The 56,809-nt window shown below is 68.8% G+C and carries 48 protein-coding genes, 3 tRNA genes, 3 rRNA genes and 1 riboswitch (1 of these 55 cut by a window edge); of the genes, 7 read left to right on the top strand and 47 right to left on the bottom strand.

From position 1 onward, the window contains the following. Positions 1 to 287 precede the first annotated feature (287 nt). Positions 288 to 1,076, bottom strand: coding sequence for an alpha/beta hydrolase (locus Q7W02_10105; GenBank protein ID MDO8476528.1), 789 nt, complete (start codon positions 1,074 to 1,076; stop codon positions 288 to 290). After that, positions 1,073 to 2,284, bottom strand: a complete 1,212-nt coding sequence (locus Q7W02_10110; protein ID MDO8476529.1) for an LLM class flavin-dependent oxidoreductase — start codon at positions 2,282 to 2,284, stop codon at positions 1,073 to 1,075. The genes Q7W02_10105 and Q7W02_10110 overlap by 4 nt, the downstream gene beginning before the upstream one ends. Before the next feature lie 56 nt (positions 2,285 to 2,340). Between Q7W02_10110 and Q7W02_10115 the strand changes: the two genes are divergently transcribed. Then, a complete protein-coding gene (locus Q7W02_10115; GenBank protein MDO8476530.1) occupies positions 2,341 to 2,739 on the top strand; it encodes a pyridoxamine 5'-phosphate oxidase family protein in 399 nt (132 codons plus the stop codon). A gap of 48 nt (positions 2,740 to 2,787) precedes the next feature. After that, positions 2,788 to 2,901: riboswitch (TPP riboswitch) on the top strand. Beyond that, the gene (gene thiC / locus Q7W02_10120; protein ID MDO8476531.1) at positions 2,890 to 4,521 is read left to right on the top strand and encodes a phosphomethylpyrimidine synthase ThiC; all 1,632 of its coding nucleotides are present in this window, start codon (positions 2,890 to 2,892) and stop codon (positions 4,519 to 4,521) included. Its footprint overlaps the riboswitch before it by 12 nt. A gap of 51 nt (positions 4,522 to 4,572) precedes the next feature. Here thiC and Q7W02_10125 read toward each other — a convergent pair whose 3' ends face one another. From Q7W02_10125 to Q7W02_10280, 32 genes are all read right to left on the bottom strand, one after another. Further along, positions 4,573 to 5,094, bottom strand: a complete 522-nt coding sequence (locus Q7W02_10125) for a hypothetical protein (GenBank protein ID MDO8476532.1) — start codon at positions 5,092 to 5,094, stop codon at positions 4,573 to 4,575. Between the two features lie 23 nt (positions 5,095 to 5,117). After that, positions 5,118 to 6,116 (bottom strand): uroporphyrinogen decarboxylase family protein, encoded by a 999-nt coding sequence (locus Q7W02_10130; GenBank protein MDO8476533.1) that lies wholly within the window; start codon positions 6,114 to 6,116, stop codon positions 5,118 to 5,120. Beyond that, a complete protein-coding gene (locus Q7W02_10135) occupies positions 6,116 to 7,561 on the bottom strand; it encodes an ABC transporter substrate-binding protein (GenBank protein ID MDO8476534.1) in 1,446 nt (481 codons plus the stop codon). Before Q7W02_10135 ends, Q7W02_10130 begins: the two co-directional genes overlap by 1 nt. A 255-nt stretch (positions 7,562 to 7,816) precedes the next feature. After that, a complete protein-coding gene (locus Q7W02_10140) occupies positions 7,817 to 9,253 on the bottom strand; it encodes a sigma-54 dependent transcriptional regulator (protein ID MDO8476535.1) in 1,437 nt (478 codons plus the stop codon). 138 nt (positions 9,254 to 9,391) lie between these two features. After that, positions 9,392 to 10,474 (bottom strand): ATP-binding protein, encoded by a 1,083-nt coding sequence (locus Q7W02_10145; protein MDO8476536.1) that lies wholly within the window; start codon positions 10,472 to 10,474, stop codon positions 9,392 to 9,394. Beyond that, a complete protein-coding gene (tsaD, locus tag Q7W02_10150) occupies positions 10,474 to 11,478 on the bottom strand; it encodes a tRNA (adenosine(37)-N6)-threonylcarbamoyltransferase complex transferase subunit TsaD (protein MDO8476537.1) in 1,005 nt (334 codons plus the stop codon). The genes Q7W02_10145 and tsaD overlap by 1 nt, the downstream gene beginning before the upstream one ends. Positions 11,479 to 11,615: 137 nt before the next feature. Further along, the gene (locus tag Q7W02_10155) at positions 11,616 to 12,497 is read right to left on the bottom strand and encodes a divergent polysaccharide deacetylase family protein (GenBank protein MDO8476538.1); all 882 of its coding nucleotides are present in this window, start codon (positions 12,495 to 12,497) and stop codon (positions 11,616 to 11,618) included. Positions 12,498 to 12,506: 9 nt separating this feature from the next. After that, positions 12,507 to 13,796, bottom strand: coding sequence for a S41 family peptidase (locus tag Q7W02_10160; GenBank protein ID MDO8476539.1), 1,290 nt, complete (start codon positions 13,794 to 13,796; stop codon positions 12,507 to 12,509). A 30-nt stretch (positions 13,797 to 13,826) separates the two neighbouring features. Continuing rightward, the gene (locus Q7W02_10165) at positions 13,827 to 15,050 is read right to left on the bottom strand and encodes a peptidoglycan DD-metalloendopeptidase family protein (protein ID MDO8476540.1); all 1,224 of its coding nucleotides are present in this window, start codon (positions 15,048 to 15,050) and stop codon (positions 13,827 to 13,829) included. Beyond that, complete coding sequence (locus tag Q7W02_10170; GenBank protein ID MDO8476541.1) at positions 15,050 to 15,934, bottom strand: permease-like cell division protein FtsX; 885 nt, start codon at positions 15,932 to 15,934, stop codon at positions 15,050 to 15,052. Before Q7W02_10170 ends, Q7W02_10165 begins: the two co-directional genes overlap by 1 nt. A 21-nt stretch (positions 15,935 to 15,955) precedes the next feature. Further along, positions 15,956 to 16,627 carry an ATP-binding cassette domain-containing protein gene (locus tag Q7W02_10175; GenBank protein ID MDO8476542.1) on the bottom strand — a complete coding sequence of 224 codons (672 nt, stop codon included), beginning with the start codon at positions 16,625 to 16,627 and terminating at the stop codon, positions 15,956 to 15,958. 27 nt (positions 16,628 to 16,654) lie between these two features. Beyond that, positions 16,655 to 18,106 carry an Asp-tRNA(Asn)/Glu-tRNA(Gln) amidotransferase subunit GatB gene (gatB, locus tag Q7W02_10180; protein ID MDO8476543.1) on the bottom strand — a complete coding sequence of 484 codons (1,452 nt, stop codon included), beginning with the start codon at positions 18,104 to 18,106 and terminating at the stop codon, positions 16,655 to 16,657. Continuing rightward, positions 18,103 to 19,563: an Asp-tRNA(Asn)/Glu-tRNA(Gln) amidotransferase subunit GatA gene (gene gatA / locus Q7W02_10185; protein MDO8476544.1), complete on the bottom strand. Its 1,461-nt coding sequence runs from the start codon at positions 19,561 to 19,563 to the stop codon at positions 18,103 to 18,105. Before gatA ends, gatB begins: the two co-directional genes overlap by 4 nt. Positions 19,564 to 19,567: 4 nt before the next feature. After that, positions 19,568 to 19,879 (bottom strand): Asp-tRNA(Asn)/Glu-tRNA(Gln) amidotransferase subunit GatC, encoded by a 312-nt coding sequence (gene gatC / locus Q7W02_10190; GenBank protein MDO8476545.1) that lies wholly within the window; start codon positions 19,877 to 19,879, stop codon positions 19,568 to 19,570. Between the two features lie 109 nt (positions 19,880 to 19,988). Continuing rightward, positions 19,989 to 22,175, bottom strand: a complete 2,187-nt coding sequence (locus Q7W02_10195; protein ID MDO8476546.1) for a 3'-5' exonuclease — start codon at positions 22,173 to 22,175, stop codon at positions 19,989 to 19,991. 330 nt (positions 22,176 to 22,505) lie between these two features. Further along, positions 22,506 to 24,344 carry a glutamine--fructose-6-phosphate transaminase (isomerizing) gene (gene glmS / locus Q7W02_10200; GenBank protein MDO8476547.1) on the bottom strand — a complete coding sequence of 613 codons (1,839 nt, stop codon included), beginning with the start codon at positions 24,342 to 24,344 and terminating at the stop codon, positions 22,506 to 22,508. A 4-nt stretch (positions 24,345 to 24,348) separates the two neighbouring features. Continuing rightward, on the bottom strand, positions 24,349 to 25,737 hold the full coding sequence (gene glmU / locus Q7W02_10205; GenBank protein ID MDO8476548.1) for a bifunctional UDP-N-acetylglucosamine diphosphorylase/glucosamine-1-phosphate N-acetyltransferase GlmU: 1,389 nt from the start codon (positions 25,735 to 25,737) through the stop codon (positions 24,349 to 24,351). A gap of 145 nt (positions 25,738 to 25,882) precedes the next feature. Next, positions 25,883 to 26,842 (bottom strand): RluA family pseudouridine synthase, encoded by a 960-nt coding sequence (locus tag Q7W02_10210; protein ID MDO8476549.1) that lies wholly within the window; start codon positions 26,840 to 26,842, stop codon positions 25,883 to 25,885. Next, on the bottom strand, positions 26,839 to 27,312 hold the full coding sequence (lspA, locus tag Q7W02_10215) for a signal peptidase II (protein ID MDO8476550.1): 474 nt from the start codon (positions 27,310 to 27,312) through the stop codon (positions 26,839 to 26,841). The genes Q7W02_10210 and lspA overlap by 4 nt, the downstream gene beginning before the upstream one ends. After that, positions 27,309 to 30,155, bottom strand: a complete 2,847-nt coding sequence (gene ileS, locus Q7W02_10220; protein MDO8476551.1) for an isoleucine--tRNA ligase — start codon at positions 30,153 to 30,155, stop codon at positions 27,309 to 27,311. Before ileS ends, lspA begins: the two co-directional genes overlap by 4 nt. Positions 30,156 to 30,236: 81 nt before the next feature. After that, entirely contained in the window at positions 30,237 to 30,851 is a 615-nt protein-coding gene (locus tag Q7W02_10225; protein ID MDO8476552.1) for a retroviral-like aspartic protease family protein, read from the bottom strand. A gap of 5 nt (positions 30,852 to 30,856) precedes the next feature. After that, entirely contained in the window at positions 30,857 to 31,522 is a 666-nt protein-coding gene (locus tag Q7W02_10230; protein MDO8476553.1) for an aspartyl protease family protein, read from the bottom strand. A gap of 18 nt (positions 31,523 to 31,540) precedes the next feature. Beyond that, entirely contained in the window at positions 31,541 to 33,070 is a 1,530-nt protein-coding gene (locus Q7W02_10235; GenBank protein ID MDO8476554.1) for a hypothetical protein, read from the bottom strand. Further along, positions 33,067 to 34,716 (bottom strand): DUF2723 domain-containing protein, encoded by a 1,650-nt coding sequence (locus Q7W02_10240; protein ID MDO8476555.1) that lies wholly within the window; start codon positions 34,714 to 34,716, stop codon positions 33,067 to 33,069. Before Q7W02_10240 ends, Q7W02_10235 begins: the two co-directional genes overlap by 4 nt. Further along, positions 34,713 to 35,669, bottom strand: coding sequence for an ROK family protein (locus tag Q7W02_10245; protein MDO8476556.1), 957 nt, complete (start codon positions 35,667 to 35,669; stop codon positions 34,713 to 34,715). The genes Q7W02_10240 and Q7W02_10245 overlap by 4 nt, the downstream gene beginning before the upstream one ends. A gap of 44 nt (positions 35,670 to 35,713) precedes the next feature. Then, positions 35,714 to 35,902 (bottom strand): twin-arginine translocase TatA/TatE family subunit, encoded by a 189-nt coding sequence (tatA, locus tag Q7W02_10250; protein MDO8476557.1) that lies wholly within the window; start codon positions 35,900 to 35,902, stop codon positions 35,714 to 35,716. Positions 35,903 to 35,969: 67 nt separating this feature from the next. Beyond that, positions 35,970 to 37,877 carry a selenocysteine-specific translation elongation factor gene (gene selB, locus Q7W02_10255; GenBank protein MDO8476558.1) on the bottom strand — a complete coding sequence of 636 codons (1,908 nt, stop codon included), beginning with the start codon at positions 37,875 to 37,877 and terminating at the stop codon, positions 35,970 to 35,972. Continuing rightward, positions 37,874 to 39,268 (bottom strand): L-seryl-tRNA(Sec) selenium transferase, encoded by a 1,395-nt coding sequence (gene selA / locus Q7W02_10260; protein MDO8476559.1) that lies wholly within the window; start codon positions 39,266 to 39,268, stop codon positions 37,874 to 37,876. Before selA ends, selB begins: the two co-directional genes overlap by 4 nt. Then, entirely contained in the window at positions 39,252 to 39,539 is a 288-nt protein-coding gene (locus Q7W02_10265; GenBank protein MDO8476560.1) for a hypothetical protein, read from the bottom strand. Before Q7W02_10265 ends, selA begins: the two co-directional genes overlap by 17 nt. A gap of 3 nt (positions 39,540 to 39,542) precedes the next feature. Beyond that, complete coding sequence (locus Q7W02_10270) at positions 39,543 to 40,028, bottom strand: hypothetical protein (GenBank protein ID MDO8476561.1); 486 nt, start codon at positions 40,026 to 40,028, stop codon at positions 39,543 to 39,545. A gap of 9 nt (positions 40,029 to 40,037) precedes the next feature. Continuing rightward, positions 40,038 to 40,571: a DUF3105 domain-containing protein gene (locus Q7W02_10275; GenBank protein MDO8476562.1), complete on the bottom strand. Its 534-nt coding sequence runs from the start codon at positions 40,569 to 40,571 to the stop codon at positions 40,038 to 40,040. A 39-nt stretch (positions 40,572 to 40,610) separates the two neighbouring features. Further along, positions 40,611 to 40,708 (bottom strand) — tRNA-Sec (locus Q7W02_10280). Between the two features lie 134 nt (positions 40,709 to 40,842). On the opposite strand from Q7W02_10280, the gene Q7W02_10285 reads away from it, so the two are divergent. Continuing rightward, on the top strand, positions 40,843 to 42,075 hold the full coding sequence (locus tag Q7W02_10285; protein MDO8476563.1) for a multiheme c-type cytochrome: 1,233 nt from the start codon (positions 40,843 to 40,845) through the stop codon (positions 42,073 to 42,075). Between the two features lie 36 nt (positions 42,076 to 42,111). Here the strand turns inward: Q7W02_10285 and Q7W02_10290 are convergent, their stop codons facing one another. Together Q7W02_10290 and Q7W02_10295 are read right to left on the bottom strand one after the other, a co-directional pair. Further along, positions 42,112 to 42,354, bottom strand: coding sequence for a MoaD/ThiS family protein (locus Q7W02_10290; GenBank protein ID MDO8476564.1), 243 nt, complete (start codon positions 42,352 to 42,354; stop codon positions 42,112 to 42,114). A 13-nt stretch (positions 42,355 to 42,367) separates the two neighbouring features. After that, positions 42,368 to 43,270 (bottom strand): transglycosylase SLT domain-containing protein, encoded by a 903-nt coding sequence (locus Q7W02_10295; protein MDO8476565.1) that lies wholly within the window; start codon positions 43,268 to 43,270, stop codon positions 42,368 to 42,370. A 505-nt stretch (positions 43,271 to 43,775) separates the two neighbouring features. On the opposite strand from Q7W02_10295, the gene Q7W02_10300 reads away from it, so the two are divergent. After that, positions 43,776 to 44,042, top strand: a complete 267-nt coding sequence (locus tag Q7W02_10300) for a hypothetical protein (protein ID MDO8476566.1) — start codon at positions 43,776 to 43,778, stop codon at positions 44,040 to 44,042. 41 nt (positions 44,043 to 44,083) lie between these two features. On the opposite strand, the gene Q7W02_10305 is transcribed toward Q7W02_10300, so the two are convergent. The 3 genes from Q7W02_10305 to Q7W02_10315 form a co-directional block, all read right to left on the bottom strand. Further along, positions 44,084 to 44,707, bottom strand: a complete 624-nt coding sequence (locus tag Q7W02_10305; protein MDO8476567.1) for a hypothetical protein — start codon at positions 44,705 to 44,707, stop codon at positions 44,084 to 44,086. Positions 44,708 to 44,793: 86 nt separating this feature from the next. Further along, complete coding sequence (locus Q7W02_10310; protein ID MDO8476568.1) at positions 44,794 to 45,789, bottom strand: inorganic phosphate transporter; 996 nt, start codon at positions 45,787 to 45,789, stop codon at positions 44,794 to 44,796. A gap of 19 nt (positions 45,790 to 45,808) precedes the next feature. After that, entirely contained in the window at positions 45,809 to 46,426 is a 618-nt protein-coding gene (locus Q7W02_10315; protein ID MDO8476569.1) for a DUF47 family protein, read from the bottom strand. An 84-nt stretch (positions 46,427 to 46,510) separates the two neighbouring features. Between Q7W02_10315 and yacG the strand changes: the two genes are divergently transcribed. Together yacG and Q7W02_10325 are read left to right on the top strand one after the other, a co-directional pair. Beyond that, entirely contained in the window at positions 46,511 to 46,726 is a 216-nt protein-coding gene (gene yacG / locus Q7W02_10320) for a DNA gyrase inhibitor YacG (GenBank protein ID MDO8476570.1), read from the top strand. Continuing rightward, entirely contained in the window at positions 46,723 to 47,364 is a 642-nt protein-coding gene (locus tag Q7W02_10325) for a site-2 protease family protein (protein ID MDO8476571.1), read from the top strand. Before yacG ends, Q7W02_10325 begins: the two co-directional genes overlap by 4 nt. A 49-nt stretch (positions 47,365 to 47,413) precedes the next feature. Here the strand turns inward: Q7W02_10325 and rrf are convergent. From rrf to tyrS, 6 genes are all read right to left on the bottom strand, one after another. Then, positions 47,414 to 47,530: ribosomal RNA gene (gene rrf, locus Q7W02_10330) — 5S ribosomal RNA — on the bottom strand. A gap of 69 nt (positions 47,531 to 47,599) precedes the next feature. Further along, positions 47,600 to 50,582, bottom strand: a 23S ribosomal RNA gene (locus Q7W02_10335). 117 nt (positions 50,583 to 50,699) lie between these two features. After that, positions 50,700 to 50,775: transfer RNA gene (locus Q7W02_10340), tRNA-Ala, on the bottom strand. Positions 50,776 to 50,787: 12 nt separating this feature from the next. Continuing rightward, positions 50,788 to 50,864 (bottom strand) — tRNA-Ile (locus Q7W02_10345). Between the two features lie 108 nt (positions 50,865 to 50,972). Continuing rightward, positions 50,973 to 52,535, bottom strand: a 16S ribosomal RNA gene (locus Q7W02_10350). Together the 16S, 23S and 5S rRNA genes with 2 tRNA genes alongside form the textbook arrangement of a ribosomal RNA operon. A 297-nt stretch (positions 52,536 to 52,832) precedes the next feature. Then, positions 52,833 to 54,053: a tyrosine--tRNA ligase gene (tyrS, locus tag Q7W02_10355; protein ID MDO8476572.1), complete on the bottom strand. Its 1,221-nt coding sequence runs from the start codon at positions 54,051 to 54,053 to the stop codon at positions 52,833 to 52,835. 19 nt (positions 54,054 to 54,072) lie between these two features. Here tyrS and Q7W02_10360 point away from each other — a divergent pair, with 19 nt between their 5' ends. Next, positions 54,073 to 56,211 carry a penicillin-binding protein 1A gene (locus Q7W02_10360; GenBank protein ID MDO8476573.1) on the top strand — a complete coding sequence of 713 codons (2,139 nt, stop codon included), beginning with the start codon at positions 54,073 to 54,075 and terminating at the stop codon, positions 56,209 to 56,211. A 17-nt stretch (positions 56,212 to 56,228) separates the two neighbouring features. Here Q7W02_10360 and Q7W02_10365 read toward each other — a convergent pair whose 3' ends face one another. Together Q7W02_10365 and Q7W02_10370 are read right to left on the bottom strand one after the other, a co-directional pair. After that, complete coding sequence (locus Q7W02_10365) at positions 56,229 to 56,375, bottom strand: hypothetical protein (GenBank protein ID MDO8476574.1); 147 nt, start codon at positions 56,373 to 56,375, stop codon at positions 56,229 to 56,231. Positions 56,376 to 56,404: 29 nt separating this feature from the next. Continuing rightward, positions 56,405 to 56,809, bottom strand: the 3' portion of a protein-coding gene (locus Q7W02_10370) for a glycine--tRNA ligase (GenBank protein MDO8476575.1). Its footprint extends 1,083 nt past the window's final position; 405 of the gene's 1,488 nt are visible here — the last part of the coding sequence; its start codon lies off the right edge, out of view — the gene reads right to left on this strand; its stop codon occupies positions 56,405 to 56,407.

Genomic DNA, 56,809 nt, shown 5'->3' on the forward strand with positions numbered 1-56,809 from the left:
CCACGCTATTCGACGGGCACGGCGCACCATTGAACGGTCGGCCTTCTCGACCCGACACATCCGCGGGCACCCTAACCGATCCCCCGTCCTCGCACAATGTTACTTTCCGATCTCCGGCCGCGGAGCGGCATACGACCGCTATTCACGAACGAGTGTTCCGCGTCCGATGCACCCCCTCACCCTGCCCTCTCCCCCTCCGGGGGCGAGGGAATCGAAACAGCTCCCTCTCCCTCGGAGAGGGAGAGGGTCGGGGTGAGGGTGGCGTATGTGTCCACGCATATTCCGGTCTAAGACGAGAGGAAGTGCGCGGCGGCGTCCGCCACCGCGTCAGGGGACTCGAGGTGGAGCATGTGACCGCCCGGAATCCTACGGACCGCGGCGGCGCGAATGAGCCGCGCGAACTCCTCCGCGTACGCGGGCGGGTTGGCGCGGTCGGCCTCGCCCCACAGGATGAGCGTCGGCGCCGACAGGCGATGCAGCCGTTTCTTGAGCCCCTTGTCGGGGATGGGCCAGACGAACTTGCCCATGGCCGAGAGCCGCTGGATCTGCTCGATCTGCGCCGCCACGTTCTCCTCTTCCGTCTGGGGCAGCGTCGCCCACTCCCGCGCTGCAGGCGACTCGGGATCCGTCCACAGGACGGCGCGCAGCTCGGCCGCGGGCAGGATCACGACGTCGGCGACCGGCTTGGCGTCGAGCCAGAGCCCGAGCGGCGAGATGAGCACGACCTTCTTCGCGCGTCCGTGGCAGATCGAGGCGAGCTCGGCCGCGGCCATCCCGCCGAAGAAATGGCCGGCGAGATACGCCGAGGCGATGCCGAGGGCGCCCATGAGCTCGTCGTAGGCGAGCGCCAGGTCCACCACGTCGTCCACGGACTCGACGCCCTCCGAACCCTGGACGCCGGGGTGAAAGGGCGCGTGGACGGTGAAGCGCTGCGCCAGCCTGTCGAGGAACGGCGGCCACGCGCTCCGGTCGTGGAAGGAGTGGAACCAGACGAGGTCGGGCCCGCTGCCGGCCGTGAGGACGCGAAAGCGGACCGCGCCGCCGCGGATCTGGACGACCTGCTCGCGCGGCGTCATGCGGCGTCTCCGTTGCCGGCCCCCGAAGGCCACCAGTGGTCCTCGTAGCCCTTCCAGGTATCGCGCATGTACGGCAGGACTTCCTTGCCGAAGAGCTCGGTGTTCTTGAACACGAGCTCCTTGGGCATGCTGCCGATCTGCAGCAGCACCATGAGGTGGCCGACGCGGAGCTTCTGGACGCAGTCCGCGAGCTGCTCGCGCACGGTCGCCGGGCTGCCCGCGATGATATAGCCCTCGTTGACATACTTCTTCCAGTCGAGCGACTGCCGGATCTTCCGCGCCTGGTCGCCGACCTGCGACCGGACGCCCGCCTGCAGCGTCTTGAGCGTCCGGTAGCCGGGCGCCTCGGCGAAGCCTTCCCACACGTGCAGGCACCGCTGGTAGAAGTAGTGGACGTGCTCGAAGTACTCGCGCTCGGCGGCCGCGTCGGTCTCGGACACGCAGACGAGCTGCAGGAACCCGGCGCGGTAGGGGTTGTCGTCCACGCCCAGCCGCTCGAGGGCCTGCCAGAAGCCGTCCATGGTCGTCTTGCCGCGCTTGTAGCCGTAGTAGGAGAGGTAGCAGTAGACGTAGTTGAGCCGCGCCGTCCACTCCCAGGTTTCCACGCTTCCGCCGCCCGGGATCCACACCGGCGGGTGCGGCAGCTGGAGCGGTCGCGGCCAGATGTTGACGTAGCGGAGCTGCGTGTATTTCCCGTTGAACGCGAAGGTCTCAGGCCGCGTCCACGCCTGCATGACGAGGTCGTGCGCCTCGTAGTAGCGGTCGCGGAGCGTCGCCGGGTTGACGCCGTAGCCGAAGTTCGTGTCCATGGAAGTCCCGACGGGAAAGCCCGCCACGAGCCGCCCGCCGGAGATCGTGTCGAGCATGGCGAACTCCTCGGCCACTCGCACGGGCGGGTTGTAGAGTGCCAAGCTGTTGCCCAGCACCACGAGCGCCGCCTTGGATGTCCGGCGGGTCAACGCGGCGGCCATCAGGTTGGGCGAGGGCATGAGCCCGTAGGCGTTCTGGTGGTGCTCGTTGACGCAGAGGCCGTCGAAGCCCAAGCGCTCGGCGTGCTCGAGCTCGTCCAGGTACTCGTTGTAGAGACCGTGGACCTTGCGCCCGTCGTAGAGCGACTGCGGCACGTCCACCCACACCGAGCGGTAGTCGTTCTCGAAGTTCTCCGGCAGGAACCGGTACGGCATCAGGTGGAACCAGCAGGTCTTCATTTGCGCAATGGTAGGATGGACGCCGTGCCGACGCAAGCGCCACTGGACACGACATCATGACCGGCCACTTCACAGCCGAGCTCAGGGTCGGCCTCGAGGGCGCGCGCTACATTTACCTGACGACTTACAGCCGGGCCGGCAAGCCCGGCACCGTGCCGACCTGGTGCTGGCTCCACGAAGGCGCGCTGTACTTCACGACTCAGCGCGCGAGCCTCAAGGCGAAGCGCATCAGGAACAGCGGGCGCGTCATGGTCAACGTCGGCAGGAAGGACGGCCCCGCCTTCGAGGGGCACGCCGAGTGGGTGGACGATAGGCCCGACCTGGAAGGGGCGATTCTGGTGGCGTATCGGCGCAAGTACTGGATCCTCGTGCCGCTCTGGATGGGCCGCTACATCCGCAAAGGTCTCCTGGCCAAGACCAGCGTCCTCGTCCGGATCCGGCCTACGACGCGCTGAGGCTACGGCGGCTTGACCGCCCTCCCCTTTGGCCGTAACATGCCCACACTGTACTCACGCGGGAGCTCGGTTCCCCGGGCTGAGAGGGCAGCGAACCTGCTGCCGACCGCTAACAACCTGACCTGGGTAATGCCAGCGAAGGGAGGCCAGATGAAGACCTACATCTCGGGCTCCAATCCCTCGATCCGCGTGCCGGTTCGCGCGCTCACCCTGACCAACGGCGAGACCCTCCGCCTCTACGACACCAGCGGCCCCTACACCGACCCCGACCACGCGGTGGACCTCAAGCAGGGACTGCCGCCGCTCCGGCGCCACTGGATCCTCGAGCGCGACGACGTCGAGCCCGGGGCGGGCGGGCGCTGGGGCCTTCGAGCCAAGCCCGGGCGCGTGGTGACCCAGATGCACTACGCGCGCAAGGGCGTGATCACGCCCGAGATGGAGTTCGTGGCGCTGCGCGAAAACTGCTTGCCCGAGCTTGTCCGTTCCGAGGTCGCGCGCGGGCGGGCCATCATCCCCGCCAACGTGAATCACCCCGAAGCCGAGCCGATGATCATCGGCCGGAACTTCCTGGTGAAGATCAACGCCAACATCGGCAACTCCGCCGTCTCCTCCTCGATCGAGGAGGAAGTGGAGAAGATGACGTGGGCGACCAAGTGGGGCGGCGACACCATCATGGACCTCTCGACGGGCAAGAACATCCACGAGACCCGCGAGTGGATCATCCGCAACTCTCCGGTGCCGCTCGGCACCGTGCCGATCTACCAGGCCCTCGAGAAGGTCGGCGGCAAAGCGGAGGAGCTGACCTGGGAGATTTTCCGGGACACCTTGATCGAGCAGGCCGAGCAGGGCGTGGACTACTTCACGATCCACGCGGGTGTCCTGCTCCGCTACGTCCCGCTGACGGCGAAGCGCGTGACCGGCATCGTCTCGCGCGGCGGCTCCATCATGGCCAAGTGGTGCCTCTCGCACCATCAGGAGAGCTTCCTCTACACGCACTTCAGGGAGATGTGCGAGCTGATGGCGGCCTATGACGTCTCCTTCTCGCTGGGCGACGGGCTCAGGCCCGGTTGCCAGGCCGACGCGAACGACGAGGCGCAGTTCGCCGAGCTGGACACACTGGGTGAGCTGACGAAGATCGCGTGGGAGCACGATTGCCAGGTCATGATCGAGGGGCCCGGGCACGTGCCCATGCACTTGATCAAGGAGAACATGGACCGGCAGCTCGAGAAGTGCCACGAGGCGCCGTTCTACACTCTGGGGCCGCTCACGACGGATATCGCGCCCGGCTACGATCACATCACCTCCGCCATCGGCGCTGCGATGATCGGCTGGTACGGCACGGCCATGCTCTGCTACGTCACGCCCAAGGAGCACCTGGGACTGCCCGACAAGCAGGACGTCAAGGACGGCGTCATCGCCTACAAGATCGCCGCCCACGCCGCGGACCTCGCCAAGGGCCACCCCGGCGCGCGCGACTGGGACGATGCGCTGTCGCGCGCGCGCTTCGAGTTCCGCTGGGCGGACCAGTTCGACCTCTCGCTCGATCCCGAGACCGCGCGCTCCTTCCACGACGAGACCCTGCCCGCCGAGGGCGCCAAGGTGGCGCACTTCTGCTCCATGTGCGGGCCGCACTTCTGCTCGATGAAGATCACGCAGGAGGTTCGTGAATACGCCAAGACCCAGGGGCTCGCGGACGACAGCGCCGCCATCGCCCAGGGCCTGCGGGAGAAGGCGGAAGAGTTCAAGAAGGTCGGCAGCCGCCTCTACGTCCCGAAACCCTGACCCCACTCTTCCCTCTCCCCCGCCGAGGGGGAGAGGGCAGGGTGAGGGGGATCAGTCCTTCGTGAGGTACTCCCTGAAGGTCTGCCGCAGGCTCACCCAGTAGAAGACCTTGGCTGTGCTCTCGCACAGCATGGAGCCCAGCGCCGGGTGCTTCAGCGTGAGAACGCGCTCGGGGTGCGCGCCGTGGCGCACGGGTCCCGGAGCCTGGACCCAAAGCACCCGCCGCGAGGGGAACATCGCGTCGCCATCCTTGAACAGGATGAAGGGGCGATAGCGCCCGTCCCGGTTCGCGAGGAAGACGACTCCCCAGAGCGGCGCCGTCCTCAAGGCCTCTCCCGGCTTTCCTGCGGGCTCGCCGAGCCGGAGGAGCGCCGCGTAGTCCTGCCGGCCGTCACCGTTGAAGTCCGCGCGGAAGAGCTGCTCGCGCCGCTGTCCCGCCCCGCAGCGCTCCTCCAGGATCTCGTCGGCGCTCACCACGCCGGCGGCCGGGTGGAGGCGCTTGATCGCCTCCGTGAGCGCGGTAGGCAGGGCGGAAGGCTCCTCGGCGCCCGCCGCTCCCGCGGCGAGGGCCAAGGCTGCGAGCGCTACGAAGACGCTCAGGCTGGCCGTGGCTCGCGCGCAGCAGCCCCGGCCGCGTGGAGGAGCGGCTCGGGCGTGTCGGGGTTGATCGAGCAGTCCGGTCCCAGCAGGAGCCGGCGGCCGCCTGTCTCGGCGATCGCGCTCCTCGCGCGGCCCGCCAGCGCAGGACCTGTGAACCCCGCGATGTCCGGCTTGCCGGGAAATCCACCGACGACCGCCCGCCCCGTCTTGAGCTGGCCTTCGGCCAGCGTCGGGTTTCCGGGCACCGTCGCCCAGGAGAATGCCGTCACCGGATAGTCAAGGAACTCGTCGAAAAGCGCGCCCTCGCCGCAGACGTGGAGCAGGTTGAAGGGCGCGCGCTCGACGGCAGTGAGAACCCGCAGGTCGTACGGGCGCTGGAAGCGCCGGCACTCGGCGGCGGTCATGAGGGAGCGAGTGGCGAGGTTCGTCGCGTAAAAGAGCCCGTCGGCTCCCGCGTCGAGGCAGGCGTCAGCAAAGGCACGAAGCGTCACGGCGACGGCGTCGAGGGCGTGCTCGAGGGCCGTGGGAGCGGCACGCAGCAGCGAGAGCGTCTGCTCGCGGCCGCCCGTCATGAGGAACGGCATGACCATGAGCGGCGAGAACACGGTCCAGATGATCGGCGTATCCGGGCCGACTGCCGCGCGTATCAGCCTGAGCGCGGCCAGCTGCTCGCCGAAGGCGCCCGCGAGGGGATCGGCGGGCTCGAGCGAGGCGAGACCGGCCGCGTTGCCGACGGGCGCGTGAGTCACCGTGAAGGGCACCGAGCGCTCGCGCGAGGCCCGGTACTGGAGTCCCCACATCTCGGCGAAGCACTGCGCCCGCGACTGCGGCTTGAGGTAGTCCCAGTCGAAGGTCTTGGCGAGGCGCAGCGTCTCCCCGGCCAGGCCCTCGGCCGTGTTCTCCGCGGCAAAGTTGTGCAGCCAGAAGGCGATGGGGACGCGGTCGACGGGCTCGCCGCGGAGCGCCGCGAGGACCCGCTCGCGCTTCGTCGTCATCAGGGTTTCAGCCTCAGGTCCTCGTAGGGCGCCGTGTACGGGTCGTCGGGCAGGGCGTTGACGCCGTCGACGGCGACCCGCGGACCGATCGAGACCAGATACGCGTACTCGATCACGGGCCCGAACATGACGCGCTCGTGGATGATCTGCTGCATCTTCTGGAGGATCTGGCGGCGCGCGCGGGGGTTGCCCTCGTTGGCCTGCGCGTTGAAGAGGCCGTCCACCTCGGGGTAGCTGCCGTAGGCGTAGAGCCCGCCCGTGACGGCGTACTGCTCGAGCCGCGTCGCGGCGTTGCCGGGCGCGCCGCTGCCCGCGAGGATGATGTTCTTGAGCGTCTTGTCACCGAACTGCTTGAGGAAGGCCGCGCGCTCGAGCAGGCGCAGGCGCACGCGAATGCCGGCCGCGGTGAGATCGTTGACCACGGGCTCGCCGATGCCGGTGCCGGCGAAGGGCTCGCTGCTGAGATCGCCCGCGTCGAAGCCGTTGGGATAGCCGGCCTCGGCGAGCAGCGCGCGTGCGCGCTTCGGGTCGTAGGGATAGAGCGGGGGCTGCCAGAAGTACTCGAGGCTGTGCGGGATGAAGCTCGCCGAGATCGTGCCGAGGCCGAGATAGCCCGCGGTGTTGATGGCCACGCGGTTGATGGCGAGGTTTGCCGCCAGCCGCACCCGCCTGTCGTGCCACGGCGACTTGGGATCCGTCTGGTCGGCGAAGACGAGCCAGTTCGTCACAGGGATCTTCGCCGCCTTGAGCGCGAGACCGGGCGTGCGCCGGACCTCTTCCGCGAGCGCGCCCGAGAACCCGTAGGCGACGTCCACCTCTCCCGTCTTGAGGGCCGCCAGCCGGGTCGCATCGTCCGGGATGACCTTGAACACGAGGGTCTTGATGGCCGGCGCCTTGCGCCAGTAGCCGTTGAAGGCCTCGAGCACGAGCTCGATGCCCGGCTTGAACGAGACGAGCCGGTACGGGCCCGCGCCCACCGGGGCCCGCTTGAAGCCCTCGTCGCCCACTCGCTCGACGTACTTCTTCGGCACTATCCACGCCGCGCCCGTGGCGGGCGTCCCGTAGAAGGTCATGAAGTCGGGCCAGGGCTGCTTGAGGCGGAAGCGCACGCGAAGCGGGTCGGCGATCTCCACGGCCGCCACCTTCGCCTTGAGCAGGCCGGCGCTGGCGCCGCGGTAGCGCTCGAAGGAGAACTTGACGTCCTCTGCGGTCACGGGATCACCGTTCTGAAACTTGGCGCCCTTCCGCAGCACGAACTCGTAGCTGAGCCCGTCCGCGCTCCGTGACCACGACTGCGCGAGCGCCGCGCCCATCCGCGTGCCGGGCAGCGGCCGCACGAGCGCGTCGTGGACCGCGTAGTACACCATGAGCGGCAGCGCCGTCCCGGTGGCGTCCGCCGGATCGAAGAAGGCGGGCGTGAGCGAGACGTGGACGCCCCAGGTCATCGTGCCCTCCGCCGCCCGACCAACCCCCGGATTCGAGACCGCGGCGAACACCAGAACAAGGGTGACGGCAACGGCGAGACGAAGCGAAGAGCTCAAACGCATTCGATCTCCAGTTTGGCCTGCCCGGATAGGGCTGCTCAAAAGGGTCCAGATACGAGGCGGCGCCCGAAGGCAGCAGGCGAGGCGTGGCCCGGCCACGTTGAGCCTGCTGCCGAGGGCGCCAACGAAGTAGATGGGCTCTTTTCAGCAGCCCGGTTACGCCGCGTCGGGGTCGATGCCGTGCTCCTTGAGTTTCTTCCTGAGCGTGTTGCGGTTGATGCCGAGCAGCTGGGCGGCTCGGACCTGGTTGCCCTTGGTCTCGCGCATGACCGCGCGCAGAAGGGGCTTTTCAACGAGGCCGACCATGAGGCTGTGCAGGTTCGCCGAGGCGTGGCCCCGCAGGCCTCGCACGCAGTCGGCCATCTTCCTCTCGATGATCTGCTCCAGCGAGGCGTCGGCGGCCACGCCGGCAGCGGCGGAGACGGGGCCGATCGGCAGGTGCTCGGGCAGAATGACGCCGCCCGAGGCCATCACCATGGCGCGCTGGATCACGTTCTCGAGCTCGCGGACATTGCCCGGCCATTCGTAGCCGGCGAGCCGGTCCATTGCCTCGGGCACGACCACGCGCTCGCCGAGCGTCTCGGAATACTTGGAGAGGAAGTGCTCGACCAGGAGCGGGATGTCACCCCGGCGCTCGCGCAGCGCGGGCAGCGAGAGGCTCACGACGTTGAGCCGGTAGAAGAGGTCCTCGCGGAACTTCCCCGACTTCATCATCGCTTCGAGATCACGGTGAGTGGCCGCGAGCACGCGCACGTCCATGCGGATCAGCTCGTGGCCGCCGACGCGCTCGAAGGTCCGCTCCTGAAGCGCCCGCAAGAGTTTCACCTGCAGCTCCGGCGGCATGTCGCCGATCTCGTCGAAGAAGACCGTGCCGCCGTGCGCCAGCTCGAGCTTGCCGAGCCGCCGCTCCTTGGCGTCGGTGAACGCGCCCTTCTCGTGGCCGAAGAGCTCGGACTCGAGCAAGGTCGCCGGAATGGCCGCGGCCGAGATGCCGACGAAAGGCCGGCCGGCCCGCCGGCTGTAGTGGTGCAGCGCCCGCGCCACGACCTCCTTCCCCGTTCCCGACTCGCCGCGGAGGAGCACGGAGACATCGGTCGCCGCGACGCGGCCGATCGTCTTGTAGACCTCCTGCATGGTCGGGTGCCGGCCGACGAGCGCCCCGAACTCCCAGACCTCCCTGAGCCCGGTCTTGAGGGACGTCACCTCAAGCGACAGGCGCCGGGCCAGCAGGGCACGCTCGGCCAGGAGCAGGGCCTCGTCGATGTCGAAGGGCTTGGCGAGGTAGTCGTAGGCGCCCTTCTGCATGGCCTGTATGGCCGTCTCGACGGTGCCGTGGGCGGTCATGATCACGACCTGGGCATCGGGGCGCTTGCCGCGCACGTGGCCGAGGAGGGTCAGGCCGTCCATGCCCGGCATGCGGATGTCCAGCAGGATCAGGTCGAAGGGCTGCGCCTCGGCCTCCCGGAGGGCGGCGGTGCCGTCCTTGACCGCGGTGACCTGGTAGCCGGCCCCGCGGAAGCCCTTCTCGAGCACCCAGCGGAGCCCGTCTTCGTCGTCGGCGATGAGGATGCGCCCTTCGGCCATGGTTGCCATAGTACCGTGCGTTCTCCTGGATTTCGCTCGCCTCGGACGGCGGGGCCCCAGCCCCGCGACGTCCTGCAGCTCGGTCCTGGATTTCGCTCGCCTCGGACGGCGGGGCCCCAGCCCCGCGACGTCCTGCGGCTCGCCCTGCTATCGCGCGATGGGCAGGAAGCAGGAGACGGCCGTGCCGCGCCCCGGTTCGCTCGTGACCTGTATGGCGCCCTTGTGCTCTTCGACGATGCGGTGGCAAAGGGCCAGACCCAGGCCCATGCCCCGGTCCTTGGTGGTGAAGAACGGCGTGAAGAGCTTGTCGCGGGTGGCCTCGGGTATGCCCTGCCCCTCGTCGGCGATCTGGATCTCGGCGAGGCTCTTCTGGCCCTGACCCAGGTCCACCTTGGCGAAGAGCGGGTTCATGGACAGGCGCGTGACGAGCGTGAGACGTCCCCCACCGGGCATGGCCTCGATGGCATTTCGCACGAGGTTGTGGAAGACCTGCACGATGCGGTCTTCGTCGGCCAGGATGGGCGGCAGGCTGGGGTCGTAGCGCCGGACGAACTGGATGCCGAGCGAGGTCGCCTCCTCCTCGAGCAGCAGGGCTACGCGCTCGAGGAGCTGGTGGACATTGAGCGGCACGGCGCGGAGCGTGACCGGGCGCCCGAGGTCCAGCAACATCTCGATGATGCTGTTGACCCGGGTCACCTCCTTGAGAAGCACCGCCGTGTACTCGCCCCAGCGCGCCTCGTCCCCGAGCTCGCGCTGCATGAGCTGCACGGCGCCGCGGATGGCCGAGAGCGGGTTGCGGATCTCGTGGGCGAGCCCGACGGCCATCTGCCCCGCCGCGGCCAGGGTCTCGCCGCGGCGCACCTCGGACTCGAGCTGGCGGACGCGCGAGATGTCGCGCACGACAGCGACGGCGGAGGTGACCGCCCCGCTCCGGCCGGCCAGCGGCGCCGTCACCAGGCTCACGTGCACGGGGCGGCCGTCGGGACCCTCGATCACGGCGGAGGACTCGGAACGGCTCTCGCCGGTGACGAGCGTGTCTGTCAGATGGCGCACGAGGGAGGTTTCGGGCGGGAAGACCTCCTTGAGGGCGCGGCCGGTCACGCGCCGCGCGGAACGGCCGAGGAGATCCTCCGCCGCCGGGTTCCACAGGATGATCCGGAGATCGGCGTCCACGCCGACGAGCGCGTCCGGCAGCCCCCTCACCAGCGCCTCGTAGTCCAGGGAGGCCATCAGGCCAACGCCATGTCGGGGACGGCGTTCATGGTCAGCGGCGCGCGCTCGCCCGCCTCGAGCCGGTCGTTGCCCGCGGCGGCGATCATCGCCGCATTGTCGGTGCAGAGCCGTCGGGAGGGAACCAGGAGCTCCCAGCCGCGATCGACGCACCCACCCTCGAGCGCTCCTCGCAGCTCCGTGTTGGCGGCGACGCCGCCCGTCAGGACCACGCGCCGGGTGCCGAGCCGCTGCCCGGCGTGGAGCGTCTGTCGGACGAGCATCTTGACCACGGTCGCCTGGAAGGACGCGGCGACGTCCGCCACCTGATTTGGCGACAGGCTTCCGGCGCGGCGAACGTGCAGGGACACCGCCGTCTTGATCCCGCTGAAGGAGAAGTCCAGGGCGCCGTCGGTCATGTTGGCCGTGGGAAAGCGGATGGCGGCGGCGTCCCCGCCGCGGGCCGCGCGCTCGATGGCGGGGCCTCCCGGATAGCCCAGGCCCAGGAGCTTGGCGACCTTGTCGAAGGCCTCGCCCGCGGCGTCGTCACGCGTCTGCCCGACCCGGGCGTAGCGCCGCGGCGCCTCCGCGACGTACAGCGCCGTGTGACCGCCCGAGACGACGAGGGCGAGAAACGGGTAGTCGGGGGCGCGGTCCTCGAGGAAGGCGGCGTAGATGTGCCCCTCGAGGTGGTTGACGCCGACGAGCGGCGTGCCGTGCACCCACGCCAGCGCCTTGGCCGCCGAGCAGCCGACAAGGAGCGAGCCGACGAGCCCGGGCCCCTGGGTCACGGCGACGCCGTCCAGATCGCGCAGCCCCAGGCCGGCCTCGGCCAGCGCGCGGCGGATGACGGGAACGACCACCTCGAGGTGGCGGCGCGAGGCGAGCTCGGGCACCACGCCGCCGTAGGGGGCGTGGACCTCGTCCTGGGAAAGGACGACGCTCGAGAGCACCTTGCGTCCGCTGTCGAGCACGGCGGCGGCGGTCTCGTCGCAGGAGGTCTCGATGCCCAGCACAATCATGATTTACTCAGCCCTCGCCTCACGGCTTCGCCCTTCGGCTCGAACCGCCACGCCTGCGGGATTGACCCAGCTCTCGCCTCGCGGCGGCCACGGCCGCCTCTCAGCTCGAACAGCGGGCATCGTCTCAGCTCGAAAGTCAACTACTTGGCCAGCTGGGAGACGGGGACGAGACGGATGCCGCGGGCCTCCCAGCGCGGGACGTACTCGCGCAGGAGCCGCGCCGTCAGCGGATGCCCGTGCGCGATGATGATCACCTCGCCGCGGTGCTCCGCCCACCAGGCGACCTCGTCCCACCTCACGCGGTCGCCGGCCTCTCCGGCCGCGTGGTCGACCACGATCTGCCGCCGCCCGGCGCGCAGCCCCAGCGCCTTGGCCTCGTCGTAGGCAACGGAGAGGTTGCTGGCGAGCCCGTCCACCAGGAAGAGGCGCCGCCCCGCCAGCACCTCCAGCACCGTGCGCATGCGTGTCCTATCCTCGGTCATCCGCGAGCCCATGTGGTTGGTCACGCCCACGGCGCCCGGCACGCTCGCCAGATGCGCGCCGACCTGCGCCTGCAGCTCCTGCGGGCCCATCGCCATCAGCAGCGCGCCCGGGCCCGGATCCACTTCGGGGAAGCGGTACGGCTCCATGGGAAGGTCGAGGATGACCTCCATCCCCGCCTGCGCGGCTTCGCGCGCCGTCCACCCCGACAGCGGCAGGCCCGGCAGGATGGCCACGGTCAGCGGCCGCCGTATGTCGCGGAGCGGATCGAAGACGTCCCGCCGTGCGCCCAGATCATCGACGATGACGGCCACGCGTGGCGCGCTGACCGGGACCGGCGGCGCCGGGGGCGCCGGCAGCGGGTCCCGCGGCCTTGGGGCTGCCGGAGCCCGGGAGGGCGTTGCGGGAGCCGGCGACGACCACCACGGCAGGCCGAACAGGCTCGCCGCGCCGCGCCGGGACTGCCACTGGTCGAGCCCCACCACCGCGACCAGCAGGACCGCGATGAGACCGGCGAGAGCCGTCCAGACTCGCGCCGGCATGCCGCCAGATCAGCGCGCCGAGGTCTGCGCCGGCGCGCCCGCCGGACGGGTCGTCTTGTCCAGGATCTTCATCCCCTTGAGCAGGTCGAGCGCGCGCTGCAGCTGCGGGTCGCGCTTGAGCTGGTCCATGAGACGCGCCTGCTCGTCGAGCGGCGGCTGCTGCGGCTGCACCTCGGGCGTCTGGCCCGCGGCGGGCTTGGGCGCCTCGACGATGATGTCCGGCGTGATGCCCTTGCCGTGGATGGAGCGGCCCTTGGGCGTGTAGTACTTCGCGGTCGTGAGCCTGAGCCCCGAGCCGTCGGAAAGCGGGATGATCGTCTGCACGGAGCCCTTGCCGAAGCTCTGCGTCCCCAGCACCACCGCGCGCCCCCAGTCCTGGAGCGCCCCCGCCACGATCTCGGAGGCCGAGGCGCTGCCCTGGTTGACGAGGATGACGATGGGGAAGTCCGAGTAGACGCGCTTGCCGCTCGCCTGGAAGCGCATGTTCTGGTTCCGCACGCGCCCCTCGGTGTAGACGATCAGCTTGCCGGGCTCGAGGAACTTCTCGCTCACCTCGACGGACGACGTCAGGAGCCCGCCCGGGTTGTTGCGCAGGTCGAGCACCAGCCCCTGGATCTTCTTGCCCTTGGAGTACTTCTCGAGCGCCGTCTCGATGTCAGTGCCCGTCTGCTCCTGGAACTGGCGCAGCCTGATGTACTCGATGCCGGGCTCGAGTTCGGCGCTCTTGACGGACTGGACCCGGATCTGCTCGCGGGTGATCGTGAAATCCTTCGGCTCCGTCCACCCCTCGCGGATCAGGCTGATGACGATCTTGCTGCCCGGCTTGCCGCGCATGCGCTTGACGGCGTCGGTCAGCTGCATGTCCTTGGTCGAGATGCCTTCGATCTTCACGATGCGGTCGCCGGGCTGGACGCCGGCGCGGTAGGCGGGCGTGCCCTCGATGGGGGTGACGACGGTGAGGACGTCGTCACGCAGCGTGATCTCGATCCCCAGGCCCCCGAAGCTGCCCGAGGTCTCCACCTGCATCTCGCGGTACATCTCGGAGTCGAGGAAGGAGGAGTGCGCGTCGAGGCCCCGGAGCGTGCCCTTGATGGCGCTGTAGATGATCTCCTTGGGCGGCAGCTCGTCGACGTACTGGCTCTGGATGATCGACAGCACCTCCGTGAAGAGGCGCAGGTTCTCGTAGGTCGCCGCCTGCTCGTTGCTCTTGCTGGCCACCCCGCCGCCCAGCGACAGGGTGAGCAGGAGCAGGACCGCCGCGATCATTACCGCCTTCTTCACGTGCCGAAGCGAGCCCATCGTGGTCTCCTTGGTCCTGCTATTTGTCCCCTACCCTCGGGGCCTGAGCCATTGAGCGGGGTCCTGGGGCTTTCCCTGGTAGCGCACCTCGAAATAGAGGCGCGGCCCCTGGAGTGAGCCCGTGTCCCCGACCGTGCCGATCACCTGTCCCTGTCTGACGTCGTCCCCCTCGGCCACCTTCATGTCGGCGACGTGAGCGTAGAGCGTGTAGTACTCGCTGCCGTGGTCCACGATGATCAGGTTCCCGTACCCCCGGAACCAGCCCGTGTAGAGCACGTGGCCCGGGAAGACGACGTGGACGCCCGCCCCCTCGGCGGCGTCGATGTCGATCCCGTTTCGGAACGTCTTCGTCCCGAAACGCGGGTTGACGCGCGTGCCGTACTCCTCGACAACCCGCCCCGGCGCGGGCCACTCCAGCCGCCCGCGCATCGCCCCCAGCCCCACTCCCGGCGTGACCTCACCGGGCATCGCCTTCGGCGGCTTCGAAGAGGGCGGCGGGACCTTCGCGACCCGCCGCTTCTCCTGGAGGTTCCGGATGAAGGCTTCCAGGCGCCGCGTGGCCTCGCTAAGCTCCCCGACCATCCGGTCGTGGTAGACCCGCTCGTTCCTGACCCGCGCGAGGAGGGCCCGCCGCTTGGCCGCCTCGCGGTCCGCCTCGGCCCGCTCGCCCTCCGCCTCGGTCCGGAGGGCCGACATCTCCCCGCGGCGGGCCTCCAGCCTGCCCTTCCTGTCCGCCAAACCCTCGGAAGTTACACGATACTCTCGAATCATCCGGGCGTCCACCGTCGCGAGCGTGGTCAGGTGACGAAGGCGCACGGCTTGGGCGACCGGGTCGTCGCCCGAGAGGAGGACGGGCAGCGCCCCACCCTGGACCTGCATCCGGTACATCGCGCGCAGGCGCTGCGCCATGGCGTCTTCCTGTCCCGAGCGCATGTTCTCGAGGCGGGTGATATCGCGCTGGAGATCGCCCATCTCGGCCTGGGTGCGCCTGATCCGCCCGTCGAGCAGCGCGACCTGCTTGCGCTTGTCGTTCAGCCGCCGGTCGATCGTCTCGAGCTCTGAGAGGATGCCGGCTTCGCGCTTGCGCGCCTCCGCAGCCTTGGTGCGCTCCTCCTTGAGGCGCTTCTGCGCCTGCTGGAGCGCGCGCTCCTTCTCGTTGAGGTCCGCGCCGTCCTTCTTCTGCTGTCCCGTCGCAGGCAACGCGAGAGCCAGCACGAGAAACAGGAGCGCCGGCGCGGACCGGGAGGCGCGCATCACACCGTCACCCGGCCGCGGGCCAAGAGGCCGCCCAGCGCGCCCAGGAGGGCGCCGCCCGCGATCAGGAACAGGATCTGCAGCAGCGAGAGAAAGGCCGCGCGGGCCAGGCCCAAGGTCAGCTGCAGCAGCGGCTCGAGCCGTGGCGCCCCGACGGCATAGGCCGCCTCGAGCAGAGCCAGCGCGACGACGGCGCCGAGCAGCCCCTGGACCATGCCCTGCAGGAGCTGCGGGAGCCGGATGACGGATTCGCTCGCGCCGACGAGCCGCATGATCTCCGTCTCCGCGCGGCGGGCGTGCAGGACCAGCGTGGTCGCGGTCGTCACCGTCAGGATGGCGGCCAGCGCCAGCACGGCTCCCACGGCGAGGCCTACGATCTGGAAGAGACGCTGCCAGCGGGCGAGGCCCTCGACCCATTCCGCGCCGCCCTGGACTTCCTCGGCCTCGGGGAAGGCGGCGAGCCGACCGGCGAGCGCGCGAGTAGCCTCAGGAGTCGTGGAGCCTTCGGCCGGCGTCACCTCGAGCGAGGCCGGCAGCGGGTTGCGCGGCAGGTGATCGACGACGCCGGCCTGGGAGCCGAGCGACTGGCGCAGCGAGCGGAGCGCCTCGGCCTTCCCGACGTAGCGCACGCGCTGGACGCCGTCGAGCGCTTCGACGCGACGGGTAAGGTCGGCGAGCGCGGCGGTCGACGGCTCTTCCCGAAGAAAGACCACCACCCTGACGCGGTCGCGCCACTGCCCGACGGCCCGCCCGAGGTTCAAGGACAGCAGCCAGAAGCCGCCCAGCGCCGTCAGCGAGAGGGTGATGAGCAGGATGGCGCTGACGCCGACCCGGCCCGCGCGCCGGAGGTCCACGAGGGCCTCGCTGACGATGAAGCTCAGCATCTGGGGCTCAGCATCTGGGGCTCATCCCTCGTCCTTGACCAAGACGCCGCCTTCGAGCCTCAGGGTCCGGCGCTTGAGCTGAGCGGCCAATCGCGCCTGGTGAGTCGCGAACAGCACCGTGGTGCCGCGGCTCGAGATGTCCTTGATCAGGTCGAGGATCTCGCCCGCCATCGCCTCGTCCAGGTTGCCCGTGGGCTCGTCGGCCAGCAGGAGCGCCGGGGACTTCACGATCGCCCGCGCAAGGGCGGCCCGCTGGGCCTCGCCCTGGGAGAGCTGGGCCGGATAGGCCTGGGCTCGCGAGGACAGGCCGACGGCCTTGAGCGCCTGGAAGGCCCGTGGCGTGATGTCGCGGCGCGCGGTGCCCAGGACGCGCAGGACGAAGGCGATGTTCTCGAAGACGGTGCGGCCCGAGAGGAGCTTGGCGTCCTGGAAGACGATGCCGAGCGAGCGCCGGAGGAGCGGGACTTCCCGGCGGCGCAGCGCCGTGAGGTCGAAGCCGGCGACCTCGATCTCGCCGTCCGAGACCTGCTCGTCGGCGTAGAGGAGGCGAAGGAGCGTCGTCTTGCCGGCCCCGCTGGCGCCCGAGAGGACGACGAACTCGCCCTTCTCGACGGCGAACGAGATGTCGCTGAGGGCCGGCAGCTTCATCGGCCCGCTTTCGAAGACCTTGCAGACACGGTGGAGCCGTATCATGGGGCTCCGTCCATTCTATCTAACCCTTCAGAGTTTCGATAGTTTTTCGGCCAGGAGGGAGTTTACGACACCGGGGCTTGCCTTGCCCGCCGTCGCCTTCATGACCTGCCCGACGAGGAAACCCAAGGCGGCCTTCTTGCCGGCCTTGTAGTCTAGGGCGACCTTGGCGTGCTCGGCCAGGACCCCGTCCACGACGGCGCCGAGCGCGCCCGCGTCGGCGACCTGGGTCAGGCCCTCGCGGCTGACGATAGTCCGCGCATCCTCACCCGAGCGGTACATCTTCTCGAAGACGTCCTTGGCGATCTTGCCGCTGATGGTCCCGTCCTCGATGAGCGTGATGAGGCCCGCGAGATTACCGGGCGAAATGGCGCAGGCCGCGACCGCGCGCTCGTCGTCGCCGGGCAGCTCGCGAAGCAGCTCGTTGAGGATCCAGTTGGCAACGGCCTTCGGCTTGCCGCATTGGGCGACGGCGGCCTCGAAGTAGTCGGCCAGCGCGCGGCTCCCGGTCAGAAGGTCTGCGTCGTAGGCGGTGAGCGCGTGGGCCCGCATGAAGCGCACGCGACGGGCGGCCGGCAGCTCGGGCAGCGTGGCGCGCACGGCCTCGATCCAGCGCGCCTCGACGTTGAGAGGCGGAAGGTCGGGCTCGGGGAAGAAGCGGTAGTCGTGGGCGAACTCCTTCGAGCGCATGGAGACCGTCTGCCCCTTGTCGGGGTCCCAGAGGCGCGTCTCCGGCACGATCCGCTCCCCGGCGTCGAGCGCGCGGCCCTGCCGCTTGATCTCGTACTCGAGAGCGTGCTGGACGTTCCGGAAGGAGTTCATGTTCTTGACCTCAACCTTGGTCCCGAGCGGGGTCGCCCCGGCCCGCTTCAGCGAGATGTTGGCGTCGCAGCGCATGGACCCTTCTTCCATGTTGCCGTCGCAGACACCCAGGTAGACGACGATGGCCCGGAGCCGCCGCAGGTAGGCGCCCGCCTCCTCGGAGGTGCGGATGTCCGGCTTGGAGACGATCTCCATGAGCGGCACACCGGCGCGGTTGAAGTCCACCCGGCTCGACTGCGCCGTCTCGAGGCTGCCCTCGTGGATGAGCTTGCCGACGTCCTCCTCGAGGTGGAGGCGCTCGATGCCGATCCGGCGCGCGGCGCCGTCCACCTCGATGTCGAGATGGCCGTGTTCCGCCAGCGGCTCCTCGTACTGGGTGATCTGGTAGTTCTTCGGCATGTCCGGGTAGTAGTAGTGCTTGCGCGCGAAGCGGTTGTCCGCGTTCACGATGCAGTCGATCGCCAGCGAGGTCTTGATCCCGAACTCGACCGCCCGCCGGTTGATGACCGGCAGCGTCCCCGGCATGCCCTGGCAGACGGGGCAGGTCTGGGTATTGGGCGGCGCGCCGAAGACCGTCGAGCAGCCGCAGAACATCTTACTCCGCGTCAGGAGCTGCGCGTGGACCTCGAGGCCGATGACGACGTCGTACGCCCCGCTCATGCGGCGAGCTCCGGCTTTCTCTCCCGCCACGTGGTGGCCGCCTCGTACGCCCTGGCCGTGCGCAGCAGCATCGCCTCGTCGAAGGCCTTGCCGATGACCTGGAGCCCGATCGGCAGCCCCGCCTTCGTGAAGCCCGCCGGCACGGACAGCCCCGGCAGCCCCGCGAGGTTGACGGGAATGGTGAACACGTCGTTGAGGTACATGGAGAGCGGGTCTTCCTTCTCGCCGATCTTGAACGCGACGCTCGGCGTGGTCGGGGCCACGATCACGTCCACGCGCTCGAAGGCTTTCTGGAAATCGCGCTGGACGAGCGTGCGCACCTTCTGCGCCTTGCCGTAGTAGGCGTCGTAGTAGCCGGCGGAGAGCGCGTACGTGCCGAGCATGACGCGCCGCTTGACCTCGGCGCCGAACCCCACCCCGCGCGTCCGGCTGTACATGTCGATGAGATCGCGCGCGCCGGGGACGCGCAGGCCGTACTTGACCCCGTCGTAGCGCGCGAGGTTGGAGGAGCACTCGGCCGGCGCGATCAGGTAGTACGCGGCGAGGCCGTACTCGGTATGCGGCAGCGAGATGCTCTCGGTCTTCGCCCCAAGGCCCTTCAACGTCTCGATGGCCGCCCGCACCGCCGCTTCGACTTCCGCGTCCAGTCCCTCGATGAAATACTCCGCGGGAATCCCGACCTTCAGGCCCTGGACACCCAGCCCGAGCTCCGCCGCGTAGTCCGGCACCGGGATCGCGGCCGAGGTCGAGTCCAGGGGGTCGTGGCCCGCTATCGCCTGGAGCATCAGCGCGGCGTCCAGGACGTCCTTGGCGAACGGGCCGACCTGGTCGAGGGACGACGCGAAGGCGACGAGGCCGAAGCGCGAGACGCGCCCGTAGGTCGGCTTGAGGCCGACGTTGCCGCAGAAGGCCGCGGGCTGGCGGATGGAGCCGCCCGTGTCGGTGCCGAGCGTCGCCGCCGCGAGGTCGGCGGCCACGGCGGCCGCCGAGCCTCCGGAAGACCCGCCGGGCACCCGCGAGAGATCCCACGGGTTGCGCGTCGTGAAATAGGCCGAGTTCTCCGTGGAGGAGCCCATGGCGAACTCGTCCATGTTGAGCTTGCCCAGGATGACCGCGCCGGCTCCGAGGAGCCTGGCGACGACCGTCGCATCGTAGGGCGGCACGAATCCCTCGAGGATCTTCGAGCCGCAGGTGGTCCGCACGCCCCGCGTGCAGAACACGTCCTTGACGCCGAGCGGGACGCCATCGAGCGGGCCGAGGGGCGCGCCGGACTTGAAGCGCGCGTCCGCCTCCGCCGCCCTGGCGAGCGCGGCATCGCCCGTGACGGTCAGGTACGCCTTCACCGTGGGATCGAGCGCCGCGATGCGCGCGAGATACTCCCGCGCGGCCTGCGTAGGCGTCGCGTCTCCCCGCCGGAAGCGCGCGCCCAATTCGTGGATCGTGAGGTCGGTCAGCATCCCTTTACTCTTCGATGGACTCTTCGATGATTCGGGGCACGCGGAAGAACTCGCCGCTCCGGTCGGGCGCGTTCGCCAGCATCTCGGCCTGCGGCAGCGACGGCGCGGGCACGTCCTCGCGCATCACGTTGGTCATGGGCACGGCGTGGGAGGTCGGCGGCACGCCCTCGGTGCGGAGCGCCCGGAGCTTGTCGATATAGGACAGGATGCCGTCGAGCTCGCGGCGCATGCGCTCCTTCTCGGCCGCCGAGAGCGCCAGGCGCGCCAAACGGGCCACGTGGTCCACTTCCTTCATCGTGATCTTCGGCTCGGCCATAACTACAGCTCCTCCGGTAACGGGGGCCCGCCTGGCGAGCTGCAGCCGCCGGCGAGGCGAGCGGACGCCCACAATCTGGCCCCCGTACTCCCCCCGTCCGCAGACATCCCTAGATCTCCTCCAAGTGCGCGTATTGGAGGGAGAGGCGCTTGCGGCCGACGCTGGCGAAGTGGACGGTGGCGATGACGTCGCTGCCTTCTCTCTGGATGCCGACCAGGAGCCCCTCGCCCCAGCGCGCGTGGCGGAGCTTCGCGCCGACGCGGAATGGCAGGTCGGGGTCCTCCACCACCGCCGGCAGGCTTGCCGCCGCCGCGCGCGGCACGGTAGGCGAGGGCCGCGACGCGTTGAGTAGCACGAGCTGCGCCTCCGGAACTTCCAACAGAAAACGCGATGGCTCCCCCGCGCCATAGCCCTGGATGCGCCTGTGGAGGGCGTAGGAGAGCCACAGCCGCTGTTCCGCCCGCGTGACGCCGACGTAGAAGAGCCGGCGCTCCTCCTCGAGCTCCTCGGCGTCGTTCATGGAGCGCGAGTGCGGGAAGACGCCCTCCTCCAACCCGGTGAGGAAGACCGCTGGGAACTCGAGCCCCTTGGCCGAGTGAAGCGTCATGAGCGTGACGCCTTCGTCCGTGTCGTCGAGGGAATCCACGTCAGCCACGAGAGCGATCGAGTCGAGGAAGGCTTCGAGCGGCGCGCCCTCGGCGCCCGCCGCCTCCTGGGCGACGACGAACTCCTCGGAGGCCGCCACCAACTCTTCGATGTTCTCGAGCCGCGCGTCGGCCTCGGCCGTCCGCTGCGCCTTGAGGGCATCGCGGTAGCCGGAGCTGCCCGCCACTAGGTCGATGAGCGCCGGCACGGTCATGGTCGCCCGCCGCTCGGCCAGGCGGGCAAGGAGCCGCGCAAAGTCTTCGAGGGCGCGGCGCGCCTTGGGCGTCACGTCGGCGGGTAGCGCCGCGCAGGCCGCCAAGAGCGGGATCCCGCGCCCCCGCGCGGCCTCGGACAGGCGGTCGAGCGTGGCCTTGCCGATGCCGCGGCTGGGCGCCGCGACGGCTCGGCGGAAGGCGACGTTGTCCGCCGGGTTGACCGCGAGACGCAGGTAGGCGATCACGTCCTTGATCTCGCGCCGCTCGTAGAAGCGAACGCCGCCCACGATGACGTAGGGAATGCTCGCGCGCCGGAGCGCGTCTTCGAGCACGCGCGACTGGGCGTTGGTCCGGTAGAACAACGCCACGTCGTCGTAGTCCAGGCCCTGGCCGTGCAGGGACCGGACCGTCTGCGCCACCCAGCCCGCCTCCTCGTTCTCGTCCCAGGCGCGGTAGACCTGCGCCCGCTCGCCTTCGTCGTTCTCCGTCCAGAGGCGCTTGTCCCGGCGCGCGCGGTTGTTCGCGATGACCGCCGAGGCGATGTCGAGGATGCGCTTGGTCGAGCGGTAGTTCTGCTCGAGCGGCACCACGAGGCAGTCGGGGAAGTCCTTCTCGAAGTCGAGGATGTTGCGCAGGTCGGCCCCGCGCCAGCGGTACACGGACTGGTCGGGGTCGCCGACGACGCAGAGGTTCCTGTGCTCCTGGGTCAGGAGCTGGATGATGCGGTACTGGGCGCGGTTGGTGTCCTGGTACTCGTCCACCAGCACGTGGGTCCAGAGCGCGCGGTACCAGGCGAGCGCCTCGCGGGACGTCTCGAAGAGCCGCACGACCAGGAGCAGGAGGTCGTCGAAGTCGGCGCCGCCCGCCGCCCGCAGCTTCTCTTCGTATCTCCGGTAGAGCGTCGCGATGCGCTCCTCGCGGGGCGTACGGGCGAGGCGCTCGGCTTCTTCCACGGACAGCATCTGGTTCTTGGCGTGGCTGATGCGGTGGACGATGGAGGCGGGCGTCTGCTGCCGCTCGTCCATGTCGAGCTCGCGCATGGCCTCCTTGACCAGCGTGAGCCGATCCTCCTCGTCGTAGATGACGAAGGACGGCGTAAGCCCGACCAGCGTCGCGCGCTCGCGCAGGATGCGCACGCAGGTCGAGTGGAACGTGGCGATGAGCGGCGGGCGGATCCCGGCCGGCAGGACGAGGTCCTCGACCCGGCGCCGCATCTCTCCCGCGGCCCTGTTGGTGAAGGTCACGGCAAGCACGTGGCGCGGATGGACGCCCTCGACGCCGAGGAGCCACGCGATCCGGTGGGCGATGACGCGCGTCTTGCCGCTTCCGGCGCCGGCCAGCACCAGCACCGGGCCCTTGGTCGCCTGGACGGCCTGCTGCTGGGCGGGATTGAGCGAGGCGAGAACTGTCTCCGGGGCGACGGCGGACCGCAGCATGGATATGTACGATATCACAGCGGCGCCGCGTCATCCCACAGCGGCTCAGCTCGGGCGTGCGTACTGGGTCAAGTTGCGAGCCAGATCAACCCAGCTCTCGCCTCGGGGCTACGCCCCTCACCTCGAACGGCCACGCCCGAGGGAGCCAGCTTTGCCTAGCGTACGTGGCAGTTCGAGCTGAGTCGCGCAGCCACGAGGCGAGGGCTGAGACAGTTGTACGTTGAGCGTCGCTGGCGATCGAGAACGTGGAGGTTCGAGCTGAGCGGCCCCGCCGCGAGGCGAGGGCTAAGTAAATCTGGCGAAGTAAATTGGCCCAGTACGCCGGCGCGGCTATTCGACGGTGACGGACTTCGCGAGATTCCGCGGCTGGTCCACGTCGCGCCCGAGGCGAACCGCGACGTGGTAGGCCAGGAGCTGGAGCGGGATGGCCATCAGGATGGGCGAGAGCAGCTCGGCGGCGGCCGGCACCGTCAGCACGCGCGAGGCGCGCGCGCCGATCTCGCGGTCGCCCTCGTGGGCAAGGGCGATGATGCGGCCGTCCCGGGCGCGCACCTCCTCGACGGTGCCCATCATCCGGTCGTAGGAGGAATCCCGCGGGGTCAGCGCGACCACCGGCATCGTGTCGTCGATCAGCGCGATGGGGCCGTGCTTCATCTCCCCCGCAGGGTAGCCCTCGGCGTGGAGGTACGACAGCTCCTTGAGCTTGAGGGCGCCCTCGAGGGCGATCGGGTAGTGGATGCCGCGCCCGAGGAAGAGGAAGTTCTTGTACGCGGCCAGCTCCTTCGCGAGCTCGGCGATCTCGGGCTCCTTCTCGAGAGCCCGCTCCATCAGCCGGGGCAGCTCGAGCAGCCCCTGGATGTGCTTGCGGCCGTCCTCGGCCAGGAGCGCCCCCCGCCGGCGGCCCAGCCAGAGCGCCAGGAGATAGCAGGCCGCGAGGGTCGCGGTGAAGGTCTTCGAGGAGGCCACGCCGATCTCGGGCCCCGCGTGGGTGTAGAGCACGCCCGTGGACTCGCGGGCGAGCGCCGAGCCGACCACGTTGGTGATGCCGACGATGGGCGCCCCGCGGTCGCGCGCGGCCTTGACGGCGCCGAGCGTGTCGGCCGTCTCGCCCGACTGGGACAGCGCCACCACGAGCGTCTCGGGCCCGAGCACGGCGTCGCGGTAGCGGAACTCCGAGCCCAGGTCGACCTCGGCCGACAGCCCTGCCAGCCGCTCGACCATGAAGCGGCCGACGATGGCGGCGTGGTACGACGTCCCGCACGCGATGAAGACGACGCGCTGGAGGCCCGCCACCACGTCCGGGTCGAGGCCGATCTCGGGCAGCACCACGGTGCCGCTCTCGGGCGACACCCGGCCGCGCAGCGTGTCCGCCACGGCGCGCGGCTGCTCGTAGATCTCCTTCAGCATGAAGTGCCGGTAGCCGCCCTTCTCCGCGAGAATCGGGTCCCACATGATCCGGGTGGCCGTGCGCGAGACGGGCGCGCCGGCGAGATCCGAGATCTCGACGCCGTGCCGCGTCACCACCGCCACATCCTCGTCCTCGAGGATGACGACATCGCGGGTATGCGCCAGCAGGGCGGGGATGTCGGAAGCGAGGTAGGTCTCCCCCTGCCCCAGCCCCACCACGACGCTGCCGGCGCCGTGCTTGGCCGCGACCAACCGGTCGGGCGCGGCCTTGGACAGCACCACGATGGCGTAGGAGCCTCGGAGCTCCCGGAGCGCCCGGCGGACCGCGTCGTCCAATCGGGGCGTGTCTTTGAGGTGCCGCTCGATCAGGTGCGCGATGACCTCCGTGTCGGTCTCCGACGTGAAGACGTGCCCCTCGGCCCTCAGCCGCTCCTTGATCGGCAGGTAGTTCTCGATGATGCCGTTGTGGACCACGACGAGGGTGCCCGAGCCGTCCGTGTGGGGATGGGCGTTGTCGTCGGTGGGCCGCCCGTGCGTGGCCCAGCGCGTGTGGCCGATGCCGATGCGCCCGTGCACGGGGTGCTCGCGCAGCAGGCCTTCGAGCACCTTGATGCGCCCGGCCGCGCGCCGGACCTCGAGCCCCTCGGGCCCCAGCACGGCCACGCCGGCCGAGTCGTAGCCGCGGTACTCGAGGCGCTTGAGCCCGTCCACGATGACGCCCACCGCGTCCTTGTCACCGATGTAGCCGACGATCCCGCACATGGCGTCAGTCCTTGGCCTTCCGGGTTTTCTTCTTGCGGGCGGCCCAGCCCGCGCGCACTTCCTGGCGCGCGCGGGCGACGGCCAGCGCCCCGGCTGGAACGCTCTTGGTGATCACCGAGCCCGCGCCCACGTAGGCGCCCTCCCCGATGGTGACGGGCGCCACGAGGCTCGAGTTGGTGCCGACGAATGCGCCGGCGCCGATCTTGGTCTCGTGCTTGGCGACGCCGTCGTAGTTGCAGGTGATAGTGCCCGCGCCGATGTTCGCGTTGTCGCCGACGGTGGCGTCCCCGATATACGAGAGGTGCGGCACCTTGGCGCCGCGGCCGATCTTCGACTTCTTCAGCTCCACGAAGTTGCCGATCCTGGCGCCGGCGCCGACGTGCGACTGCGGGCGCAGGTGGCAGAACGGGCCGAGCTGGGCCTCGGCCTCGACGATGGCGTCGGACAGCACGCAGTAGGGCCTGAGGGTGACCCGGTCGCCGATGCGGCTGCCGCTCACGTGGCAGCCCGACCCCACGACGCACTCCGCGCCTATCGCGGTCGTGCCCTCCAGCACGGCGCCCGGGTAGATCACCGTGTCGGCCCCGACCGCGACCGTATCGTCCACGTACGTCGCCGCCGGATCCAGGATGGTGACGCCCTCCACCATCAGGCGCTCGAGGGTGCGCCGCCGAAGCACCGCCGCCACTTCGGCCAGCTGCTTTCGGTCGTTGATGCCCATGCACTCCTCAGGATGCGGCGCCGCCAGCGCTTCGACCGGCGCCCCGCTCGCGGCGAGAATCGAGACGACGTCGGTCAGATAGTGCTCGCCCTGATCATTCTGCGGCGTCACGCGGTCGAGCGCGGGCCAGAGCCGCCTGGCGTCGAAGCAGTACGTGCTCGTGCCGATCTCGCGAATCGCCCTTTGGGCGGGGGTCGCGTCGCGGTGCTCGATGATGGCGACCGGCCGGCCGCCCTCGCGGATCACGCGCCCGTAGCCCGCCGGATCCTCGGCCTCGGCCGTGAGGAGCGTCGCGGCGGCCGCCGTTGAGCGGTGGTGGTCGACCAACGCGCGCAGGAGGGCTTCTGACATGAGCGGCTGATCGCCCGGCAGCACGAGGACGGCGCCCGCGCCATCGCCGCAGGCGCCGCGCGCCCGGAGGAGCGCGTGCGCGGTGCCGAGCCGCTCCTTCTGTTCGACGTAGGCGAGATCGGGCGACTCGCCGACGGCCGCGCGCACGTCGTCGGCGCCTCGGCCGACGACCAGGACTCTCCGCGCGCCGAGCGCGCGGGCAACCCGCACGGGGTAGTCGATGAGCCGCCGCCCGCCGAGCAGGTGCAGCGCCTTGGGACGGCTCCCGCGCATGCGCTTGGACTCGCCGGCCGCCAGGATCACCGCGGTGAGCGTCTTCATGATCATCACTAGATTAGCACGGGCCGTGCCATCACCGGTTGAGCGGGCACGGCTGTTCGCAAGTCGCGCGTTGGCGCGAACTTATCACCCACGTTCAACATGCCAAGAGGCATGTTGAGGATAAATGACGATGAACGATGCTGTGTCATTTGCGTAGATGAGACAGGAGGCGGGCGATCCTGTTGGGCAATGGAGACGACAATTCGACCGTCTCACCCGTCGCCGGGTGGACAAAGGACAGCCCGGCCGCGTGCAGGGCCACGCCGCCTAGACCCTCGACGAGATCGGCCGGCAGCGTGTCGTACTGCCGCGCGCGCTTGGCGCCGTACGTCGCATCGCCCACCAGCGGGTGACCCAGCGATGCCAGGTGGACGCGGATCTGGTGGGTGCGGCCCGTCTCGAGCCGGCACTCGAGATACGTGTAGCCCGCGAAACGCTCGAGCGCGCGGAAGCGCGTGACGGCGCGCTTGCCCGTGCCCGCGCGCGCGACGGCCATGCGCACCCGCGAGCGCGGGTCGCGCACGATCGGCGCGTCGATCGTGCCGTCGTGGGGCGCGATGACGCCATGGGCGAGGCACAGGTAGCGGCGCGACATGGTGCGCTGCTGAAGCTCTACCGTGAGCGCGTCGTACGCCTGGCGGGTCTTCGCGAGCACGATGAGCCCGGACGTGCCCTTGTCGAGGCGGTGGACGATGCCGGGCCGACGCGGACCTCCGACCCCCGCGATCTCCGGGGCGTGCGCCAGCGCGGCGGCGGCCAGGGTGCCGGTGGACCGTCCCGCTCCCGGGTGCGTCACCATGCCCGCGGGCTTGTCCACGACGAGGATGTGGGCGTCCTCGTAGACGATCGTAAGGGGGATCGCCTCGGCGGCCAATACCTCCGGCGCGGGCGGCGGGACCACGACGTCGACCCTCTCGCCCACCTTGAGCCGGTGCGCGGCCTTGCGCGCGGCGCCGTTCACGCTGACGTGGCCGCCGTCCACGAGCGCCTTGATGCGGGTGCGTGACAGGTCGGGCAGCTGCGTGGCCAGCCACAGGTCGAGGCGGCGGCCCGCCTCGGCCGCGCCCACGGATGTCCCCACGCGCCGGGCGGCCCCGATCGTCATGTCCGCGGCGGCTTCGCTGTCAGCATGCGCAGCGCGAGGAGCGCCACGCCCACGCTGATGGCCGAATCGGCGACGTTGAAGGCGGGCCAGTGCCACCCGCGCCAGTAGAAGTCGAGGAAGTCCACCACGGCCCCGAAGCGCGCGCGGTCGATCAGGTTGCCCGCCGCGCCGCCGAAGATCATGCCGATGGCGACGGCCGCGACGAGCCCGCCCTCAGGCAGGAGGCGCGTGGCCAGCGCCGCGAGGACGCCGAGGGCCCCGATGGAGAGCAGCGCGACGATCCAGCGCCAGCCGCGCGGGACGCTACCAAGCATTCCGAACGCCAGGCCCGGGTTCATCACGAGGGTCAGCGAGAAGAAGCCGTCGATCATGTTCACTGGGACGCCGGGTCCCAGGCGGCGCAGCGCGAGCCACTTCGCGGCCTGGTCGAGGATCAGGACAATCCCGCCCAGCGCCGCCACCAGCCTCATGAGCGGGCGAGCACCACCGGCATGCAGCGATCGCAGAGCGCGGGGTGCCGGGCGTCCGCCCCCACGCCCGCGCTCCAGGTCCAGCAGCGGTCGCACTTCTTCCACCCGAGGGCCTGCCCGGGAACGACGGCCAGCGCCAGCCCCGGAATGTCCTGGCTGTCGTAGGCGATCCCGGCGCCGTGGGGCGCCAGCGAAGCGAGTCTCACGGCCGACACGTTGAAGAGCGTCGCGAGCAGCTCTTCGCCCTTGCCGGCGAGCAGCGGGCGCCACTGCTCCTCGGGCGCGCTCGTGACGTAGACGACGGCGTCGATACCCTTGCCGATCAGCCCCTGCTTGCGCGCTGTCTCGAGCGCGCGCGAGACCTCGCCGCGCACCTCGAGCAGGCGCTCCCACTCGCCGCCGAGCCGCTCGTTGATCCACTCGCCGCGCTCCTCGGGGAAGGTGACGAGGTGGACGCTCTCGGGCTTGCCCCGGCCGGGGATGTAGCCCCAGACCTCGTCGGCGGTAAAGCTGAGGACGGGCGCCAGGAGCCGCGCCAGCGCCGTCAGCACTTCGAAGCACACCGTCTGCGCCGCGCGCCGCTTGGGGTCGTCGGACGCCGACACGTACAGGCGGTCCTTGATGATGTCGAGGTAGAGCGCCGACAGGTCCACGGCGCAGAAGTTGTGCGCGGTGTGGAACACGACGTGGAACTGGTACTCGTCGTAGGCCCGGCGCACGCGTGCGATCAGCTCCCCCAGGCGCAGGAGCGCCCAGCGGTCGATCTCGTCCATCTGGTCGTACGACACCCGGTCGCGCTCGGGGTCGAAGTCGGCGAGCGTGCCGAGAAGGAAGCGGAAGGTGTTCCGGATCCGCCGGTAGGCGTCGGACAGTCGGTTCAGGATCTCCTTCGAGAGACGGATGTCCTCGGAGTAGTCCTCCGACGCGACCCAGAGCCTCAGCACGTCGGCGCCGTACTTCGGGAGCAGCTCCTCCTGCGTGACGTAGTTGCCCTGCGACTTGGACATCTTGCGGCCCTCACCGTCCACGACGAAGCCGTGGGTGAGACACGAGCGGTACGGCGCGCGGTCACGCGTGCCGACGGCCTCGAGCAGCGAGTGTTGGAACCAGCCGCGGTGCTGGTCCGAGCCCTCGAGGTACATCTCGGCCGGCCAGCGGAGCTCGGGCCGCGTCTCGAGCACCGCCGCGTGGCTGCACCCCGAGTCGAACCAGACGTCGAGGATGTCCGTCTCCTTGCGGAACTCCGCGCCGCCGCACTTGGGACAGCGCGTGCCGGGAGGCAGCAGATCCTTCGCGGCGCGCGCGTGCCACTCGTCGGCGCCCCGCCCATCGCGCATGATCGCGGCGACGTGCTCGACCAGCCGCTCCTCGAGGAGCAGCGCCTCGCACCCCGAGCAGTAGAAAGCCACGATCGGCACGCCCCAGACGCGCTGGCGCGAGATCGTCCAGTCGGGGCGGTGGGCAACCATGTTGAAGATACGCTCGCGCCCCCAGGCCGGGATCCAGGCTATCTCGTGCTGGATGGCGTCGAGGGCGCGCTGGCGCAGACCCGTCTTGTCCATCGAGATGAACCACTGCTCCGTGGCACGGAAGAGCGTCGGGTTCTTGCAGCGCCAGCAGTGCGGGTACTCGTGGCTGAGCGGGACCTCGGCAACGAGCGCGCCCACCTGCTTCAGGTGCGCGATGATCTTCGGGTTGGCCTCCCACACTGTCAGGCCACCGAACTCGGTCACTTCGGGCACGAACCGTCCGTCGTCGTCCACGGGGTTGTAGATCTTGAGCCCCGCCTTGCGCCCGAGCTCGTAATCCTCCTCGCCGTGTCCGGGGGCGATGTGCACGAGCCCCGTGCCCGTGTCCATGGCGACGAACTCGGCCGCGAGCACGGGCACGTCGCGGTCGATCCACGGGTGACGGGCGACGGTGCCCTCGAGCGCGCTGCCCGGCACGGCCACGGCCGTGAGGGCGGCGCGCCCGCGAACGCCCGGCAGCCCGGCGAATGCCTCGGCCAGCGGGCGCGCGACGACGAGGGTCTCGCCGTCCATCTCGACCGTGGTGTACGTTTCGCCCGGGTGGACCGCGATGGCGAGGTTGGCGGGCAGGGTCCAGGGCGTCGTGGTCCAGATCACGAGCGAGGCGCGCTTGACGCCTAAGGCACGTAGGAGAGCAGGCGACGCGGACTTGACGGGGAACTTGACGTAGACCGAGGGCGTGGTCTGGTCTTCGTACTCGACCTCGGCTTGCGCAAGCGCCGTCTTGCAGTGCATGCACCAGTGCACGGGCTTGAGACCCTTGTAGACGATGCCGCGCCCGACGAACCGGCCGAACTCCCGCGCGATCACCGCCTGGTAGGCCGGCTCCATCGTGATGTACGGGTTCTTCCAGTCGCCGAAGACGCCCAGCCGCGTGAACTCCTCGCGCTGGATGTCGATGAACTTGCGCGCGTGCTCGCGGCAGCGGCGGATCTTCTCCATGGGGTCCATGGCCCGCCGCACATCCAGGCTCGCCGTGTCGAGGCCGAGCTCCTTGTCCACCTCGTGCTCGATCGGTAGCCCGTGGCAGTCCCAGCCGGGCACGTAGACGGCGTTGTGTCCCAGCATCGAGCGCGACTTAACGACGAAGTCCTTCAGAATCTTGTTGAGCGCGGTGCCCATGTGTATGCGGTTGTTGGCGTAGGGGGGACCGTCGTGGAGGATCCAGAGGGGGCGCTTCGCCGAAGCCTCGCGGAGGCGGCTGTAGATGTCCATCTCCTCCCACTGCTTGAGCATCTCCGGCTCGAGCTTGGGCAGGTTCGCCTTCATCGGAAAGGACGTCTTCGGGAGGTTGAGCGTGTCCTTGTAGTCCATAGAGGAAGAAACGTAACACCGATGGGTGTTTAGGGCAAGAAAGCCCCCCGGCGGGAGGTCCGGCGGACGGCCCGGCGAGGGCTACTTTGGCGCGAGCTCGACGACGCCGCGGGCGTTGTCGATGGTGACGCGGAAGTGGTCCAAAAAGTCCCGCCCGAGGAGACCCTCCGCGCCGCGGCCCAGTTGGGCGTCGTGCGAGAACACACGCAAAGGGCCAACGCGGGCCCCGCCCACTTCCACGCTCTCGAGGCTCACGAGGTAGGCGGACGCGCTGCCGGTCACGCCGCGAATCTGGACCTTGGGGGCGTCGCGGTAGGTAACCCCGAGCCCGATCAGCGCGGTGGGACTGATGGTGGTCCGGGTGGCGCCGGTATCGAGCACGAGCTGCACCGGCGCCCGCCCGTTGATCTTCGCCGTCACCATGATGGGGAGTCCCGGCGCGAACCTTATGCGCGTGACACCATCCGTGACTGTCGCCGCGGCCGGCCCCGAGGGCGCCGGCGGCGGGTCCACCCTCCCGACGGCGCTGGCTCGACTGCGGTAGCGCTCGGGTATGCTGTCCACCCCCTGGCCGAAGTGGGTCTCACCCTTCTCGTCTGTCCAGCGGTAGAGCTGGGCGTGGGCACCCGGCGCCAGGGTCAGCATCAGCACCAGAGCCGCGAGTGCCGAGCGAGGCAGCCGACGCGCTCCACCCATGGCGGCTACTTGGGGGAGATCGTCACGACGCCGGCCGTGCTGTCGATATTGACCTTGAACTGGTCGAGGAAGTCGCGGCCCAGGAGCCCGTCACCCTGCCCCAGATCGACGTCGTGCGCCGCGACGCGGAGCGGGCCCGAGCGCGCGCCGCCCACCTCGATGCTCTGCACGGGCACGAAGAGGACGTCGGCTGTGCCCGTGGCGCCCTTGACCGATCCGCGCACGGCCTCGCGCGAGCCGATGCCCATCCCGGCCAGCACGCGCGGGTTGATCACGGTCACCGACGCCCCGGTGTCGAGCATGAGCTGCGCCGATCCCTCACCGTTGATCTTGACGGACACCATGATGGGCTTGCCCGGCGTGAAGGGGATGCGCGTCACTCCGGACACCTCACCCCCTGCCGGCGACGCGCTCTCGGCGGGCGCCGCCGGTCTCTCCGGATAGGCGAGGAGCTGCGCCTTCGACCGGAAGCGCTCCGGCACGCTGTAGATCCCCTGGCTGTAGTGGATGCCGCCCTGCTCGTCGGTCCAGCGGTACATCTGGGCCCACGCCGGCGCGGGCCAGAGCCCAAGGGTCGCCAAGCACAGCCCAAGGATCGCCAAGCTCAGCCCAAAGGTCGCCAAGCTCAGGAAGCCGGCCGGGAACATCGCGCGCCTCGATCGACTCATCATTGAAGGAGTATATCCCGCCTAGCCGGGGCCCGGACAGGCCAGAGGACCGGGGCGCCAGCGGTTCCAGACGGTCTCGTAGACCACCATCTCGTCGGCGCCGGCCACGGTATTGTGTTCGAGCCTGACCCGGTGGATGGGCGTGAAGCGGTCGGCGCGCGTCGAGAGCGCCGGGAACCACGCGGGAAAGATGATGAGGTAGTCGGGGCAGGCGCGCTCGAGATAGCGAAGGATCCCCGCTTCACCGTCGCGGCGGTACGGAATGATGGCCGGCGTCAGGAGACCCATCACGTCCACCACCTCCCGCCGCCCGAGATAGCCGATGGCCCCTACGTCGTTGAGCGCGAGCCGCGCCCCGGCGGGCGTGTACGCGTCGACCCAGCGCCCAAGGCCCACCTGCATGGCGTCGATGTTCTGCACGGCCCAGGCATACCGTGTCGCGCCGGGGCCGAGCGAGGCGAGTGAGGCGACCAGCAGCAGCGCGCACGCCACCCGCCCCCACGACGGACGGGACCGCGCCATTGACACGAGGGGGACGAAGGCGCTCACCGCCACCACGATGGCCAGCGGCAGAAGCTGTATCGAGTAGCGCCCCTCCTGGAAGGCCGGACCCCGATAGGGAGCCAGGAGCGCCATGCCGAGCGGGTGGAGAAGGAGGATGGAGGCCGGCAGCGCCCAGGCGCGCCCGCCCCGCCGCCACAACACCCAGAGCCCGGGCAGTAGCAAAACGGGCAGTAGCACGTTCACCGAGGCCAGCCAGGCTATCCACTCCCGCTCGAACTGCCAGGGCCTCCCGAGGAAGGTGGTCACCGCGGACTCGCGTGCGCCCGAGAGCAGGCCCAGGAGCCCGCCCTCGATCTTGGCCGCGGCCGTGGCCGGGAGCGGCGTCCCAGTGGTCCTCACGTTGAACGCCACCCACGGGAGGAGGATGACCGCGGGGAGGCCCCACACGATGGCCGAGCGCCTGACAGTCAGCGGTCCCGCCAGCCAGAGAAGCGGGACCAGCAGGACCGACTCGGGGCGCGCGAGCACGGCCAGACCGGCGAGCGCGGCCGCGATCGGGGCGCGGCCCGCCGCGTGCGCGGCGAGGGCCGCCGTCACGAGGAGGGCGGCGAGCGTTACCTCCATCCCGGAGAGCGCACCCCAGACCATGGGCGCGCTCCACGCTGTCACGAGCGCCGCCGTGAGGCCGAGGGCGGTGTCCCCCGTCCATGTAAGGGCCAGCCGCCGCGCCAGCCACGCGGCGCCGAGGGCTCCGGCAACACCGGCCGCCTTCGCCCACGCCGGGTAGGCCCCTCCCGCCTTGAAGAGACCCGCCAGCAGCAAGGTCCAGAGCGGCGCCGTCGAGCCCGAGACGGGGACGCCGGGGTTGTACGCGAAGCCGTGCCCCTCGGCCACGTTGCGGGCGAACTGGAAGTGGATCCACGCGTCGTCGAGGGGAAAGCCGTGGAGGCCCACGGGCCCGGCGATGAGCCGCTCGCGCTGGAGGAAGAACCCGAGCGCCGCGGCGAGGGCGGCGGCGGTGAGGACGAGCGCGCCCCGTCCCTTCACCGCTTGTCGCGGACGAAGGTGTAGCCCGCGTGCTGCGCGCGCCCGCGGCCCAGCGGCAGAACGTAGAGGAAGCGGCCGTACGGCAGCCGGATCTCCTGCAGGCCCCGCGGCCGCGGCACGGTCGGGTCCCAGTGGTCCACGAACCAGACGAGCCGGCGCACGCGGCGCGGGACGGTGACGGTAGAGCCGGGCGTCAGGATCATGGTCGCGGCCGACTGCGGCGCGTAGAAACCGAACGGCATCTCGCCCAGCTGCACCTGGTAGACCGCGTATTCGGGCAGGTAGAACATCGCGTGGCGCAGCCACGGGTACGAGCGCGGGTTGCCGAGCTCGGTGAGCAGCGCCGTGTCCGCCGGGTCGTAGACGGCGCGGATGGTCTCGACATAGGTGCGGATCACCGCCTCGTGCTCGCGCAGCGCCGCGACGGTCCGGCTCATGATCCAGTCGTTCGCCTCATCCTTCGCGCGCCAGACCCACGCGTCGCCGGTACGGTTGTCGAAATGGCGCGGCACCGGGCGCGCGCTGACGAAGAAGCCCGTGCTCACGAGGCAGAGCGGCACGATCGCCGCCGCCGTCAGCCCCCAGCGCCAATTCGGGCGGCGGAGGCGCTCGGAGCCCACCGCGATGGCTTCGGCCAGGACGCGGCTCAACAGGATGACGAGCGCTGGCAGGAAGGTTAGGACATAACCCGCCTGGCCGAAGTGCACGAGGGTGTAGAAGACCGCGGGCGGCACGATCCAGACAAGGAGGAACCATTCCGCCCTGCCCCATCCGGCGCGCCGCGCGTAGAGCGGCAGCGCGAAGGCCGCCAGGGCCAGCGGGCCCAGGCCGACGATCACGGAGGCCAGGACATAGCGGGCCTGGGCCAGCGTCACGTCGATCGAGCCGCCCAACACGGAGGTCGGCAGGACAACGGAACCGTAGAGCTGGGTCGAGGCGCGGAGATAGGCGTTGAGGCCGCCGCTGAGCCAGACGAGCGGCAGGAACCACGAGAGCACGGCGACCAGCAGGAGCGCCGCCGCGAGCGCCAACCGCCGCGCGCCGCGAATGCCGACAACCGCGCAGCCGACGCAGAGTGGGAAGAGCAGCACCAGCACCGACGGCCGGATGCCGCCCACGAGCCCCAACGCCACCGCGCCCCAGTAGAGGCAGCGCGCATCGCCGCGGAGCGCGCCGTACGCGAGGGCCGCGACGAGGGAGGCGCCAAAGGCCTCGCCCGCGTATGTCAGCCCCACCGAGCCGTAGAACCAGAAAAGCGGGCTGACGGCCAGGAGCGCCGCCGCCGACGCGGCAGTGGCGCGCTCGTACAGCGCGCGCGCCAGCCAGTAGACGGTCACCGTCGTGGCGGCGCTGAAGAGCATGGCGAGCGCGACGTACGCGAGGTTCGGATCAGCCAGCGGGATGTTCAGCAGGCGCCCAAGGCCGACATAGAGCAGATACCCGGGCGGGTGAGGCTGGTGCTTGGCGACGTCGAACTCCCGCAGCGCGAGGGCGAACTGCACCGCGTCCCAGTTGTAGAGCATCCGGGCCCGGTACGGCCAGCGCGACAGGAGCGTCAGCACCCCGAGCCCGCCCGCAAGCCAGGCGTCCGCGTGCCGCTCGAGGTGCGAGCGCGCCCGCCCCGCCCAGCGCACGGCGGCGCTCACACCTGCCCCCAGACGCGGTCGGCCGCCCCGAAGATGGCCGAGGAGTCGCCGAGGCCGGCGTGAGCGACCCTGACATCCCGGGAGAGGACGGTGGCGTGAGCCCGCACCTGCCGCTCGAGCGCCGGGGCCAGCCCAGGCACCGTCGTCATGACGCCGCCGCCCAGCACGAGAAGCTCCGGGTTCAGGAGCGTGACGTAGTTGGCTATGGCTTGACCCAGGTACCGCTCCGCGTCGTCCCAGATGCCGCGCGCGAAGGCGTCCCCGGCCGCGGCCGCGCGCGCCACGAGCGCCGCCGTCACGCGCGACGGGTCGCCGCCGGTCTCGGACGCGAGCCGCGTCTCGGTGCCGGCCGCGAGCGCCGCCTCGAGGCGTCGCGCGAAGCCGCGTCCCGAAGCGTAGGCCTCGACGCAGCCGTGCCGGCCGCAGGCGCAGGGCAGCCCGTCGGGCACGACCTGGGTGTGTCCGAGCTCGCCCGCCGCATTGCCCGCGCCCTGGAGCAGGATGCCGTCGACCACGGCGCCCGAGCCGACGCCCGTGCCGACGAAGACGGCGATAAGGCTCTGGACCCCGCGGCCGACGCCGAAGCGGTACTCGCCCCAGGCGGCGGCGCGCACATCGTTCTCCACGTAGACAGGCAAGCCGAAGGCCGACTCGATCTCGTCGCGGAGCGGCACGTTCTCCCACTCGAGGTTCGGAGCGTAGACGACCGCGTGGGTCTTGGGATGAATCTGGCCGGCGGCGGCGATGCCGATGCCGGCGACGCGGGCGGGCTCGGTGGAGTCGAGCAGGCGGCTGATCACGCCCTTGAGGTTCGCGAGAACACCCGGGGAACCCTTCCAGGCCTCGGTCTGCACCTCAACGCGCCCGACGAGCTGTCCCGCGGGGCTCACGAGGCCGCCGCGCAATTTGCTCCCGCCCAGGTCAATGCCAACGGCGTACCGATCGGGGGGCACGGGCGGTCGCGGCGAGGAGGGTGACGGCGGGGGCTGCGGGCGCGTCAGGCCTTCTTGTCGTCGTCCTTTTTCTGCGTCGACGACGTGTCGTCCTTGAGCTCGGTGACGCCCTTCTTGAACTCCTTGACGCTCGAGCCCAGGGAGCGGGCGAGATCAGGCAGACGCTGTGCGCCGAAGAGAATGAGGACGATGACGAGGATGAGCAGCAGCTCCTGATAGCCCAGACCAAACATGGCGAGACTCCTTTCCTTATCCTGAAGCCCCCTTACCGTACAGGCGCGAGAGTGCCAAGTCAACCGGTCAGCCGCGCAGTATGCGGTGCTCGCCCTGGCGCACGGTTACGCGCTGGGAGTCGAAGTACTCCATGAGCGGGATGGCGTACTTCCGGCTGACGCCCAGGAGGTCCTTGACGTCCGCGGGGCCGATCTCCTTCTTCTCCTTGAGGTGGGCCACGACCTTGTCCTGGATCTCCACGAGCGCCGCCGCGTGAAAGAAGAGGGACTCCTTGACGCGCAGGAGCCGCCGGTCGGCGACGAGCAGCTGGAAGAGCTCATGCTTCTCCGTGCCCTTGACCCCCAGACGGCCGAGCGCCTCCTCGGGGTTGGGCGGCGCGGCGCCCGCGGACCGAAAAATCCCCTCGAGCCCATCGACAACGCGCTGCTGCTCGGGAGTGAGGCGGATCCCGTGGGAGGCCAGGCGCACCTGGTCCCGCTCGCTCCGGACGGCGCCGTCGGCCTCGAGCGCGGCCAGCAGCTGGGCGAAGATCTTCTCCTGCGCATGACCCGCGCGGCTTCGGAGCTCCTCCCGGGAGATTCCCCCGCGCAGCGGGTTCTGGCGGTGGAAGACCTCGAGGAGCGCCAGGGTCTGGGAGCGGAGGCGGTCGCTCGCCTCGCGGTGCACGTACCACTCGCGGTCGACGGCCGTCACCGCCTGGGCCTGCTGGAGCTCCTCGAGCAGCGCGCGGAGGCGCTCGGGGCCGAAGGGGGTGCGGGCGCGCAGGTCGGCGGCGCGGAGCCCCGCCGCCCCAGCCTGGCGCAGGTGCTCCTCGACGACCTGGGCCGGCGCCGCCGTTTCGAGGAGGCGCAGGTGGTCGGCGAGCGCGCCGCCTTTTCGTCTGAAGCGCGGCGGAGCGATGTCGAGCACGGTGCCGCCGCCGATGGTGACGATGGGCGAGTAGGAGCGGATGACGTAGCGGTCGCCGGGCAGCGCGCAGACGGGCGCCTCGAGACGGAAGCGGCCGTATGTCACGTCACCGGGCGCGATCTCTTGCCTGTCCACGAGCAGCACGCGCGCCATCACCTCGTGGGTGCCGACGTGGAAGCGCACGCGGTCCCGCGCCTTGAGCGGCCGCGGGGCCTCGGCCAGGAGCTCGAGCGTGGCGTCGAGCAGAAGGGTCGGCATGAGCGCGCCCGGCGGCGCGATGACATCCCCGCGCTCGACGGCCGCGCGCTCGACGCCCTGGAGATTGACGGCGGTGCGCTGCCCAGCCTGCGCGGTTGGGACGGTGCGGCTGTGGACCTGCAGCCCGCGCACCTTGGTCTGGACCGCCCTGGGAAAGACCTCGACCCTGTCATCCACGGCGAGCCGTCCGGCCATCAGCGTGCCGGTGACCACGGTGCCGAAGCCCTTGACGGTGAAGACCCGGTCGACCGGAAGGCGCGCCGTCTGGTCGGTGGGCCGCCCCGGCACCTCGGCGGCCAGCCGCGCCAGCGTCCGGCGCAGCTCGGGCAGCCCCTGCCCCGTTTTCACCGACACGGGCACGATGGGGCAGCCCGCCAGGAAGGTGCGTGCGAGCAGCCGCGCGACATCATCCTTGACCAGCTCGACCCAGTCGGGCTCCGCGAGGTCGGTCTTGGTCAGGGCGACCATGCCCGACTTGATGCGCAGGAGCTGACAGATCGCGAGGTGCTCCCGCGTTTGCGGCATCACGCCCTCGTCGGCGGCGATGACGAGAAGCGCCAGGTCGATACCCCCCACGCCCGCCAGCATGTTCTTGACGAAGCGCTCGTGGCCGGGCACGTCGACGATCTCGATGGTCAAGCCGCCGGGCTCCTCGAGGAACGCGAAGCCAAGGTCGATGGTGATGCCACGCGCTTTCTCCTCCGGCAGCCGGTCGGTGTCGGTGCCGGTCAGCGCCTTGACGAGCGAGGTCTTGCCGTGATCAATGTGCCCCGCGGTCCCGGCTACGACGTGCTTCGCCGCTGTCACAGGCTGCTGAGGGCTCGGACCAGCGCCGGTATGTCCGAGGGGAGGATCGTGCGGAAGTCCAGCAGGAGCCGGTCGTCGAGCACGCGGCCGAGAACGGGCGGCTGCCCCATGCGCAAGCGCTCATCGAGAGCCTGCGCGGGGCACTCGGGAGTGCCGAGCGCCACGGCCGCCGTCGGCAGCTCCACCGTCGGCAGCGCGCCGCCGCCGACCTGGGAGGTCGCCTCCACGAGCGCCAGGCCGAGACGCGCATGGGTCTCCGGCGGAAGGCGACGCAGGAGCCCGCGGGCCCGGCGCCGGATCGCCGCCTGCGCCTCGGTCAGCATGCGGAGCGTGGGGATGGTCTCGAGCGCGTCGCCCGCTTCGTACGCGTAGAGCGTCGCTTCGAGCGCCGCCACGGTGAACTTGTCGATCCTGAGCGCGCGGTTGAGCGGGTTCTGCGCCAGGCGGCCGACCAGCCCGGCCGTGCCGACGACGATGCCGGCCTGCGGTCCGCCGAGCAACTTGTCTCCCGAGAAGGACACGAGGTCCACGCCCGACGCCACGACCTCGGGCACGGTTGGCTCGTAGGGGAAGCCGAAGCGACGGAGGTCTATGAAGCAGCCGGAGCCCAGGTCCTCCATGACAGGCACGCCCCGCTCCCGTCCAAGGTCGGCAAGCTCGCGCGAGGACACGGCGGCGGTGAAGCCGACGACGCGATAGTTGGACGTGTGGACCTTGAGCAGGAGCCCGGTCTCGGGCCCGATCGCCTGCGCGTAATCCTTGAGGTGCGTGCGGTTGGTCGTGCCGACCTCCCGCAGCGTCGCGCCCGAGCGGCGCATGATGTCGGGGATGCGGAATTCGCCGCCGATCTCGATCAGCTCCCCGCGCGAGACGATGACCTCCTTGCCGCGCGCGAGGCTTTCGAGCGCGAGCAGGACCGCCGAGGCACAGTTGTTGACCACGAGCGAAGATTGGGCGCCTGTCAGACGCTGGAGGAGGGCGTCCACGTGAGCGTAGCGCGAGCCGCGCTCCTTGCGGTTCACATCCATCTCGAGGTTGGAGTAGGCTCCGGCCACGATCTGGAGCCGCTCGCGCGCCAGCGGCGAGAGCAGGGCGCGGCCGAGGTTCGTATGGAGTACTACCCCCGTGGCGTTGACGACGCGGGCCAGGGAGAAGGCGCCGCCCTGCGAGAGCCGGGCTACGACGCGCTCGGCCAATGCCTCGGCCGCGGCCGCCGCGGGCGCGCCCTCGAGCACGCGCCGCCGCTCGGCGGCGAGCACGTCGCGCGCAGCCTCGGTCAGGCGCCGGCGCGTGATGCCGGCGAGCGCGGCATGGCCTTCCACGCGGGTGACGAGGGCGTCCACCCCCGGGAGCGCGCGCAGGAGCGTCTTCGCTTTATCCTCCGGCGGCAAGCTCGCTCTCCACGCGCGCGCGCACCCGGGCGATGATCTCGCGCGCTTCGTGCCGGATCGCGTCGCCGCCCGCGCCGCGGGCGTCGGTCTGCAGCAGCCGGCGCACCGCCTCCTCCGTCAGCCCCGCCCAAAGCTCGTCGAGGTCTCGGGGCGAGAAGCCCTGGCCGCGGAGCGCGGTCGTCCACTCGCGCGCCAGCTCCTGGACGAGCCGATCTCGCTCGGTCGCGAGCCGTCGCGCGCGCTTCACCAGCTCGGGCAGCTTGGGCGGCATCCCCTACTCCTTGACCAAGCCCCGCACGCTGTCCACCAGGTTGGGCTCCCAGCGGGTCGTCGACACGCACCCGTAATTGGGATTCGGCCGGAGACTGCCCGGCTTGCCGAGGCGGAAGGTGCGCATCTTGCTGTTGATCTGGAGATCGGTCGTGCCGCCGTTCGGCCGCACGAAGACCGTGAACGTGACGAGCGCCTCGCCCTCGAGGGACTTGTCGCCCAGGCTGCCGCAGTCGGCGTAGACGCCGATGGGCGAGACGATGTCGTCGGAGGCGATGACGCCGGAGTCCTTGGCGACCGCGCGCAGCGGGACGTTGTCGAAGGCCAGCGCCCGGATGAGCGCGTTCCAGGTGACATCGTAGGGCGCCGCGATCTGGTCGCGGTACGGCGGCGGCTGGAGCGGCGAGATGTAGGCCGCGCAGCCGCCCGCCATGATCCAGGCCAGGCCGGCCCACACCGCCCCGAGAAGCCGCGAGCGCCGTCCGGTCATGGATGCATTCTACCGCGGGTGGTGGTCGATCCCGCGGTAGGCGGTGATGAAGCGGCGGACGCGCCTCGGGTCGAAATCGTCGAAAGCGTCGAGCCGCGTCCAGGCCGTCAGCGCGATCCGCGTCTTCATGCCGGGATAGGGGGCCAGTATGACCTGGCGCTCGTAACCCGACACGATGGCCGTGAGCTTGGCGACGAGGTCGGGGCAGGCGTCGGGGCAGTTGTACTGGACCATGACGCCGCCATCCTCGAGGTTGTGCACCTGGAGCTGCCTGGGGATGGGCTCGGTGTGGATGCCCCAGGGCGCGACGTACGGCAGATGCGGCCCCGAGGTCGGCGGTTCGGAATTGTAGGGCGGGATCGTTTCGTTGAGCGTCTGGATGTGTCGGTTGCCCTGGTCCGGCTGGCTCACGCCGGGCTGGGCCACCGCCGCGCGGTAGGCAAAAACGCCGGCGACGACGGCCGCGGCCGCCGCTGCGCCGCCGGCCCACAGCCAGATCCTTCTCCCGCTGCCGAGCTCCGCGGCCCGTACGCTGGCGTGCATGTCTCGCGTCCCCATGACCGAGTGTCGAAGCGTGGGTTGTGGCGGAAGCGTGTGGGAGTCGAACCCACCTCCGACTTGTCTAGAGCCGGACGCCGGATTTGAAGTCCGGGAGGCCCACCGGGATCCTAGACGCTTCCGTGCGTCCAACGACGGACGATTCAAGGGTTCCGAGTGTACCACCCGGGTCGGGGGGCACCAAACGCGCTCGAGGTTCCCCAAACGCGCTGGAGGTTCCGAGGATAGCGGGGGGAGCGTGATAGGCTCGCGAGCCATGGGACGGACGACCCGGCTCGTGACGGTAGCGCTGCTTGCTCTGGCGCTGCCCGCCGGCGCCGCCGACCCGACGCCGCGGCCCGGCGCGATCGAAGCCGACGAGCGCGGGTTCCTCGAAAAGCACTGGCGCCGCGCCATCCCACCCCAGGGGCCAGCGCCCGCGCGCTTCTCTCCTATCGAGCGCTCGCTCCAGCCGGAAGCCTGCGGCGCCTGCCACCCGGTCCAGTTCGGCGACTGGCAGGCCTCGCTTCACTCGAAGAGCATGGGGCCCGGCGTGGCCGGCCAGCTCGTCGAGATGGCACGGCGAGAGCCCGCCGCCGCGCGATCATGCTCGCGCTGTCATGCGCCCGTCGCCGAGCAGCGGCCTGCGCTGGTCGACGCGCGCGGGGTCGTCTCCAACCCCGACTTCGATCCGGCGCTCCAGTCCCGGGGCGTCATCTGCGCGAGCTGCCACGTGCGGGGGCACGAGCATTTCGGCCCGCCGCGCAGGGACGGCTCGACGGCGAGCCGCGCGCCGCACGCGACGCTCCCGCACAATGGCGTCACGCGGACGACCGCCTTCCTCCGCGCCGGCTTTTGCGCGAGCTGCCACCAATTCGGCGCCGACGGCCTTTCCCTGAACGGCAAGCCGCTCGAGAACACCTACGAGGAGTGGCGCGGGAGCCCGGCGGCGCGCCGGGGACTCCAGTGCCAGCACTGCCACATGCCGGATCGGCGTCACCTCTGGCGCGGCATCCACGATGCGGACATGGTGCGCTCCGGCGTCGAGATCACCGTGAGAGCGGACCGGGCGCGCTACCGCGCGGGCGACCTCGTGCGCGCGACGCTGGCGATCGCAACGCCGAGGATCGGGCACGCCTTCCCCACCTACGTCACGCCCCAGGTGCTGGTGCGCGCCGAACTCGTGGACGCCCAGGGACAGCCCGTGGCCGGGAGCGTCGAACAGCGCGTCATCGCCCGCCAGGTGCCGCTCGACCTTTCGCGCGAGATCTCCGACACGCGCATCCCGCCCGGGGGGCGCTTTACCCTCGACTACTCGCGGCGGCTCGAGGCGGTGGGCCTGAAACTTCGCGTCACCGTGACCGTGCTGCCGGACGAGTTCTACACGCGCTTCTTCGAGGCCCTGCTGGCGGCGGGAGCGGGCGAAGGCGAAGCGCAGATCAGGGCAGCGCTCGAGGCCACGCGCCGCTCGGCCTACACGCTGTACGTCAAGGAGCTGCCGCTGACCTGAGAGTGCCGGCGGGGACTGTCGTCACCGCGCGGGCCCTCAGGCGCCGCCGGCCAGCGGCGGGAACATGGCCAGCTCGTCGCCCGGGGCCAAAACCTGCTCCGGGTCGGCGTCGCGGCCATTGACCACGGTGAGGCAGGCCAGCTCGCCCGGGATCTTGAGGGACTCCACCACGTCGCGCACGGTGGCGCCGGGAGGAAGATCGAGCGAGACGCCGTCGCCGTGGGCGCCGGCAGGCAGGTAGGGCTGAAGGGTCGCGAAAAGCCGGACTTCGACCTTCATCCGGCCGCGGGAGCTAGTCGGCCGGGAGGGCCGAGGCGATCCGGAGCCGGTCGCCCGGGCGGATGCGCGCGGCCTCGTCGAGCTCGTTCCAGCGCGTGAGCTCGGCGGCCGAGACGCCGTAGCGCTTGGCGATGGTGCCCACGGTCTCTTTCGGCTGGACGACGTGGATCTCCGGCTTGCCCACCTGGCGGCCGCGGCCGGCCGCCGCGAGCCGCTGTCCGCGCGCGCGCTCCTGGGCCCCGACGAACCGCTCAGAAACACCCACGGGGAACTTCAGCAAATAGGGCCCGCCCGGGGGCGTCTGCTTCAGCCTCAATTCGGGATTGAGCTCGTACAGGACCTCGACGCCGATGCCCGCGAGCGCCGCGGCCCGCGAGAGCGCAAGACCCGAAGGCACAGGGGCGGCTTCGTAGGCGAGCGGCTCGGTCTGGGAGGCCGTGAAGCCGTACCGCTCGGGCTCGCGGCCGATGAGGGTCGCCGCCTGGATGGCGGGGACGAAGTTCTTAGTCTCTTCACGGAGGATGCGTCCCCGCGTCAGCTCCCAGAAGTCGCTTGTCCCGAGCGCCTTCATCGCGCGGAGGATCTTCATCTCACCGGCGTTGTACCCCGCCTTGGCGAGCTCCCACGAGCCGAAGAGCGCATGGAGGTCCCTGAAATAGCGCGCGGCAGCCACCGTGGATTTCTCGGGATCGAGGCGCTCGTCCACCCAGCGGTCCACGCGCAGCCCGTAGCGCCGCGCCGTGGGCGCCATGAACTGCCACAGCCCCTTGGCACCCGCCCGGGACACCGCGACTGGGTTGAAACCGCTCTCGATCATCGCGGTGAACATGAGGTCCTCGGGCAGCCCCTTGTCCCTGAGTACGCCCTGGATCATCTCGGCGTAGCGGCCCGAACGATCGAGCCACCGCTCGACCACCGCCCTTCGGTCGCCCGTTTGGAACTGTTCGAGGAAGCGTCTGACCTCGGCATTGTCACGGATGGGGAACGTGGGCGCTGCGGGGCTGAATGACTCCGTCCCGGCTCCGTCAGAGGTTTGACGGGCAGATCCCGGGCCCGACTCGGCTGGGTCCCGGGGAAGCAGAGGCTCCTGGGGGGCCTCGACCGCCCGGTCCTGGACGGGGAGCTCGGAGGCCGGTGGGAAGGGGGAGAACCCCTCCAGCTCCGCCCCGGCCACCCTTGGATGTCCCAGGGCCGCCAGGCAGAGGAGCAAGAAACCGATACCGCGGGGCCCGTTCTGGAAGGACATGGAGAGGAACTTGAGGGGTTGTACCACGGACGGACAAGTGGGGTCAACCCCCCAGGCAGGGCTGGCCAGGACGGATAGCCCTTGACACATAGGCGGCCACAACGTATCGTAACCACTCGCAAACTAAGGTGGTTTTGACACGCAGTCGGGACAGAAGGAAAGGAGGTGAATCCACATGAAGAAGATCATCGCGCTGGTGATTGGTATTGCTTTCGCTTTCGGCACGGCGGGCTTCGCAGCCGCTCAGGCGCCTGCCGTGGCCCCCAAGGCCGAGGACAAGATGGACAAGAAGGCCGACGACAAGAAGGCGGCCGCCGACAAGAAGGCGGCCGACAAGAAGGCGGCCGCCGACAAGAAGATGGGCGACAAGAAGATGGCCGACGACAAGAAGATGGGCGACAAGAAGGCGGCCGACGACAAGAAGATGGGCGACAAGAAGTAGCGTCGCGGCAGCCGCTCAGAGTCATCCGGGGCGCCGCTCCTCTAACGGGGGGCGGCGCCCTGCCGCGTCCGGGGAGTGGCCGGCTGGTCCGGATCAGGAACGCGGCGATCCTCCCTGACCCCCGTCATCCACTCGTTGCGGTCGTGGAACCGCACCGTCGCTTCCTCACCTGCCCTCACGGTTACGGGCCTCCACCAAAACGTCACGGTCGTCTGGCCGAAGACCCGCGGGCGCATCTTGTAGCGCTCGGCCTCGCCCCGCTTCGGACCGGGCGGGCGCTTGGCATGCGGCGTCTCGCGCCAGGCCAGCAGCATCCAGGCGCCCTCGGGCACCCGCTGAAAGCGGAAGGCGCCCACGCTGTCCGAGGACTCGCCGAGAATCAACTGGCCGGCTCCCGTGTCGATGAGCGTCCGCTCGAAGGCCAGGCGGGCCGCGCTCACCTTGGGCTCCGCCTCGATGTAGGCATCGGGCGAGTCGCGCGAGTGCGTCTTGATCGCCTCGAGCTCGGCTTCGAAGGCAGCCGAACGCGGCAGGAGGAGCACCGAGACTGACACGTAGGGCGTGGCCTCTCCGCCAGGCCGTCCTTCCGCGTAGGCCCGGCCCTCGACGCTGCCGAGCGATCCCCGCTCACGCGCCGCGAGGAGCGGCGCGACCAGCGCTGCCACATCCCCAGCCGACGCGACGCTCGTTACTCCGAGCAGCAGAAGCATCACCCCCGAAACGGTCGAGCGAGCGCCGGAGCTCCGGTTGGTCATCCGTGGGGAAGGACGAGCCAGGTCGCGGCCGCGAGAGCGCCAGACAGCGGGATGGTCAGGATCCATGCCCACACGATGCGCCCCGCCACGCCCCAGCGCACGGCCGAGAACCGCTGCGTGGCGCCGACACCCATGATGGAGCCGGCGATGGTGTGGGTCGTGCTGACGGGTATGCCGCCGATCGCCGTGCCGATCAGCATCACGGCCCCGGCCGTCTCGGCGCAGAAGCCGCCGACCGGGCGCAGCTTGGTCAGCCGCATCCCCATGGTCTTGACGATGCGCCAGCCGCCGGCCATGGTCCCGAGCGCAATCGCCGCGTGCGCCGCGAGAATGACCCAAACCGGCACGTAGAACTCGGGGCCCAGGTAGCCGCCCGAGAAGAGCAGGATGGCGATAATCCCCATGGTCTTCTGGGCATCGTTGGTGCCGTGGCCCAGGCTGTAGAAGGCCGCGGAGATAAGCTGGAGCCTGCGGAAGAGCGCGTCTACGCGGCTCGGGCGCGCGCCCCGGAAGATCCAGAGGGTCGCCACCATGAGCGCGAAGCCGAGCGCCATGCCGATGACCGGGGCGAGCACGATGAACGCCGTGATCTTGAGCAGTCCCGTCGCCACCAGCGCGCCCCAGCCCGCCTTCGCCACCGCGGCGCCGGCGAAGCCGCCGATCAGCGCATGCGACGAGCTCGACGGGATGCCGTAGTACCAGGTGATCAGGTTCCACACGATCGCGCCGGTCAGGCCGCCGAGGATCACCCACTGGTCCACCACGCCCGCGTCCACGACGCCCTTCCCGACGGTCTTGGCGACCTGGACGCCGAAGCCGAAGGCCGCCACGAAGTTGAAGAAGGCCGCCCACGCCACGGCCTGCATGGGCGTGAGCACGCGCGTGGAGACGACGGTCGCGATGGAGTTGGCGGCGTCGTGGAAGCCGTTGATGTAGTCGAAGGCGAGCGCGACGGCGATGATGAACGCCACCAGCAGGATAGATCCGCTCATGTCCGGGGTGCCGCCCGGCTCAGGCCATCTTGAGGGTGATGCCCTCGATCACGTTGAGCACGTCCTCGCAGCGGTCGGTGACGGCCTCCATCGTCTCGTACAGCTCCTTCCACTTGATCACCTCGATGGCGTCCGTGCCGCCCTCGAACAGCGCCGCCAGCTCGTCGCGCAGCAGGCGGTCGGCCTCGTTCTCGAGGCGGTTGACCTCGATGGAGTGCTTCTGGTAGAGGGGCGAGAGCGTGCGCAGGCAGCGCACCGCGCGGTCCGTCTCCTCGGCCGTCTTGACGATGATCTTGGCCATGGCGAGGCATCCGTCCGTGGGGTTCTTGATCTTGTACAGCAGCAGCCGGTCGGCGACCGCGTCGATGAGGTCCAGCACGTCGTCGAGGCGGCTTGCAAGCGCGTAGATGTCCTCCCGATCGATCGGGGTAACGAACGTGGTGTTGAGCCGCCGGACCACCTCGTGGGTGACCGCGTCGCCGGCGTGCTCGAGGTCGCGGATCTGCTGCACCTTGGCCTGGGCTGAGGGGTAGTCGAGCGTTAGCTCCTCCAGCACCCTGGACGCCGAGACGATGTGGCCGGCCTGCTGCTCGAAGAGGTCGAAGAAGTTCTCGTCGCGTGGAAGGAGACGAAACACGCTTCATCCTCTCCCGGGTCGCCCCGCATGTCAACGGCCCCCGGCCGGTTTGACAGTCACTGGAGCTGTGGCTAGGATTCGGTTGTGCGATCCGACGAGCCCGCCGCCGGCCGGCAAACCCGCTGCCCGCGCTGTGGAAGCGCAATGGCCTGGGAGGGCAACCCGCACAGGCCCTTCTGCGGGATCACGTGCCGGTTGATCGACCTCGGACGGTGGCTCGACGAGCGCTACCGCGTGGCCGTCGACGCGCTGCCCGAGGAGCTCCCGCCCGACGATCGTCCGGCGCGGCCCGCCAAATGACAGAACTGCTCGGCGATCCCGCGGCTTTCCTCCAGCGCCTCGTCCTCCAGGTTCCCGCGCTTTTGATCGCGGTCACCGTCCACGAGCTGGCGCACGCCCTCGTGGCTGACCGGCTCGGCGACCCGACGGCGAGGTCGCTCGGGAGGCTCACGCTTAATCCACTGCCGCACATCGATCCCCTCGGAGCCCTGGCCTTCGTCCTCGCGGGCTTCGGATGGGCCAAGCCCGTGCCGGTCAACGCACAGTACTTCAGGAACCCGCTGCGAGACATGAGCCGGGTGGCCGCGGCCGGCCCCATCGCCAATTTCCTGGCGGCCTTTGCGGCGCTGGTGCTGCTCCTCGCGCTGAAGCCCGCGGGCGTGCTGCCGGAGGCCGCCCTGCGCGCGCTGTCGTACGTCTACACGTACAACCTCGTGCTGGGGATCTTCAACCTGATCCCGCTGCCGCCCCTCGACGGCGGGCACTTCCTGCCGTACCTGCTGCCCCGCGGCATGGCGGGCGCGCTCCGCGGCCTCGAGCGCTACGGCATGCTCCTCTTGCTGGCGCTCGTGTTCACGGGCGCGATCCAGTGGATTCTCGGACCGGTCTTTCTCTGGGCGAGCCGGCTCATGATCATGCTCGCTCGGCTGATCGTCTGAGGCGGACAAAACAAAGCGCCCGGACCTTTCGGTCCGGGCGCCTGAATTACCCCGGCAGCGACCTACTCTCCCACGCCGTTACCAGCGCAGTACCATCGGCCCTGGAGGGCTTAACTTCCGTGTTCGGGATGGGAACGGGTGTGGCCCCTCCGGCATCGCCACCGGGAATCGGATGGCAATTGTATACGTTGATTCTCGAGTGCAGCCAAGCGACGAACAATTGTATGAGTGCAACGTGGTCAAGCCGCACGGCCGATTAGTACCGCTCGGCTGAACGCCTTACGGCGCTTACACCTGCGGCCTATCAACCTGGTAATCTTCCAGGGGCCTTCAGAGGGCTTACGCCCTGGGAGGTCTCATCTTGAGGCGGGTTTCGCGCTTAGATGCCTTCAGCGCTTATCCCTGCCGGACGTAGCTACCCAGCGGTGCTCCTGGCGGAACAGCTGGCACACTAGCGGTCCGTCCACCCCGGTCCTCTCGTACTAGGGGCAGCTCCCCTCAAACCTCCTACGCCCGCGTCAGATAGAGACCGAACTGTCTCACGACGTTCTAAACCCAGCTCACGTACCGCTTTAATGGGCGAACAGCCCAACCCTTGGGACCTGCTCCAGCCCCAGGATGCGATGAGCCGACATCGAGGTGCCAAACCTCCCCGTCGATGTGAACTCTTGGGGGAGATCAGCCTGTTATCCCCGGAGTACCTTTTATCCGTTGAGCGATGGCCCTTCCACTCGGAACCACCGGATCACTAGGTCCTGCTTTCGCACCTGCTCGACTTGTTGGTCTCACAGTTAGGCCGGCTTCTGCCCTTGCACTCGACGCACGATTTCCAACCGTGCTGAGCCGACCTTTGAGCGCCTCCGTTACTGTTTAGGAGGCGACCGCCCCAGTCAAACTACCCACCTGGCACTGTCCCCGGCCCGGATCACGGGCCCAGGTTAGAACTACAGCACGGTCAGGGTGGTATCTCAACGACGGCTCCACCGAAGCTAGCGCTCCGGCTTCAAAGCCTCCCACCTATGCTGCACAGACCCTGCCAGAATTCCATACCAAGATATAGTAAAGGTTCACGGGGTCTTTTCGTCTTGACGCGGGTAGCCAGCATCTTCACTGGCGCTACAGTTTCACCGGGTCTCTCGTGGAGACAGCGGTCAAGTCGTTACGCCATTCGTGCAGGTCGGAACTTACCCGACAAGGAATTTCGCTACCTTAGGACCGTTATAGTTACGGCCGCCGTTTACCGGGGCTTCGGATCAAAGCTTCGCACCTTGCGGCACTAACCTCTCCCCTTAACCTTCCGGCACCGGGCAGGCGTCAGACCCTATACCTCCTCTTGCGAGTTGGCAGAGTCCTGTGTTTTTAGTAAACAGTCGCTTGACCCAATTCTCTGCGACCCCTTCAGGCTCAACACCTTAGTGGGGCACCCCTTCTCCCGAAGTTACGGGGTTATTTTGCCTAGTTCCTTCACGAGAGTTCTCCCGAGCGCCTGTGGATATTCTCCTCGCCCACCTGTGTCGGTTTACGGTACGGTCGCCTTGGCAACTGGCTTAGAGGATTTTCTTGGCAGCGTGGTATCAGCCCGTTTGCGGCCCGAAGGCCTCCCCATCACGTTTCAGGATTAGCGCCCCGACGGATTTGCCTATCAGAGCTCCCTACGCGCTTGGACCCGCACTTCCATTCGCGGGCGGTGCTTAACCTTCTGCGTCACCCCATAGCTCGTAACGTCACCACGGCGGTGCAGGAATATTAACCTGCTGCCCTTCGCTTACGCCTGTCGGCCTCAGCTTAGGAACCGACTAACCCTGGGCGGATTAACCTTCCCCAGGAAACCTTGGGCTTTCGGCGACCAGGTTTTTCACCTGGTTTATCGCTACTCGTGCCGGCATTATCTCTTCGGCTTCGTCCAGCAGTCCTCACGGTCTGCCTTCAATCTATGGCCGAATGCTCCCCTACCGCTCGACGGTTACCCGCCGAGCTCGTAGCGTCGGTGGCAGGCTTGAGCCCCGTTGAATTATCCGCGCAGAATCGCTTGACCAGTGAGCTATTACGCACTCTTTAAAGGATGGCTGCCTCTAAGCCAACCTCCTGGCTGTCTGTGCGACTCCACATCGTTTCCCACTAAGCCTGCACTTAGGGACCTTAGCTGACGATCTGGGTTGTTTCCCTCTCGACCACGCAGCTTATCCCGCGTCGTCTGACTCCCACGCTGAAACGAACGGCATTTGGAGTTTGGTTAGGTTTGGTAATCTGGTAGGACCCCTAGCCCATCCAGAGCTCTACCACCGTCCGTCAACACGTGAGGCTAGCCCTAAAGCTATTTCGGGGAGAACCAGCTATCTCCAAGTTTGATTAGCCTTTCACTCCGACCCCCAGCTCATCCCATCCGTTTTCAACCGAAATGAGTTCGAGCCTCCACCGGCGTTTAGACCGGCTTCACTCTGGCCAGGGGTAGATCACTTGGCTTCGGGTCTACTCCGCGCGACTAAACGCCCTATTAGGACTCGCTTTCGCTACGGCTCCGCCCCTTTGAGGCTTAACCTTGCCACGCGGAAGTAACTCGCCGGCTCATTATGCAAAAGGCACGCGGTCAGGCCTTCGTCTTGCGACGCATAGCCCTCCCACCGCTTGTAGGCAAACGGTTTCAGGTTCTATTTCACTCCCCTCACCGGGGTTCTTTTCGCCTTTCCCTCACGGTACTGGTTCACTATCGGTCGCCAGGGAATATTTAGCCTTGGAGGGTGGTCCCTCCGGATTCCTACGGGGTTTCACGTGTCCCGTAGTACTTGGGAACGCTGGCCAGAGAGATCAGGACGATTTCGCCTACAGGGCTCTCACCTTCTGTGGCGGCTCTTTCCAGAGCCTTCAGCTATCGTCTGATTTTGTAACTCTCCGGGCTACACCCTACCAGCGCCCCGCAACCCCGGACTGGCTTGCGCCGATCCGGTTTAGGCTGTTCCCCTTTCGCTCGCCGCTACTCAGGGAATCGAGTTTTCTTTATTTTCCTCGAGGTACTGAGATGTTTCAGTTCCCTCGGTTCGCGTCTCGCCACCTATGGATTCAGTGACGGACGACTGGGCATTACCCCAGCCGGGTTCCCCCATTCGGGTATCCTCGGATCAAAGCCTGCTTGCGGCTCCCCGGGGCTTATCGCAGCTAGCCACGCCCTTCGTCGCTTCCTGGCGCCAAGGCATCCACCGTTCGCCCTTAGTAGCTTGACCACGAATTTCATTGCCTACGTACGGAGAACATCGCTTGGCTACACTCGAGAATCAACGTATTCAATTGTCAAAGAGCTTCGCGGCCGGAGCCGCGCCTCTCTCAATCGCGTTCACGCCTGGTGGAGATGACCGGATTCGAACCGGCGACCCCCTGCTTGCAAAGCAGGTGCTCTCCCAACTGAGCTACATCCCCAGCACGCCATTCTGGTGGGCCTTCCTGGGGTCGAACCAGGGACCTCGCGCTTATCAAGCGCGCGCTCTAGCCAGCTGAGCTAAAGGCCCAGAAGAATAAAATGTTACTGGCTCACGCGAGAAAGTTAGAGCTGAAGAACGAAGCTGTGGAGGGCCCGGAGATCCATGAAGGACCCCCGAACCCTCGAAGCTCCTTAGAAAGGAGGTGATCCAGCCGCAGGTTCCCCTACGGCTACCTTGTTACGACTTCACCCCAATCACCGACCATACCTTCGGCGCCTGCTCCCTTGCGGTTGGCTCAGCGACTTCTGGTACAACCGGCTTTCGTGGTGTGACGGGCGGTGTGTACAAGGCCCGGGAACGTATTCAGCGCAGCCTGCTGATCTGCGCTTACTAGCGATTCCGACTTCATGCAGGCGAGTTGCAGCCTGCAATCCGAACTGAGACCGACTTTGTGGGATTGCCTCCCCCTTGCGGGTTGGGAACCCTCTGTATCGGCCATTGTAGCATGTGTGTAGCCCTGGACATAAGGGGCATACGGACTTGACGTCATCCCCCCCTTCCTCCAGCTCTTCGCCGGCAGTTCCCCAAGAGTGCCCGGCATTACCCGATGGCAACATAGGGTGAGGGTTGCGCTCGTTGCGGGACTTAACCCAACACCTCACGGCACGAGCTGACGACAGCCATGCACCACCTGTGCAGGTTCCTGACTTAACAGGTCGTCGCCGTTTCCGGTTTCTACTTCCTGCATGTCAAGCCCAGGTAAGGTTCTTCGCTCTGCATCGAATTGAACCACATGCTCCACCGCTTGTGCGGGCCCCCGTCAATTCCTTTGAGTTTCAACCTTGCGGCCGTACTCCCCAGGCGGACGACTTAATGCGTTAGCTGCGGCACGGAGGGGACTGAACCCCCCCACACCTAGTCGTCATCGTTTACAGCGTGGACTACCGGGGTATCTAATCCCGTTTGCTCCCCACGCTTTCGCGCCTCAGCGTCAGGAATTGCCCAGAGACCCGCCTTCGCCACCGGTGTTCCTCCCGATCTCTACACATTTCACCGCTACACCGGGAATTCCAGTCTCCTCTGCAACCCTCAAGAACAGCAGTATCGATCGACGTTCTTCGGTTGAGCCGAAGGATTTCACGACCGACTTGCCATCCCGCCTACGCGCCCTTTACGCCCAGTAATTCCGAGCAACGCTTGCCCCCTCTGTCTTACCGCGGCTGCTGGCACAGAGTTAGCCGGGGCTTCCTCTGCAGGTACCGTCAAATGCCGGCGGTATTAACGCCGACACCCTTCTTTCCCACTGACAGTGGTTTACGACCCGAAGGCCTTCGTCCCACACGCGGCGTCACTCCGTCAGGCTTTCGCCCATTGCGGAAAATTCCCCACTGCTGCCTCCCGTAGGAGTCGGGGCCGTGTCTCAGTCCCCGTGTGACTGGTCGTCCTCTCAGACCAGCTACCCGTCATAGCCTTGGTGGGCCGTTACCCCGCCAACTAGCTGATAGGCCGCGAGCCCCTCCAAGAGCGGCAGCTTGCGCCACCTTTCCTCCCCAGACCTGTCGATCCGAGGAACGTATCCGGTATTAGCCCCCCTTTCGAGGGGGTATCCCGAACTCAAGGGCAGGTTACCCACGTGTTACTCACCCGTGCGCCACTAGGACCGCCGAATTATTGCTAACCCGACGATCCCCGTTCGACTTGCATGTGTTAAGTACGCCGCCAGCGTTCGCTCTGAGCCAGGATCAAACTCGCCATGAAAAATCGACAAACTTGAAGACCTGGTCCCTAAAAGCCCAACCAAGATGTTGCATCGGTCGAGCGCAAGGTACTCAGTAGTTACGGATGGTGCTCACACTTCGTCGGTGAGCCAGTAACATATGCGATTTTCAAAGAACGGCGGGGTAATGACCCCTTTGGATGAGGTGGAACAGGTCAGCTTGAGTGCTTCCGACCCGCTACCGTCTCTCAACACCCACCGCAGAGGCGTTGCCGCCTATGAGGGTGGGCAATAGGTGATGATACGGATGGGCCAAGGGCGTGTCAAGCAAATCCTTTTTATTCCCCGGTCCGCTCCAGGAAAACCCGCTTGAAACGGCGCTTCCCGACCCGGATCAGGTACTCCCGGCCGGCCTGAAGAGGCTGGTTGGGGTCCGGCAGCCGCGTCCCGTCAACCTCGACAGCCCCCTGCTGGATCTGGCGCCGTGCCTCGGAGTTCGATGGGACAAGGCCCGACATCACGACGACCTTCCAGGCCGGCACGCCTTCGTATGGGGTAGTTACTTTTATTCCTTCAACCTTTTCAGGTATTTCCTTACCTTGGACGACTCGGGAGAAGTGAGCCTCTCCCTCCACGGCCCCGGCCTCGCCCTGGTACATGGCTGTTACCGTCCTGGCCAACCGCTTCTTGGCCTCCATCGGGTGAAGCTTCTTCAGAGCCTGGATCTCCGCCTCTGAGACCCGGGTCACCAGTTCGAAGTACCGGAACATCAGGTCGTCCGAGACTGACATGAGCTTGCCGTACATGTCGGCCGGCGGCTCGGCAATGCCGACTGCGTTGCCGAGGCTCTTCGACATCTTCTGTACGCCGTCGAGGCCTTCGAGGATCGGCACGGTCAGCGCCACCTGGGGCTCCTGGCCGTGCGCGCGCTGGAGATCGCGGCCGACCAGCAGGTTGAAAGTCTGGTCCGTGCCTCCAAGCTCGACGTCGGATCCCAGCGCGACAGAGTCGTACCCTTGCGCGAGCGGATACAGCAGCTCGTGAAGACTGATGGGACGCCCAGAGGCGTAGCGGTTGGCGAAGTCCTCGCGCTGGAGCATCTGCGCCACCGTGAGGTGCGCGGTCTCCCGAATGATGTTCTCGAACGTCAACGGAGCCAGCCACGTGGAGTTGAACTCCACGCGCGTCCTGCTCATGTCCAGGACCTTGCCCAGCTGCGAGCGATACGTCTCGGCGTTGGCGCGGATCTCGTCCCAGGTGAGCGGCTTGCGCGTCTCCGAGCGACCCGTGGGATCGCCGATCATCCCGGTGAAGTCCCCGATGATGATGATGATCTGGTGGCCGAGCTCCTGAAAATCGCTTAGCTTTTGGAGGACGACCGTGTGCCCAAGGTGGAGGTCGGGCGCCGTGGGGTCGAGGCCCAGCTTGACCTTCAGCGGGCTCCCGGTCCGCTCCGAGCGCTCGAGCTTCGCGCGCAGCTCGGCCTCGACGACGATCTCCGCGGCCCCGCGGCGGATGCGGGCCATCTGGGCGTCGATCGAAGGACGGGTCGCGCTCACGTGGGTATAATAGCAATCCATGGCCCGCGAGCTACGAGGGAAACAGCGTTCCAAGCCTCAGAAGCGCCGCCGGCGCTGGCTGCGCCTGCTCCTCGTGCCCATGGTGGTCGTGGTCGCCGTCGGCGTGCTCGCCGCCGGCGTCTCGACGTTCTGGGTGCTGACGATCCTGCCGCGCTCCCTGCCCTCCGTCACCCAGCTGGAGAGCTTCGAGCCCAGCGTCGGCTCGAAGGTCTACGACGAGAACGACGAGCCGATCACCGAGTTCCACCTCGAGCGACGCATCTTCGTCACGCTCGGTCACATGCCGCCGGCGCTCAAGCAGGCCGTCATCGCGACGGAAGACGCGCGCTTCTACTCCCACTTCGGCGTGGACCCCATGGGCATCGCGCGGGCGGTCTACCAGAACTTCCGCCGCGGACGCATCGTGGAGGGCGGCAGCACCATCACCCAGCAGCTGGCCAAGGTGCTCTTTCTCACGCCGGACAGGAGCCTCGACCGCAAGCTGAAGGAGGCGGTGCTCGCCATCGAGCTGGAGCGCCGCTACTCCAAGGACCGCATCCTCGAGATGTACCTCAACCAAATCTACTTCGGCCACGGCGCTTTCGGCGTCGAGGCCGCCGCGCGCACCTTCTTCGGCAAGGGCGTCAGCGAGCTCGCGCCGGCGGAGTGCGCGCTCCTGGCGGGGCTGCCGAAGGCGCCGGCGACCTACTCGCCCTTCGAGCACCCCGATGCCGCGGTCCGCCGGCGCGCCACCGTCCTCTTCCGCATGGTGGACACGGGCGCGCTCAAGCCCGAGCAGGCCAAGCGCATAGGCAAAACGGGCCTCGACCTGGTGCCGCCGGAGCGGCGCCGCACGACGGGGCAGTACTTCATCGAATTCGTCCAGCAGTACCTCGAGGCGCAGTACGGCGCCGACCTGGTCTTCAAGGGCGGGCTGCACGTCTACACCACGCTCTCGCCCGCCATGCAGCTCAAGGCGGAAGCCTCGCTGCGCGACGGGCTGCGCGCCCTCGAGACGCGCCGCGCCTCGTCGGCCGGCAAGGGCGCGCCGGCGCCCGAGCGGCCCGAAGGTGCGCTACTCGCCCTCGAGCCCCAGACCGGCTACATCCGCGCCATGGTGGGCGGCTACGACTTCTTCAAGAGCGAGTTCAACCGCGCCGTGCAGGCGCGGCGCCAGCCGGGCTCGGCGTTCAAGCCCTTCGTGTACATGGCAGCGCTCGAGTCGGGCCAGACGCCGGCGAGCGTGGTGGACGACTCGCCCATCCAGTACCCGCTCGCCGGCGGGAAGATCTGGAAGCCGGACAACTACGACAGGAAGTTCCGCGGCCCCATCACCTACCAGCAGGCCCTCGAGGAATCGATCAACGTCGCGGCCATCAGGGTCCAGGAGCGGACCGGCATCCGCCGCACGGTGGACATCGTTCGCCGCCTGGGCGTGGACAGCCCGCTTCAGGAGAACCTGTCGATCGCGCTGGGCACGTCAGACCTGACGCTGCTCGAGCTGACCTCAGCCTACGGCGCGCTCGCCAACCAGGGCACGTGGGTCAAGCCGACCGCCATCCGCTACGTGCTGGACGCGCAGCGCAAGCTCCTCGAGGAGAACGTGCCGCAGGGGCGGCAGGCGCTCCCTGCCGATCTCGCCTACGTCATGACCCACATGATGAAGGGCACCGTCGAGCGCGGCACTGGCCACGCCGCCAAGGCCCTCGGCAGGCCCGTGGCGGCCAAGACGGGCACGACGAACGACTACTCCAACGCCTGGTTCATCGGCTTCACACCGACACTGGCCACGGGCGTCTGGGTCGGCTACGACCGCCCGAAGAGCCTCGGCAAGGACGAGACGGGCTCGCGCGTAGCGGTACCGATCTGGACGACCTTCATGAAGGAGGCGCTGGCAGGCAAGCCGGTGGAGGACTTCCCGGTGCCGGAGGGCGTGGTGGTCGTGCCGGTGGATCTCTCGGCGTCGGGCTCCTGCGTCAAGCCCGTGATGATGGCCTTCCTGGCCGGCACCGAGCCCAAGAACACCTGCGGGCCCTCGCGGGGCGGGAGCAAGGGCGACTCGCCGGCGACGCCAGGCACGCCGCCTACCGAGGCAGCCACCGGTGCAGCGCCGAGCGCCTCAGCCCAGACGCCGAAGCCCCCAGCTCAGGGCCCGTAGGGCCCGCCCGCGCGTCGTTACTGGCTCGGGTGCGCCCGAAGCCAGGCCCGGAGATCGGTCGCGACGTCCCGAGCCATGTCGCGGAGCGCGGCTTCCTCCGGAGAGGCCGTCGCGCAGGAAGCCAGCAGGAGAGAGGACACCAGAAGGGTCCGGGTCGAGAGCATAGACATCTCCACCAGGGTGGGGCCGGCCTCTACTTCTCGATCTGCCGCTCGAAGAGGGCGGCGACCTGGGCCCAGGCGCCACCGCTCAGGAGATCGTGGAAGACCCCGGGCAGCGCGTCGATGGGAACGCGGGCCTGCTCCATCGAGTCGCGGTCGCGTATCGTCACCTTGCCGTCGCCCGCCTCGCCCTTGTCGCTGTCTCCCACGGTCTGCACGTCCACGGTGACGCAGTAGGGCGTGCCGACTTCGTCCTGGCGCCTGTAGAGCCTGCCGATGGCCGCCGTGTCGTCGTACACGACCCGCCACTGCTTGGCGAGATCGGCGCGGATCGCGTGAGCCGTACGCACAATCTCATCGCGCTTCTTGAGAAGCGGCAGGACGGCGACCTTCACCGGCGCCAGCTCGGGGTGGAAGCGCAGGACCACCCGCTTCTC

This window comes from Candidatus Rokuibacteriota bacterium, from assembly GCA_030647435.1.
GTDB lineage: Bacteria > Methylomirabilota > Methylomirabilia > Rokubacteriales > CSP1-6 > AR37.

Coding starts and splice junctions, on each gene's coding strand:
- Q7W02_10300 (MDO8476566.1), top strand. CDS start 43,776: ATGAAGAAGATCATCGCGCTGGTGATTGGTATTGCTTTCGCTTTCGGC.
- gatA (MDO8476544.1), bottom strand. CDS start 19,563: ATGCTGACCGACCTCACGATCCACGAATTGGGCGCGCGCTTCCGGCGG.
- Q7W02_10265 (MDO8476560.1), bottom strand. CDS start 39,539: ATGCCGCCCAAGCTGCCCGAGCTGGTGAAGCGCGCGCGACGGCTCGCG.
- Q7W02_10160 (MDO8476539.1), bottom strand. CDS start 13,796: ATGGGCTCGCTTCGGCACGTGAAGAAGGCGGTAATGATCGCGGCGGTC.
- Q7W02_10170 (MDO8476541.1), bottom strand. CDS start 15,934: ATGCTGAGCTTCATCGTCAGCGAGGCCCTCGTGGACCTCCGGCGCGCG.
- Q7W02_10310 (MDO8476568.1), bottom strand. CDS start 45,789: ATGAGCGGATCTATCCTGCTGGTGGCGTTCATCATCGCCGTCGCGCTC.
- lspA (MDO8476550.1), bottom strand. CDS start 27,312: ATGAGGCTGGTGGCGGCGCTGGGCGGGATTGTCCTGATCCTCGACCAG.
- tatA (MDO8476557.1), bottom strand. CDS start 35,902: ATGTTTGGTCTGGGCTATCAGGAGCTGCTGCTCATCCTCGTCATCGTC.
- ileS (MDO8476551.1), bottom strand. CDS start 30,155: ATGGACTACAAGGACACGCTCAACCTCCCGAAGACGTCCTTTCCGATG.
- Q7W02_10270 (MDO8476561.1), bottom strand. CDS start 40,028: ATGACCGGACGGCGCTCGCGGCTTCTCGGGGCGGTGTGGGCCGGCCTG.
- Q7W02_10365 (MDO8476574.1), bottom strand. CDS start 56,375: ATGCTCTCGACCCGGACCCTTCTGGTGTCCTCTCTCCTGCTGGCTTCC.
- Q7W02_10105 (MDO8476528.1), bottom strand. CDS start 1,076: ATGACGCCGCGCGAGCAGGTCGTCCAGATCCGCGGCGGCGCGGTCCGC.
- Q7W02_10140 (MDO8476535.1), bottom strand. CDS start 9,253: ATGGCAACCATGGCCGAAGGGCGCATCCTCATCGCCGACGACGAAGAC.
- Q7W02_10360 (MDO8476573.1), top strand. CDS start 54,073: ATGGCCCGCGAGCTACGAGGGAAACAGCGTTCCAAGCCTCAGAAGCGC.
- Q7W02_10165 (MDO8476540.1), bottom strand. CDS start 15,050: ATGCGCGCCTCCCGGTCCGCGCCGGCGCTCCTGTTTCTCGTGCTGGCT.
- Q7W02_10230 (MDO8476553.1), bottom strand. CDS start 31,522: ATGATGAGTCGATCGAGGCGCGCGATGTTCCCGGCCGGCTTCCTGAGC.
- glmU (MDO8476548.1), bottom strand. CDS start 25,737: ATGAAGACGCTCACCGCGGTGATCCTGGCGGCCGGCGAGTCCAAGCGC.
- glmS (MDO8476547.1), bottom strand. CDS start 24,344: ATGTGCGGGATCGTCGGCTACATCGGTGACAAGGACGCGGTGGGCGTC.
- Q7W02_10135 (MDO8476534.1), bottom strand. CDS start 7,561: ATGACCTGGGGCGTCCACGTCTCGCTCACGCCCGCCTTCTTCGATCCG.
- Q7W02_10285 (MDO8476563.1), top strand. CDS start 40,843: ATGGGACGGACGACCCGGCTCGTGACGGTAGCGCTGCTTGCTCTGGCG.
- Q7W02_10130 (MDO8476533.1), bottom strand. CDS start 6,116: ATGACGACGAAGCGCGAGCGGGTCCTCGCGGCGCTCCGCGGCGAGCCC.
- Q7W02_10325 (MDO8476571.1), top strand. CDS start 46,723: ATGACAGAACTGCTCGGCGATCCCGCGGCTTTCCTCCAGCGCCTCGTC.
- Q7W02_10275 (MDO8476562.1), bottom strand. CDS start 40,571: ATGCACGCCAGCGTACGGGCCGCGGAGCTCGGCAGCGGGAGAAGGATC.
- gatB (MDO8476543.1), bottom strand. CDS start 18,106: ATGAGCGGGGCGTACGACGTCGTCATCGGCCTCGAGGTCCACGCGCAG.
- Q7W02_10145 (MDO8476536.1), bottom strand. CDS start 10,474: ATGGCCTCCCTGGACTACGAGGCGCTGGTGAGGGGGCTGCCGGACGCG.
- Q7W02_10175 (MDO8476542.1), bottom strand. CDS start 16,627: ATGATACGGCTCCACCGTGTCTGCAAGGTCTTCGAAAGCGGGCCGATG.
- Q7W02_10195 (MDO8476546.1), bottom strand. CDS start 22,175: ATGCTGCGGTCCGCCGTCGCCCCGGAGACAGTTCTCGCCTCGCTCAAT.
- Q7W02_10155 (MDO8476538.1), bottom strand. CDS start 12,497: ATGCCGGCGCGAGTCTGGACGGCTCTCGCCGGTCTCATCGCGGTCCTG.
- Q7W02_10225 (MDO8476552.1), bottom strand. CDS start 30,851: ATGGGTGGAGCGCGTCGGCTGCCTCGCTCGGCACTCGCGGCTCTGGTG.
- Q7W02_10110 (MDO8476529.1), bottom strand. CDS start 2,284: ATGAAGACCTGCTGGTTCCACCTGATGCCGTACCGGTTCCTGCCGGAG.
- Q7W02_10115 (MDO8476530.1), top strand. CDS start 2,341: ATGACCGGCCACTTCACAGCCGAGCTCAGGGTCGGCCTCGAGGGCGCG.
- Q7W02_10210 (MDO8476549.1), bottom strand. CDS start 26,842: ATGACGATCGGGGCCGCCCGGCGCGTGGGGACATCCGTGGGCGCGGCC.
- Q7W02_10290 (MDO8476564.1), bottom strand. CDS start 42,354: ATGAAGGTCGAAGTCCGGCTTTTCGCGACCCTTCAGCCCTACCTGCCT.
- gatC (MDO8476545.1), bottom strand. CDS start 19,879: ATGGCCGAGCCGAAGATCACGATGAAGGAAGTGGACCACGTGGCCCGT.
- thiC (MDO8476531.1), top strand. CDS start 2,890: ATGAAGACCTACATCTCGGGCTCCAATCCCTCGATCCGCGTGCCGGTT.